The sequence below is a fragment of the Nonomuraea jabiensis genome, from assembly GCF_014204795.1.
GTDB lineage: Bacteria > Actinomycetota > Actinomycetes > Streptosporangiales > Streptosporangiaceae > Nonomuraea > Nonomuraea jabiensis.
Map to the genome: position 1 here is coordinate 400900 of NZ_JACHMB010000001.1, position 57671 is coordinate 458570.

The following is a 57671-nucleotide window of genomic DNA, read 5'->3' on the forward strand; positions in this document are numbered from 1 at the left end:
TTGATCTTGGCCTTGCCGTCCTTGCTGATGAGCCAGTAGTAGCCGTCCGACCCCTTGTAGACATCGAAACTCGAGACCTTGGCGCCACGTCCGAGCTCTTCACGCTTGAACTCATGCGGATCGAGATCGTACCGCTCTCGCAACTCCTGCTCGAGACGCCGCTCCTTCACCTTGTTGAAATCGACGCTCTCCTCGGCGGCTTCCTCGGCGGCCCTCTCGGTGGCCGCGCAGTCCTCGCCGGGCCGCTCATCCTCGTTGTGGACGAGAACGTCCACCCCGCCCACCACGACGTGGTAGCTGTTCAGGCCGGCGACCGTGAGGTTGTGCACACGCTGCTCGCCCGCCGTGCGCTTGGTGACGCCGGCGACCCTGACGCGGGTCTGATCACTGGTGAGCAGCCACATTCCCCGTTCCAGATCGCCTGCTGGCACGCTTCTCGACCAGGCAATTTGCCCTCTGACCGGTGGTGTCCCTGCCGTAGGTCTTTTGCTTTCCAGACCCTGGATAGGTCGCCGAGGGCACCCGTATGCAGCCGTAGGACCTTGATGACGGGATATGCGGGATGATCTTTATGGCGTTTTCTCAGCTGAATGCAGCCGTGACGTGTTGCGCCATCCACATGGCGGCGCTCGCCTACCGCCGGCGTCGTCCCATCCGGACGCTTCAGACCAATCCGGGCGATTCGGTTGCTGCCCCGGATACTGCACAGTCCAATGGCTCCTACCTTGAACCGCCGAGTTAGGTCGACGCGCCCGAAGGAGTACCTATGACCCGGGAACAAGTGGAACAGGCCCAGCCGCACAACGTTTCGCCGACGAACTGACCGCCCAGCGCCAGGCCATCAGCAGGGGCTGCACCGGCGTCGTGGACGAACTTCGGGCGTTGTCAGCCCGTACGCCAGCCGACAGCCCAGGCTAGCCATGGGCCAGTTGGAGGGCATGGTCCCCGATGGCGTCCGCGCGTTGAAAGACGCATTGCACCAGGCCGAAGTCTCGCTGGACGTCATCGGCGAAGAGTTGTGGAACATCCTGCGCGGGGCCTGGCTGCCGACTGCCTCAGCCGACACCATCCGCCAGACAGCCGCGTGGGCCGGCGGACAGGGCCCCGAGATCAACAGGCGACTGGTGCTCCTGGAGCGCATGGAACTGGCCAGGCCGGAACTGTTCGGCGCGGGCAAGCCACCGATCTCCGTCGACGAGGCCATGCTCGCTCCCGGTGCGCCCCTGCCCACGGCAGGCAACGTATGGGACCGCATCGGCCAGCAACTCCAGGACATCTTCGACCCGAACCTGGTCTCTTCCAACCCGATGGCCGAGCAGGCCAAAGGAGCCGTGGAAAGCGTCGCCGGACTCGGCCAACTGGTCATCGACTACTCCCCCACCCGCGCAGCCACCGACTTCATGGGCTGGCAACGCAGCGTCAACGACCTGACTCAGTCCCTGATGGCCGCCATCCAGAATCCAGCCGAATTCGGCAAGGCACTACTGGACTGGGACACCTGGGCCTCCAACCCCGACCGAGCCTTCGGCCGCCTCATCCCCGACATCCTCGCCGCCATCGCCTCCACAGGCGCCAGCAGCACCGCCTCAGCCGGCACCCGCGTTGTAGGAACACTAGGCAAAGCAGCTAAGAGCACGCTCCGCCGCAAACCGCCCACCTCTACCTCCCTGATGCCCGGCAGGCTTGCCGACGACGTCGGAAAGGGACCCACGCGCTCCGACGGCATCGGCGCGGAACCGCCATCCGCAGATACAGGCGGGACCGGCTCAGCACCTCACCCCGGAACCCGCTACGGACCGCTGAACCCTGGCCCACTCGCCGACAAACCGGATCTCATGACTACATTCAGAAGCAGCAGCTATTGGACGGTCACGACCACCAAACCGGTCACCCTCTACCGAGTCTACGGTGGCACCTCCAAGGAACTGGGAGCATACTGGAGCGCGGTCAAGCCCTCCGGCCCCGTCCAATCCATCCTCGACAGCGCCCTGTTCACAAAGTGGGGGAACACAGCAACGAAATGGGTGGAGATCCGAGCACCTCCTGGCATCACCTACTACGAGGGCATCGCTGCCGAACAGGGCGGCCTAGCCGGCGGCGGCAGTCAAGTACTCATCACACAAAAGGTAGATCCGAGCTGGATCGTGAACCGTGGCGAGTTCCCCATGAGGCAACATGACTGAACACTACGACGAGATCCATGGATTCCGTAGCCCTGGAGAGTTCGCCCGCTTCCAGGAATGGCTCAGCGCCGCAATCAAGAACGGGGACTTCGAAGAGATTCCCGTGGAGTCGCGGTACGGCAACATAGAGAACTTCGAAGAGAGATGGTTCCGTGATTTCACTGGCGTGGTGTGGCGCCTTGTCTCGCCAGAGCCGCCGTTCATGGGCGTCTTCCTGATCGTTGATTAGAAGACACCTTGATCTGCCCGGCGGCATGGAGTTGAAGCGGACCAGCACGGCCACCTCCGCAACCCGCTACTACACCCACGGCGACGCCACCGTCGCCATGCGCACCAGCAGCGGCGGAGTCTACTTCCTCGCTCCCGACCACCAAGGCACCGGCCAGATCTCCATCAACGGCAACACCCAAGCCATCGCCCAACGCCGCACCCTGCCCTTCGGCGGCCTGCGCGACAGCAGCGGCATCTGGCAAGGAGACCACGGCTTCCTCGGCGTCGGCATCAACGACAGCACCGGCCTGACCCACATCGGCTACGCCTACTCCAGCAACAACCCCGTCACCTGGAGCGACCCCACCGGGCTCCTGCCCCAGATGGCCTGTGCATCTACTTGCGAAACCGGCGACTCCTACTACAAGCCCGTCCCTGGACGACACCAAACCGGAACCATCGGCGGAAGCAGCCGTCGTGCCGCCTCCACCACCTCAGGCCCCCGGGGGCTTCTGGGACCGCGTTGTCGGCTTCGTAATGGGCTTCTCGGAAGCCACCGCACCAATGATGACCGAACCCTGTGAGGGTCAGTCTCTGGGCAACTGCTTGGAGAGCACAGGGATCTGGGTCTGGGGGCTCTGCGCCGGAAGCAATCCCCCGAGTCCACGTTGACCTGCCATGTCGGCGCATGTCCACCGCGTACACCCGAAAGCCAGTCAACAGCCCCGGCAGGACCCACCGGGAACTTTGCCACGTTCCGGTCTGAGCCGAGATCAGCACCAGCGGCGGCCATTGTGCGCAAGGAGGCCTGGCCCTCGCGCGATGGCACCCTGGCCGGGCACTTCCTGGGTCGCAACACATTCACCCCTGCACCAGGTGATCGGCGCGTTCGACTTGCGGCCGCGCGGTTCACCTGGAGCATCGGCTCGCACCGTTTCAAGGCGGCCGGCTCGGTGTAGCGCTTTCGGCCGGCGAAGTCGTCCGAGAGTGGCCACAGGCAGGCCACCACGTCGGCGAATCCCGCGAGGTGGGACGCGGCGCCGATATGCAGGGCCTCATCGGGCAGCCGGTCCCCGGCTTGGCCCGTGCCGCAGGCCGACAGATACGCGAACTCGGCCCCCCGCAGCAGCCGGCTACCGGCAGCGGGTACGCGGTCGGCCCAGGACGGTGACCAGGCGGTCGAGCAGGGCGGGGTCGTTGGGCAGCGCGCCGTGCTCCACGCCGGGATTGTCCGTCAGGCTGAAGTGATGGCAGCGCATGGCCCGCCAGGCCAGGATGGCGTTGTTGGTGATGTCCTCCTGGTTACCGTCGCCGTCGCGCCGCAGGAAGCCACCGGGGTCGGGGATCTGGCCGGTGGACAGGTTCGCCAGCCGGGCCCCGACGACCGTGGGCAGGCCGGAACCCTTCTCCCCGTAGACGTCCACGTCAGGGAACGACCTCGGATCGGCGAACCGGACGAAGCCGATGTAGTACGCGGCGATCTTCCCGGCCGTCGGCAGCCCCGCGTCGGCGAACAGGCGCGGATAGTCGCGAGGCGTGTAGGAGCGGCCCGTCGAGGAGTCACGGATGACGACCTCACGGTCGCCGAAGACCGCCGGGTCGGCGGCGCTCATGTAGGTCGAGGGGGCGCTCTGGTACATCCGCGCGCTGCTCCGCGCGTTCTGCCTGGTCGTGGGGTAGCCGAAGTCCTGGATGTTCTGCCCGGTGAACATCACGGAGTACATCAGACCCTGCCCCGGCATGTTGCCCGCTATCGGGGTGAAGCCGTGGATGTAGCGGTCTCGCCACGCCTGGCTGGTGTGGGTGAGCAGGTATTGGGCATACAGCGGCCCGTTGGAGTGGCCGACCAGGTGCACCGGCCGCTCGCCGTTGTCGCGGTAGGTGTCCTCGATGAGCCGGCGGGTGCGCTCGAAGAAACCGCCCATGTCGGGGGTGAGCCGGGCGTCGTACCCGGCGACCCGGATGTCCCGGTCGCGGACGTACCCGGCGGTCTCCAGCCTGCGGTAGAGAGCCTCGTAGTACGGTGCGCTGTCCGTGCGGCCGTAGTCCATGATCTCGACGGTGACGCCCGGTTGCTCGGCGAAGCGCCGCGGCATCGGCAGCGACGGATCGTCGCGGTAGCGCAGGGTGAGCAACCGGTCTCGGCAGACCTGGCTGAACCTGCTCGGCTGGTCGTTGCGGAACCAGTCCTGGAAGGTGCCAGAGCGCGGGCAGCCCGGCGCCGTGGTCTGGTCGCGTACGGTCGCCTGGAGCTTGGTGAAATGGAACGCGGGGAACAGCACGACCGGGGGTTTCTCCCGCGCCGGAGACCCGGACGGGCCGGGCTGGCCCGCGGTCAGCCCCAGCGGGACCAGCGCGGCCAGCGCACCGTGCATCCAGCGACCGTCAAACATGGCCATCCCTCTCAGCCACTCAATGTTCCAAGCGGTCGTTACCCACGATCACGTTCTGTGATACCTGCTGGTCGGAGGGGCGGCCAGGACCGCTCGATCGGCCCAGTTGGGCTTCGGCCGGACGACCTGACGCCGCAGCACAGCCAGCTCATGCCGGAGCACCATGATTTCCATGTCTTTGGACGCTTGACCACGTCCCAGGAGCATCAGGCGCCGGGCCCGCTGCCGGGCACCACGATGAGGTCGGCCAGCTCGGGTGCCCCGTCGTTCTCGACCTCGACCTCGACCGTCGTCCCGTTGGACAGGTGCACCGTGCCCGGCCCGTGCGGGCGCGACCATCGACTCCTCACCGGAACGGGGAGACGTACGGAGGGCATTCGCCGAGCTGACGGCTACGCCGCCGGAGGCGTGATCTCCACCGCCGACGACCTCAGCGCCTTTCACCGGGAGCGCTGGACACGTACGAATTGCTGACGAAGGAGGAACTAGAGGAGCTCAACGCCTGCCGGCCGCCCATGGATCCCCGCTACCCACCCTCGAGGTGTGCGAGAGCCAGAGTGAGTACAAGGCCGTCAAGAGCAGCTCGCCCGGCTTCACACCCCCACCTTCGGCTCGCGGGACGGGCGGGTCCAACTCGTCATGTCCCTCACCCTGGCCAGCGCCCACCGCGATCCCGCCATCGACCCGCTCGCCTCCAGGACGGGGGACGCCATCCTCTGCCCCGAGTAGTGACTGGCGACACTCGATCCGCTGTCCATGCCGAGCGAATGCTCAGGTGCCCATCCGGAAACCGGCTCCTGACCAGATGCGCCCTGAAGCCGACCCGAGTGCCCTGCGGAACGTGACCACATGCCCCTGCTCAGCAGGTCACGCTGCTCAGAGCAGATCTGCCGCAGGCGGATCGTGTCGACGCCGATGCGAATCGCCTCACATGATGGACGCATGAGCGAAGAATCGAAACTTCCGTTGTTCAACCAGCGGATGAGACGAGAGCTTTACGAGCAGCGTGTTCTCGTTCTCGACGGCCCTCTCGACGACGACAACGGGACACTGCTGGCCACGCAACTGATAGCACTCGCCACCCAGGACGCGTCGACCGATATCGCATTGTGGATTCACTCCCCGGGCGGCTCGGTCCCCTCGATGCTGGCGATTCGCGACATCATTCGCCTCATTCCCTGTGACGTATCGACCCTCGTGCTGGGCATCGCTTACAGCGCCGGGCAATTCCTGCTGTCGTCGGGGGCCCGAGGCAAGCGCCGCGCCCTGCCGCACGCACGCGTCCTGATGCACCAGGGCTCGGCGGGAATCGGTGGCACCGCGGTCGACATCGAACTGCAGGCCGGCGACCTCCGGCATACTCGTGACACGGTGCTCGGTCTTATCGCCGAGGACACGGGCCAGTCCGTCGAGCGCATATTCGAGGATTCTCTGCACGATCGTTGGTACACAGCGCAAGAGGCGCTCGACTACGGTTTCATAGATGCGATCGTGCAGACCTTCGACGAAGTCGCGCCACACAATCGCCCGCGGCCCGGATTCGGCGTCACCGAAGGAGTCGGCAAGTGACCACATATACGATACCGAACGTCATCGCGCAGAATCCTCGAGGCGAGCGGATCATGGATGTCTACTCGCATCTGCTCACCGAGCGAATCGTTTATCTGGGCACCGCGATCGACGCGGGCGTCGCCAACGCGCTCATCGCGCAGCTGATTTTTCTGGAGTCGGACAACCCCGATGCCGAAATACAGTTCTATATCAACTGCGAAGGTGGTGATCCGAGTGCGATGCTCGCGATATACGACACCATGCGCCATATCCGCCCGCGGGTTTCGACAACCTGCGTCGGACAAGCCGTCGCGGTCGGAGCCGTCCTTCTCGCCGCGGGTGCCGAGGGAAAACGTGCCGCTCTCCCCCACGCACGCGTGATCCTGCACCAACCAGCCGCTCAGGGGCGCGGAACGATCCCCGACCTCATCTTGCAGGCCGACGAGGTTGTACGAGTCCGGGCAGACATCGAGCGCATCCTGTCACGGCACACCGGCCAGACGATCGAGACCCTACGCGCCGACACCGATCACGATCGCGTGTTCACCGCGGCCGCGGCCTTGGAGTACGGGCTCCTCGATCAGATCATCGAGGAGCACTCATAGGCCCACGAACAACCCCGGCAAGCCGCTAAGCGGCCAGAGCATACGCCGCCGAGCAGACAGCACCCCTCGACCCGCTGGTCTGGGCAGACCGCAAACTCTCTGCGACAGCAAGAGTCAGATCGACCAGGGTCACATCCAGCGCGCCGGCGACCGCGGCGATCATTTCACTCGACGGCTCTTTGACGCCTCGTTCCATCTCGGAGAGATATTGCGGCGAGACTCCGGCGCGACCCGCCGTCTCACTCAACTTCTCGCCCCGCTGTTGACGAAGGTCCCTCAGACATTCACCGAGCACCTGCCGCCACAGCGGCTCGCGAGCCGGAGAGGGCTTGAGGGCGGTCCGATCGATCGCTGGACGTAGCGGCGAGATGGAAGATGGCTGCGGGATGGAGGAGGCCATACTCCACACCATAGATAGACAGCGCTGTCGAGTTCCGCTGGCTTCGCGCAGAGCGGAACCAGTCCCGGCCTCCTCCATTCGGCCTCAGGCACACCTGCGCGCTCACCACGGGGTCACCGCGGCGGCGAGCGCTCGGGTGACGTTGGTGAACAGCCACACGAGCAGAGCGCGCACCGTACTCGGCGCAGCGAGATCAGGCGGGTCGCGTGTGCAGGTCAGCAGGCGATGCGGCTGTGTGGATGCGGAGACGGGACGTCAGCGAGGTATGACGTGTCCGCGTCTGCCGGTGGACGACGATCACGGCAGCTGGTATTTCGCGGTCCAGGTACGCGGCCTGGACGAGCAGCGGCAGGGCGGTTACACCGACTCCGAGGAAGCGCACGCGGCAGGCCGAGCCCTGGCCGTTGCCGACCGCGACGGTGCAGGGGCCGGATGCACCCTCGGACAGTGGCTGGCACGCTGGCCGGCCAGCTAGGACGCCCTGCGTCCGTCGACCCGGCAAGGCTACGCCACACACATCCGTCTCTACCTCATCCCGCAGTTGGGACGGATCCTGCTCCACCAGCTCACCTCCCGCGACGTCAACGGACTGCTCGCGACGCTCGCGTCCCGCCCCTCGCCAACCGGTCGCCGACTGTCGCCCGCTGCCGCGGTGCGGATCCACGCCACCTTGCGGACCGCGCTGAACGCGGCGGTGCGCGCCCGGCTGATCCCCATCAACCCGGCCAACGGCGCCGAACTCCCCCACCCCCGACGACCGCATCCAGTCGTCTGGACCGCCGGACGGACCGCGCCTGGCAGCAAACAGCAGAACGTCCGGCGGTGGCGGTCTGGACCGAACAACAACTCGCGGCCTTCCTGACCGGCATCGCGCAGGACCGCCTATACGCCGCCTGGCGGCAGCCGCGCTACGCGGACTGCGCCGCGGTGAGCTGGCCGGGCTACGCTGGACGGACGTCGACCTGCAGGCCGCGGAGCTGACGGTGACGCAGCAGCGAGTGCGCACGCCGACGGCCAGGTCGTGACCGGGCCGCCGAAAAGCGCCGCCGACTGCCGGGTGGTGGCCCTGGACGCGAAGACCGTGCGGGCGCTGAGACGGCACCGAGAGCGGCAAGAGGAGCTGAGCGCGAGGGCGGGGACACGCTGGCGCTGGCCGCGCACACCGACCTGAAGGTGGTGCAGGCGATGCTGGGGCATGCCAGCATTGTGCTGACCGCCGATACGTATGTCTCGGTCCTGCCGGAGGTGGCCCACAAAGCTGCCCAAGAGACGGCGGGGCCGGTGCTGAGAGCGGCGTGCAAGCTCAGGCGGTCGCATGGAGGTCGGGACCTCCTCAAGGGCTTCGCCACCGGTGCCGGCATCGTGCTCGCCGTCCCGTTCGGGTGGGCGATCGTCGTGGGCTTCATCCTCGGAATCGTCGGCACGCTGCTCGGCATGGACCTGAACACCCCCTAACTGGACAAGTTCCTCGAGGCTACTTCGAGCCGGTGTACTACGGCCTGCCGGGCCTCGCGGTCGTGGTCGGGGGCGGCGGCACCGCACCTGGCTGACCGCCATCCAACTGCCCTCTTACGCCCCGAACTCGACCCCGTCGAAGGAGTCCGAGCCCACCTGAAGCGCTCCCCAGGCAACTTCGCCAAGAAACCCCTGAATGAACTCGCCCGCCTGATCAAGAGCGGCTGAAGAAGATTCAGTACCGGCCTCAGCTGATCAACGGCTTCATCGCCAAGACCGACCTCGACACCCCCCGTACTTCCGGCTTTGAAGCTCTCTAGCCCGTTCGGGAAGCGTCTCCCACGCTACTTCGTGGATCCGGGCTCGGGCTTGCCGTGCGAGGCATCAGCCCCCGCGCGCATTCGCCTCGCGTGAGCAAGTCCGATAACGGCGATCAACGCCAGCAGCGCGGCCTCGCCGAGAGTGTGCAGGACATACCGGGCCGGATTGTTGTCCACTATTTGCCAGGCATGGATGGCGGAGTAGACGAGCTGCACCCCTCCGGCAATAAGCAGCCAGCGGATTCTCGACATGGCCGCCACGGTGAAGTACGCCGCCCACGCCGGCCAGATCCAGCCGGCGGGGGACCAGGATACGAGGTGGAAGGCGAATATGGCGGCCACCGACAGCAGGAGGACGGGAACCGGCCAACGCCGCCGCACGAATAACAACGCGCCAAGAAAGAGGGCCAGCGCGATGACGTGCGGCCATGGTGAACGGATTCCCGTAGCGAGGGCTACGGCGACGAAGAGGACGACAGTGAGGCACGCCAGCCCCAGGTCATCGAGTGCGCCGGCGGAACGCGTGAGGAATGAGGGGCGCGCTGCTGGCGTGATGGACACATGCTCTCCTGGAATGTGGGGCCGGTGACGGCCCGGATGCACGGTGAACGTTTCACAGACATCATGCTCGGGAACGTGGCCGGGCGCCAACGCTCTTGGCAGGCCCGGCCACGTCGCTGGTCAATAGCAGAGCCACCCGGCCGTGGTGTGCTCGCAACACATTCCATTGCAGGGGGCGTCCCAGAACCACCCGCACCCGGTGGTCCTGCTGCAGCTGTAGGCACCCGATCGGCAGTCCGCACTACCGCAGAAATCCTCGGTCACGTTACAGGTACAGGTCGAAGCCACCGCCGCCGACGGGGTGACTTCGGACGGGCCGAGTTGTGCCAGCAGGTTGCCCGCCTCCTGCTTTCCAAGAACGGCGATGGCCTCTTCTCCCAGTGCCTTTTTCTTGTGCGCGAAGTCGACGGTGGACTCGTCCGCGAGGGCGTTTCTTTCCGTCAGGAGGCCCTCGGCCGTCGTGAGGATGCGGTCCAGCTCCGGAGTCGGCTTCGCATGCGTGGCGCGATATTGGTCGAGCTGCGCCAGCCAGAGCTGCCGTCGAGTCGCGGGGGACAGGGCCTGATAGATCGCCCTGCGGTGAGCCATGTCATGAGTGATGAATTCGTTGTACGTCTGGGGAAGCTTGTCGATGTTCGCCTGCACCCACTTCTCGGCCGCAGACGGTCCTGGATCGGCCATCGCCGGGGTCGCCCGCGCGGCGAGCACCGCGGCCGCGACTCCCAGCCCGGCGAGCCCGAGGAAGCGGCGCCTGCCCGGCGTACTCTGCTCGGGAGTGCCGCCCTGATACTTCATCGCGCCCAGCGCCGCCAGGAGCCGCCGGGTTCCTCCTAAACCGAGCAGCAGGGGGAGCCTGATTCCCATCGCGGCGCCCGTCCAGGCTCTTACCTCGTCATCCCTGATGCGAAGGAGGGTCGGCGCGTGTGGTGCGGGCCCTCCGAACGCGCGCTCGCGCAACTCGACGACGTCACACCGCGTCAGGGGCACGATCTCCAGGTTGTTGCTGCCGGACCTCTTGACCTCGCCGGCGATCTGCCTGCACCTGCCGCAGGAAGCATCGAAGGCCAGCATCCACCGCGAAATGCTCTGCTTTTCCATAAAGGCCTTACCTCTCATGGCCGTGTGACCGTCGAAAACTCATCCGTGCATTGCACGCGATTCTCTGGTTAATATCAGGACCGGTCATTACGGAGCAAGGGCAGATCATGGCGGGCATCCGCCATTGACGGTCGCGGAAAGTGCGTGATAATGGCTTGGTCGGGCGGGCGACTCCGCCGATCCACACGCCCTGATTACGCAGATTAAAGCGCTGAATCCCTGGCCGCCTGAAGGGGAAACGCGGATTTCCGCATGGCACCATTGTCTGTGAGATCCCGATCGGTCATTATCGAGATCGGTAACCGATAAGGCCGTGATTAAAGACAAGAGGACCCCGGCGCTTCCGGGTGTCCGGTCGCGTCATCATCAATTCGCGGGACTGTCCGTGCATCGGGCCGGTCCCCGAAATCGGGCGATTCTCCGTCCCGCCCGACTTCGGCTCGGTTCACAGCCCTTCAGCACGCCGTCCGCCACCCGGCCCGGACCTTACGACGAGTGAGTCTCAGCAGCCGCGGTCATGTCTCCCGAGCGCATGACCACTCTCGCGATCACCCCTATGGAGATGACCTGTCGTGCGCAAAAGCCATGCCCTCACAGCGGCGCTCGCCGCGCTGCTCATCGTGTTACCCGGAACCACGCCCGTCTCCTACGCCCAGACGCTGTCGGCGGAGGCCTCCGCCGGTGCGGAGCAGACCGACGGCGAGAGTCTCCACCTGGCCGACCTCGCCATCGACGTCGGCCAGGACGGGCGCACCGTGACCGTCAAGGTCACCGCGCTCGTGCCGGTGCCCGCCGCATCGCTGCTGGTCAGCGTGGTCAAGGACGACCAGGCCACCGAGCTGGGCGCGCCTGGGCTGGGCAACCTCGCCAAGGGAACCTCCGCCGAGAGGAAGGTGGAGCTGGCCTCGCGGGTGCGGGGAGACCTGGGAATCGTGGCGGTCCTGTCCAGCCGCGGGCAGGCCGCGGACTCGGCCTACCTGGCCGTACGAGGCGGCGACTACGGCGTCGTCACGGCCGCCGGGCTCCAGGCGCTGCCCGAGGCGGAGCTGCTGCGCGCGCGGGAGCTGGGCCGCCTGACGGAGGAGGAGTACCGCGCCAAGGCACTCCCGCTCCACACCGCCCCCGGCTTCGACCCCGACGCGATCAAGGTCGAGCCGCTCGCCCCGGCCAACAGATCGGCCGCTGCGGCGGCAGGCGTCACGATCTCCGGAAGGATCACCTATCGCGACCTGTGGTATGTCCAACGCGGTGTGCGCAACGCCCTGCTGGAACTCGTTCAAACGGACGGCCCGCAGACGTTCGAGCTGGGCAGGACGACAGACAGCGGCGACTTCACCGGCACCATCGGAGAATTCCCGGCCGGCCAGTACGTTCTCAAGGTCAGCACCGACAACCAGGTGGGCACCATCGACTGGGGCACCCTGAGGCCCTACTACATCAACTCTGGTACTCACACATGGTCTCCGGGCAACGCCTACTCCGGCGTCAATATCGACATCACCGCCAACGACGACACCAGGCGCGCCTTCGCCCTGCTGGACGCCCTTCGCACGGTCGGGCTCTACTACCAGAAGATCCGCCGCTCCACCTGGCACGACCAGCTCCGGGTGCGTTATCCGGCCAGCGGGTCTCAGTCGTACAACGGGCTCATCGAGATGGCCGGCAGCTCGGTCGTGTGCTCCACCAACCCGACGGTGTACTGCGAGGAGGACGCCTTCGACTGGACCGTGCTCGCGCACGAGTCGGGGCATGTGGTCGCCGCGGAGGGCGGGTTCGCCAGCAGCCCTGGAGGGGACCACGACATCTGCGATCATGCCTGGGTCGGCGGCAGGTCCAAGCAGGACGCCAACGCTCTGGCCTTCAGCGAGGGCTGGGCCACGTTCTACGGGCTGCGTGCGCTTCAGGACGAGGGAGTGCCGGCGGGCATCCCGAACTACACCCCGACGATCTACATTGACGCCCCGCTCGTCCCGCCCAACAGCGCCGGTGACCTGTTCTACTACGACATTGAGACCGCGTCTGCGGCACCTCCCGGCGCCGGCGCGCGAGTCTGCTCCCCCGAGGGCGAGGACAGCGAGATGGAGGTGCAGCGAGTCCTGTGGGACTTGTACGACTCCCAAGTCGACAGCAACTCCGGCGAGAACGCCGTCTGGGGTTCGATGACCGATGTGCTCAACGTGATGGTCTCCGCGACTCCGTCCTCGCTCTCGGCCGCCTACCAAGGGCTCAGTTCCGGCCGAAGCTGGGCGCAACGCAAGGAGGGCCAGAAGGTCCTGTCCGCGCACGGCATCGCCCCTGAGCTGACCGTCGCGAAGAACTTCCCGCCGACGATCAGCTGGAACAACGCTCCCGGCGGCCCGCCCGCCCACCGCAACAACAACTTCGAGGTCCAGTACGTAGACGGGTCATCGGGCACGGTCATCAAGAGCGTCGCGGTGGGCGGGGCGTTGTCGTACCAGCCGCTGCCGAGCGACTGGAACGCGATCGTCAGCGGCCGGTCGAGCCTGGCAGTCCAGGTCGCGGCCCGGCAGACGAGTTCGCCCACGACTGGCCCGTACCTCAGCGCGGCGGCCGTGCTCCCGGTCACCCCCATCAACGTCACGTCGGCGACGAGCTGGGACAACCTCTGGCAGAACTACGGCGACAAGAGCGGTGACTGGAACGGGGGCGACGGCGCGCAGTCCACGAGGCTGCCCGACGGCAGCACCGCCTGGTTCTTCAACGACTCCTTCTGGGGCGAGATCGGGGCCGACGGCATGCGGCCGCTGTTCCTCAACAGCAAGCCCCGCAACATGGCCGTCGTGCAGCAGGGCACCGGCAGTACGCTGAAGAGTTTCGGCGGGCCCGTCGACCCCTACCTGAACCCCAGGAACCACCCCGGCACCCTGGTAGCCAGTCCCCCGCCCTTCGACAACCAGGCGCGCTACCACATCTTCGGCGGCGACGGGATCATGTCCGGCAACACCCTGTACAAGTTCTACGTCGTCATGGACGGTCAATCCCCGTCCGGGAACGCCGGCTTCCCCGACTGGCCGGTCGGGAGCGCGCTGGCCACCTTCACCTGGGATGGCAGCAAGCTGAGCCACTCCGCCGCCCAGATACTGGGCGTGCCGTGGACGAACGTCCAGTGGGGCATCGCCGTGCTCGACGAGGGCGGCTACACCTACATCTACGGCGACGAGGACATCGCCTCCCCGCCCACAAAGTACCTGCACCTGGCCAGGGTCCCGCAGGGCGCTATCACCGACTGGAGCAAGTGGGAGTACTACACGGGAACCAGCTGGTCAAACCAGGCATCGGCCTCGGCCCGGATGATGGCCGGCGTGTCGAACGGGTTCTCGGTCGCCAAGATCAACGGCAAGTTCGTGCTGCTGACCACGGACACCTCAGCCGGCGCCACGACCTGGTCAGCGGTGGCGTACTACGCCGACCAGCCGTGGGAGTTCTCCTCCACGACGCCGAAGAACGTACTGTTCGCCCCTCAGCTCCCCTTCGGCCGGGTCCAGTACGAGTACCGCATCCACCCGCAGTTCTCCAACGGCAGCCGGGTGCTCGTCGGATACACCCCTAACACGCTCAGGATCGACAACGCGTGCATGGGTGAGAACGACTACGACGCCCGCGTCTATCGTCCGCGCTTCCTGAACGTGGTGCTGCCGGGCCTGTCCGGCTCCTCGGGGGCCCTGCCCACCACGGGAGCCCCGGCCCCGACCGCCTACCCGAACACGCCACCCGTGCCGCCGTCCCAGATGACCTGGCACACCGTAGACGACTCCTACGGCACGAGCAAGTGCGGCAGCACCCCGGCTTCGGCGCCCTCGCCTGCACTGACGGCCACGCCCACACCCGACACGGGGGTGGCGCTCCAATGGACGATGAGTCCCGTGGGCATGTGGATCTACAACGTCCAATACCACGACGACACCGCCGACCCGAACTGGAACAACCCGCCCGCCAGTGACCCCAACTGCAAGACGGCCGCTTCCCAGGGCGGGTGGTGCACGATGCCCTACCCCATCAGCGGCACACGCTCCTTCACGATGGAGCACCTGGTGGCCTACCACAACTACCGTTTCCGGGTCTCGGCCGGACCCTGGCGATCAGGCGGGAGCACCTGGTCGAACACGGCCACGGCGACCCCCGTCATCCCACCCCCGACCACCGCGCCGACCAACGTGAAGGCGACGGCTGGCCGCGGCAGCGTGACGATCACCTGGACCGACAACACCCCCGACGTCTGGTTCAGGGTCGTACGCAAGGAAGGCTCGACCGTGCTGAAGACCGAGTCCTTCCCCGCCAAGACCATGACCTGGTATACCTCGGTCGACGGTGACCCCGAACACCCACGCCAATACGAGTTCTGGGTCGTGGAGAACAACCTGGGCGGCGACGGCCCTGCATCGGCGCACGTCACGGCCACACCACTGCCCTGCGGACTGTGGGTCGGAATAGCTTGCGACCAGCCATGACGCCTGGGTCCGCGCCCCTTTCCGGGCGCGGACCGCCGCCTGTCTCTGGAGCTGACCATGACCACCGCCCCGCCCTCACCTCTCACCGCCCTGCTGATCGCCGGCGCGGTCGCGCTGCTGGCCGCTTGCTCGGCCCAGGTGCAGTGCGGGCCGTGCGGGGGGAGCGGCGTACAACTCCTGATGGAGGGGGCGGTCGCGGTGCAGGGGCGCACGTACGAGGTGTGCGACCGGCGCGGGGCCTGCGAGAAGGGCGAGCTGCCTGTCATGCGCGCCACGCCGGCCCCGGCCTCACCCGTCCCCGTCGTGTTCGTCCCGCTGCCAGGAGGTGCCACCGACCATTCGCGCCAGACGATCGACGCCATGATCCGCGACGGCGCCGGCCGGATCGTGGGACGCGGGCGGGCGACTTTCCCCGAATATCGGCCGCTCGAACAAACAGAACCATGCCACTGCTATGAGGCCCGTACCGATCTGTCCATAAAACAAAGCGCCTGAACTCGAACTGACTAAGCGCATAACGGACGAGCCCGCCAACCTGGCGGGGCACCTACTTAGGACATAAGCCGCAATCAACTCAGATCAAACGCCTACACAGACAGTGGCGTTCAAGATCGGCACACCTGCCAATGCTGCAGGTCACCATGCGGATCGAGTATTCGAGCCCCACAGGGGCTAACACAGAAGATCACCCGAGACGCGTTCGACGCTGTCGTCGGCGATGATGAGCAGTTACGGAAGCTTGTCAGGCTGCCGGCGTTGCAGGCCGAGTAGTTCCAGCGGATGGAATCGGGACCAGAGCTTGAGGGCGTGGTTCTGCAGACCTCGCGGGCGGTCGCCGGCACCTGCCTGGGGTTCTTGTCACACCCGGCCGTCCGCGACCTCAAGTTGGAGCCGCACGGAGCGCAAGTGTGGATCAGCGGGCGGGCAGCGTCCATTTCCCGCCTTTGCAGGCGGGCGGGCCGAAGACGAAGCGGCGTCCACTGGCCGTCTCGGCCACGATCACGTCCTCGGCTCCGTTACGCAGGCAGCCTCCCGACACGACTGGAATCTGGACTGATTCCCCGGGAGGGAGTTGCCGGTCGTAAATCGTGTCACCGAGCCATTTCACCGTCACGGTTTCACCGGTGCGGTTCTCGACGTCCACCCACCGGCTGACGCGTGGTTGGCAGGCGGTGAGGGCGAGAATCAATGCCGGGAGCAACGCCAGCCAGATAATCCTTTTCACGAAACCCCTTGGCCGCTGGACTATTTGTAGTCAGGAAAGCATGTGCCGGCGCCCGGCGCCACCGTACGCCGGCACATGCATGTCATCACGGCGATGTGGTGCAGTAGCAGTTCTCGGCGTCAGGACGCGGCAGATTCATCGCCGGCTTGGGAAGCTGGTTGCGCGGCTCCGCCGCCTTGCGCGCCTCCTCCTTGAATGCCTTCAGTTGGGCGTCGGTCAGCGGTGCCGGAGCGATGTAGCGCACCCTCTTGGCCGCCGATGGCGGTGCTTCCATCGTGCCGTTGGCGGGGATGACGCGGTAGCTGTGGTTCTCCGCTCCGGTGAAGAGATACCCTGCGGTGAAGCCGGGGTTGTGTCCTGCGTCGTCGGGTGTGATCGGCACGGGGATGCGGTTCCAGGTCGGGCTGGCCGCAGTGTGATCCATGCCCTCCAGCCAGTAGCCGGTGGCGGTGATGGAGTCCTGCCAGGTCAGGTTGGCTTCGTAGTGGTTGCTCGTCCAAGCGTCAATCATGCTGACCGCCGGTGGTGCGCCGTAGCCCGGGCGGGCGCCGAGGCTGGACCCGGGCATGCCGGCGCCGTACTGGTTGACGGCAGCGACGGCGATGTTGTAGGTACGGCCATTGGCCAGCCCGGTGTAGGTGGCGGAGGTGCCGGTCACGTCCTTGTTGGGCAGCCAGACGCCATCCGACCCCACGCCGTAGAGCTGGTATCCGCTCGCGCCGGTGCTGGCGGTCCAGGTGATGGTGACCTTCTGGTCGCCTGGGGTCAGCTTGACGTTGGTCGGTGCCGGCGGGGTCAGCGGATTCGGCTCGGCGGCGGCGACGTCGGTCGGCGCGGTCTCCGTCGTCCCGCGGGCCGCGGAGATCTTGAATTCGTAGCGGTGGCCCTTGGTGACCCACCTGGTGATCCAGTGGTCGCCCCCGATCGCGAGTGGCAGTTTCTCGAAGGCCTGGCCCGTCGTCGCGTCCCTGCTGTGGATGTAGTAGCCACTCGCGCCGAACACGCGGGCCCAGCGGATGGTAATGCCCTCGGGGGTCGGGGTGGCGGTCACCCACGCGGGGGTGCTGACAGTGATGTCCGGGACGCTGCTCGGAACGGAGCCGAACGTGGCGCCCAGTGAGAACCGGGAGGCGAAGGCGTCCGCGAACGCCTTCGCGAACTTGTACTCGCCCACACCGTTGGGGTGCAGCCCGTCGTAGGCGTCAGTGGCCGGGTTGAAGCCGGTGTTGACGTCCACGACGTAGATTGGCGAGCTGGACGTGGACAGCGAGGCCGCGGCGGCCGGCAGTTTGGCCTTGTAGTCCTTGATGGCCGGGTTGAGCCACTCGTAGCCCGCGAGCTCGGTGCGGTTGATGACGTTGGAGACAAGAATCTTGAGGTCCGACTTGCCCGCGCGGGCCTGGGCGATGAAGTCCTTGAAGTAGCCGATGGTCGAGTCCGCTCCGCCCCAGAAAGCGATGTCGTTGAAGCCGAGCGCGACGACCAGGTAGTCGGGCTTGGCCGCGGCCACGTCGGCCTTGATCTTGCCCATGGCGTCGGCGTACGTCCAGCCCCACATGGCATCATGATCACTGTCGAAGTTCCCGTCGCGGTAGGGGCCGTTGGACGGGCCGGGATAGAACTCCTGCGGCGGCTGTGCGCGCCCCTCGATCTGTGCGATCGCCCGCTGGTCGGAGTACTTGTCATACGTGCCGCGCCGAGGTCCGACGAAGTCGACCTGGACGCCCTTGGAAGCGAAGTGGTTGGCCAGGCGGTACCGCCAGGTGTAGTCGCCCTCACTACCGTGTGTGATGGAGTCCCCGACGACCATGATCTTGACGCCGGTCTCGGAGTTGAGCGACACGTTCCAGGTCACGTTGTACGCCGAGTCGACGGCGTCGCCGGAGTCTGGCACCAGGTCGGCGCGCAGCACCATGAGGACTCCGACCTCGCCTGGCTTGAGCGTGCTGGACATGTCACCGTTCGCGTCCGGCAGTGCCCAGCGCAGCGGGTTCATCGAGACGGTGCCACCGGTGTAGGGGAACACCACGAGTAGTGAGTGCAGGTTGGTCGTCTCCCACGTGGTGGATCCCGTAGCCCGCACCCGTACGCGTCCTTGCCCACTGGCCGGCGGGTAGATCTCCACGTAGTGGGTGCCGCCGGGGCCCATGTTCACGACACCGCTCTGGGAGGCGTTCCAGGCGGGCGCGGCATGCTGGCTTCTGGGTCGGCCGGGACTGCCGACGAGCCCGGTACGCCATACGTTCTTGGCGTCGGTGTCCCCGTAGCCGGTGGAGGCGCCGATGAAGTCCGACAACGCCTGTACGGGCGCCTCCAGCCGGTAGTTGGCGACCATGTAGCCGCGCAGCTCGTTGGCTATGCCGTGCCCATAGCCAGCCGTGACCTGCCCGATCGCCTCCAGCGGCAGCTTGTCGTCCATCATCTCCCACGTGCGTAGGACGAACTGGCTGTTCATCCGCTCGGTGAGGTAGGTCGCGAGGGGGGCTAGCCCGTACTGCCGGGAACCGCCCATGCCGTCATGTGTGTTGATCGCGCGGTTCGGCTCCGACAGGTAAATCCTGATTGCCCTGGCGTATGCGGCTGAACCTGGAGCAGTCGCACCGGTACGCAGGTAGACCTCATGCGTGGCCCATTCAGCCGTCGCCTCCATCCACCAGTTCAGCGAGGACAGATTCATGCCGAGATGGAGATTCGGCAGGTAGTGGTACTGGAACGCGTGGAACAGCTCATGCCGCGGCAGATAGGTGTACCAGGGTTCGTTGCCGATGTCGGCCGGGTCCGAGGGCAGGAAGATGACCGGACCGCCATCAACCACGTCACCGAACGGGAAAGTCAGTCCGGGATTGTTGTTGACATCGAAGCCGACGTAGACCTCGATGTGGTCGCCCGTGAGACCGTAGCCCATGGCTTTGTACTGCTGAGCAGCCACCGTCAGCGAGGCGACCATCTTGTCGATTCCGTCCGGCACTCCGTTCGCAGGCAGGAGGTCCTCCGCTTTGATGCCGTCGATCGGCAGACCGGTCTCCGGATCTTTTTTCAGCCCGTCGATCTGGTAATAGACCTCGAACGGGATGCCCGCCGCCGTGAAGGTGCGCAAGCAGTAGAACCAGACCAGGAACGCGTAGTGCGGCATGGCGCAGTCGGTCCAGCCCGCGGCCTGGGCCTCCGCCTGGCCGTCCGGCCCCGGCTGTGACTCCAGGCTCTCGACCCACTTCCGGGTCTCCGGGGACGCCTCGTCCAGCATCGACAGCGCGTGGGCGACGGACAGGCCGGTGGAGTGCGGCAACTCCCCCGTGGAGCGCAGCTGCTCAGGCAGCCGATCCGGCTCGATGACCTGCTGCAGCGAGTAACGGATGTACTCGTCGACGGAGATCTCCTTGCGAGCCCAGCTCCGCGTGACCTTGTCCTCGGGGCCGAAGTCGGGGCGCTGCTTGGAGAGCTTCTTGTGCAGCTCGCTCTCCGGTTGTTCCACGGGTTCGTACGGCTGCTCGGCCGGTGCCGCGGGAGCCTGTGACGGCGGCGGAGCGGGAGTCGGCGTCGTTTTCGCGGAAGCGGGGGTGACGGACAACGCGAGCACTGAGACGAGGACGGCAAGAATGACCGGCCAAGGGGATAAGCGCCTGGGCATGCGACCACCAACTGTGATGAACGGGGTGTTACTCGGAAAGGGCGGCGAAACACGCGAACGAGAAAAGGGAGCCCGGCGATCCAAGAAAAGCAGCCATGATGCCTGTGCGCGCGACAAGATGGCCCGGTCGCACGTGACCGAGGCTTTCAGAAGAATCGGGGTTGAATTTTCCGGCGAATCGGAGGGGCTGGTGAAGAGGGCTCAGGCTCCGGTCATCCGCATTCTGAGGGATACGACAATGCGCGATCGCCAGATGTGATCTTCGCTGATGGAACCCCATCCGGCAAGAGATGATCTAAAAATTCGTGTTTCCTGATCGGCGCAGGAAAGGGCACAACAGCGCCGTTGGGTCAAGCCTTTGACGCCGATGTGGCGGTGATCCGCCACCGGGCTGCATCCACGTTTCCAAAGGCCGAAACGGTGGCATCACCGAGCGGGGCGCGCTGCGCGCTCCACCATGCGGCCGGGTCCTTTCGAGAAGCTTGCCATTGCATGACGACGGCTGGATTCCTACGATCCAGCCAGCATCCGCAAGAAAGGACCGCTCTTTTGTCTGCAAGAATCAGCAGGCCTGCTGCCGGCCTTATCGTCACACTCGTATTTCTGAGCGGAATGGTATCGCCGAGTAATGCCGCAGGGTGGCGCGTTGTGATGTCTTACCATTGCACCGGCGACCTCGCCGGATCCGGGGTCGACCTCGAGGTCAGCATGGGCACGGTCGAACCGGAACACTATGTCAACGGAACGCTGACCGCGGACTGGTTATTGACGTACAAAGGCGCGACCCGGCTGGCTGTGGGAGGATATTATCCGGCCGGCAGTCGGCTCGCCGTCAGTGCCGACGTTCATCTCAGCGGCGCCTGGAACGGCATCCTCGGCGGTGAGGGCAGCAAGCAGCAGGGGCAACTGCAGCCGTACAGCTATCTGGCCCTGCCCAGCGCTGTCTCTAGTTCGGCTCTCCTGAGCAGGACCGGTTACCTCACGCTGGAGAGCGGCACCATGGAACTGGCGTTCATCACCCCCTTCGGGGAGCCCGGCGCGACCTCAACCTGCCAGAAAGTCAGCCAGGGCACGATCGGGCTGACCATCGGAACCGGCACCAACAGGCCGCCCGTCGCGAGCTTCACCCACGCCTGCGATGACACGACCATAAGCTGTACCTTCAACGCCTCCGGCTCCTCCGACCCCGACGGCAGCGTCGCCTCCTACGCCTGGGACTTCGGTGACGGCGCCACGGGTACGGGGGCGCGGCCGTCCCACACGTACGCGAGCCCCGGCGACTACCGGGTGCGGCTCACCGTGACCGACAACAAGGGCGCAGCTTCCTCCGATACCCAGGACGTGACCGTCAGCGGCAACGGCGGCGAGGATCCCCCTGTCGCCGACTTCCAGGTGAGCTGCGACCAGGTCTTGCGCAACTGCGCCTTCGACGCCTCATCCTCAGCTGATCCCGATGGCACCATCACCTCCTATAGGTGGGATTTCGGTGATGGCGGCACGGCCGACGGCGTCACGGCGTCACGAATCTATGCCGCCGCCGGCACCTATCTCGTCTCGCTGATCGTGGAGGACGACGACCACTTCACCGCGACGGCCACCAAACAGATCGCCCTCGTTGGGAGCGGCGCCAACCAGCCACCCACCGCCCGTTTCGAATGGATGTGCCTCCCCGTCCCCGGCTGCAAGTTCGACGCGAACCCGTCCACCGACCCCGATGGCACGATTGTCAGCTACACCTGGGAATTCGGGAACGGCGCCAGCTCGGTCGACCGGGTCGCCTACTACAAATATCCGGTGCCGGGCACGTACACCGTGAAGCTCACGGTGATCGACGACAAGGGCGCTCGAGCGGTGACCACCCAGGAAGTGACCATGCCTGCCGGCTGAGGACCACGACGTGCCGAGCGCGGCATGGGACGGCAGACGTCGCCCCTCCGCGCTCGACCGCCTAGAGCGCCGAAGATCGCTTGCCGGTAAGTTCTTTTCATCCGGCTTCGCGCAGCTGTAGCACCAGGATGGCTTTCACGAGTTGACCTGACAGAAGAGGGCAGCAGCGAAGTTTGTGCAGGATGCTCCAGGTCTTCAGCTGAGCGTTGGCGCGTTCGCCCGGTGCGCGGGCATTGGTGACCATTGAGGCGGGCCGCTTTGAGGTCGTGTACCGAGCCGGGCAATGAGCCGGAGGTCCACAGCGGTGTGCCATCGGGAGCAGCCAGGACCTGGATGTTCATGCCGTGTTTCTTGTGCTTGGCCGAGTAGTAGGGGCGGTCGGCTGCCACCCGGCGATGGGGATGAGCGTGCCGTCCAGCACCAGGTAGGGATAGCCGGCACGGCGGGCCGCGCGTAAGACCGTGTCCAAGCGGGGCGCGCGAGTGGCGAGCAGGGCGATGGCCTCGCGGAGGTAGCCTCAGGCGGTGGCCACTCCGACGCCGAAGCCGGCCGCAACTTCGGTGAGCGTTTCGTCCTTGCGCAGGTGCACGAGCACGAGGAGGGCCTGCTGACCTGGGTTGAGGCGCCGCCATGGGGAGCGGATCTTCTCGCGGTGCCGGCGGATCAGGTCGGACAGGTAGGACACCGTCCGAGATGACAATGGCAGCGCAGCACGGTAGAACAGCAACTCGAAGCCTCTGGTGGACAGGTTGATCTTGGTCGACGACCCTTCCACCAGGGGCTTCTTTATATGTCGATCAACGTGTCGCCGCCGGCGAGTCCCCAACCTGCAGTTTCAGGTTGGAAAACCCTCAGTGAGCAGTGTCGCACGAAATGAACACCCCTACGTCTTGGGTAGATTCGCTGTATCGGCATTCACTCATTCCTGGGGTGGGCGAGGGCGCCCAGATACAGCTTCGGCCGGCGGAGTCCTTCCTAGAGTCACGGACGTGGCCACGCCCAGACCTGCCAGCCGGAAAAACTACCACGTGCCTCCCGCGCTCGCCAGGGCGGGTGCGAGATGCTTTCTTCTGCGTTGCCGACTTTCGCCGAGGAGGGAAAGAAGTCCGAGCGCGCCACGGGCTCGTACCTTGCTTGCAGCCGGATCGCCATGACAGGAGGCGATCCAGGCGCTCACTGCGCCGCCGGACCGGAGTACGGCCGAAGGCGGGCTTGACAACGGTTAACTGCAGAACTGAAACTGCAGAGCTGGACGCCACCCAAGAGGCCGATAATCACTATTCGCGATCAACGAATTGTGTTTTGTCGCGGAAACTTTCTCTTGTCCTTCTCTATTCTTTGGCCGAGAATGGTGATCGCTGGTCAAGATCGCGGATGGTGCTCATGCCTTTTCTGCTATCGATACGAACCAGTCGGTGACCACTATCCGAATGCGGGGGCGATGGAACCGGTGTTCATTCGCGAGGCCGAAGGGCGGCTGCTGCTGCTCCTGGCCAAGGGCATGTCCGACCGCGCCATCGCCCGCTGCCTCGGCGTCAGCCTGCGCACCGTGGAACGCAGGGTCGCCGAACTGCATACCAGGCTGGGAGCGAAGAGCCGCTTCCAGCTCGCCGTCCTCGCTCTGCTGGCCGGCCTGATCGAGCCGGGCGCGCTCGGTCAATCCCACCTCCTGGCGCAGGACGGGTGGCTCTGCGGTAATTGCGTCCAGTCGAACGAGCGCGACGCGGAGAGTCGACGGTAGCCGACTGGGTGCGGTTCCCTCGGCCGATTCGGTGATCCAGGCGACGGTGCGGACCGTCGCCCTGGACACCGACACCGCCCAGGTGCTGCGCACCCACCTGCGCCTGCCGAAAACTCCATCCGTGCAGTTCAAGCGGCATGTGGTTCGTAGAGGGGCCGCCGAGCCGGTCTCGTCGGCGTATGTTCAGGTCGGTGATTCGCTCTGGATTCGTGATCGAACAGCACCGAGTTTGATGGAGGCCATGGAACCCGGACCGGTTCATGGCGATCCGTGGCACCCTGCCTCGGGCGGAGATCAAGCAGATCGCGGCGGCGACGTACCACCAGATGTGGTGGCCATCCGTCGACACGTGAAGTATGAGAGCGATCATCTGCCTGTCTGGGACGAAGGCGCAGGCTATCTCGACCCCGACGCAGATGAGGTCCTGTCCACCTGGGATGAGGCCCTCGACGACAAGACCCAGCGGGAGCACGCGGCCCGCTTCGTCGATGCCCTGCGCCACGAGCCGTGCTCGCCTGCCTGCCCGAACTGGCTCCGTTACGGCGTGCAGCCCAAGGGCGCCAAAGCCGGAATGGCTCCTGGCCGGTGCCGCTCCAAGGCCCATAAGCCGGAACACCTCGGCTATGCCGGACGCCGTGTCCTCGTCTCCCGCAAGTGGTCGAACAAGACCCTCGCCGAGCACAAGCAGGACCGCCGTACCTGGGTTCTGGAACCCCTCGGCCGGGGCCGACCAGCCGACTGACCCGCACCGCTACGTCTGGAGACCCATTCCTACCGGAGACGCGAACGTGCCCCACTCGCCTAAGGCTGCCGCGATCGATCCACGAGCGCCAGCGATGGCGCAACCACATGAACCAACTCCAAGCCCAAGCAGACGGACAAGATCTTTCGGCAACGGAAGGGAGGGCGGCATGAGGAAGCGCGACGAGCTGATGACGGTCCCGAGATCCTCGACGAACTCGGGGGAATCTCCCGCCGGACCTTCTACCGCTGGCGGGAGATCGGCAAGGCGACGGAAGGCTTCAAGCTCCCCAACGGGGAGATCCGGGTCTACCGTGGCGAGTTCACCGCATGGCTTGACACCCTCCGGGAGGCGGCGTGACCACGTCATACAGCGCCACGTACTGGGAGATTCGCCGGAACAAGTCGAGCAAGAAGCCGTCGTACGAAGTCCGCTGGAAGGTCGGCGGCCGGGAGAAGTCCAGGAGCTTCGGCACCAAGGCGCTCGGGGACAACTGGCTGTCCGACTTTCGGCAGGCCGCCAAACGTGGCGAAGCGTTCGATGTGGAGACCGGACTCCCGGAATCCATGCTCAAGGCGAAGAACGCGCGCGCCTGGTACGCCTTCGCCATGGCCTACGCGGAAACCCGCTGGCCTCACTCGGCACGGCCACAAGGCATGACGGACGCGCTGCCGAACGTCACCCCCGTACTCACCACCGACCGGCCGGGCCGACCAGATGACGAGACGCTGCGGCGGGCGCTTCGAGACTTCGCATTCGTCCCCGCCGATTGCCGGCCCCCGCGGATGCCCGAGATAGCGAGCGCCCTGCGCTGGCTGGAAGCCGCATCACTGCCCATCACCGCACTGGAAGACGCCAAGCACACGCGGGCCGCCCTGGAGGCTCTCGCGCTCCTCCTCGACGGCTCCGCGGCTGCGGCTTTAAAAGGGTCGACATCCCAAATATAGATAAAAAATATACTGACATGTTTTGCTGACTGCCGTTAGCAGAAAGCCTACTCAGGAGAACCAGCAAGTGACCGAGTCCCTCCTGGCCGCTGCCGTGTCTCCGTCAGCAACTGATCGCGTCCTGCTGTCGCGAAGCGCCCGCGCGGATGAAGGCATTGCCCACCGGCGTATTGACCGGCCACGCCTGCGACAGCTTTCGGGGGACAGACGGAACTCTCCAGCGCCCATGGTCGTGGTCACGGGGCCGGCCTCGACGAATCTGCATCCTGAGCCGGGGCCGAGCCGACGTCAGCGCTCTTCTAGAGTTTCAGAACCACGGGGATGATGCTCAATGGCGATGCCACTTCTCGATTCTGTCCCAGCGAAGGAAGGGGAGCGCGACGCCGCCCGTCGGGCCGCGGCCGGCGTGCGCGGAAATCCCTTGTCGGGAAGGCTGGGGCTCGACTCCGCCGTACAGGCCCGGAGGCTCGGGCTGCGACTCCCCGCGGACATGTCCTTTGAATCGTGGCGGAAAATCGGCGACCAATTGAGCGTGATTGCCGACTCCTCCGCCTGGTGGCTCGGGGATTGGCTCGTCTATGGCGCGGAGTACTTCCCCGACCGGTACCGGATAGCCCTCGCCAAGACCTCGCTGTCGTACAAGACGCTCAGAAACTACGCGTGGGTGGCCCGCAAATTCCCGATGTCCCGTCGACGGGACACGCTGAGCCTGCAGCACCATGCCGAAGTGGCCGCCCTCCCGGAGGACGAGCAGGAGATCTGGCTCACGCGAGCGGAGACCGAAGGCTGGCCGCAGAGCAAGTTGCGTAAAGAGATCCAGGCGAGCCGCGCCCGCAACGAGGACAGCGGCCAGCCCAGGGTGACCATCTCCGTTGAGGTCTCCTCCGCGCAGGAACAGCGCTGGACCGCGGCGGCGCGGAGCGCGGCCGTCCCCCTGCCGGAATGGATCGCCTGCACCCTCGACGAGGCCGCAGTTCGAACATTCTCGGGCTGTTGAAAGCGACATTCGTGGACAGAGTGGCGCTTATCTTCAGCGAGGCGAAAATGGGCTCTTGTGGGGCTTGGCGGTCCTGTTTCGGCTTGCGATGGGGACAGCTGTCCGATGCCGAGGTGAGGTCGGGCCGTGTTGTAGTGCGCCAGGTAGCGGGTGAGGGTACGGCGTAGATGGTGCTCGTTGAGGATGAGCGTGCTGTCCAGGAGTTCACGGCGTAGGGTGCCGATGAGCCTTTCGCAGTGCGCGTTCGCCTTCGGAGCTTGCGGTGGGCTCTTGATGACGCGTTCGGCAGGAAGTTACAGGCGGCTGGGTGATCCACGGGCCGGCGGGGTTGGCGGTGACGCCGAGCAGATGCGCCGGCTGCGGAGTGACGGCGCCGCAGTAGGTCACGAACCTCAGAAGGGTTTCCGACCGTAGCAGCAACATGAGGTCCCGCAGCTGGTCCATCGGCAGGCAGTGGAGCAGCCTAGCGAGGACGAACCGGTCATCCGGCGTGAGCACGGGCCTGGTCACCTACCGCTGCAACACCGTCAACTGGTGCCGCAGAACCAAAATCTCGATGTCTTTGTCGTGATCGCTCCTGGACAATAAGCGCATGCCCGCTTTTGCTGATACCGGTGCCGGACGCCGACGAGCACACAAATAGAGCGGGCGACAGCCGGCGGCCGGCGCCCGCTTTTGTCAGCCGACTACACGGTGGGGTCGGCGTGCTTCGGGGTAGCGGCACCGGTGAGCCGGACCGTTCCGGGCTTATGGATGACGATTTTCTTCATTGCGTAGTCGCCCTTTCTCCTCGAAATGAATGAATCGGCGATTGCCGTCACGAGAATCCGTCAGATCTTCATATCTGTCAAGGTCCTGATATTTCCTGGCAGCGGGTGATGCCTTCGGCCGCACGTGCCCACTCATGCTTGCTGCCAGCCGCCTCGGCCAGTTCGCGTGCCGCATGAAAGGCGGCGAGCGCCGCCCCCGGCGCGTTCCTGCCGTCGAGCAGCACCGTGCCGAGCCGGTTGAGCGCCTCGATCTGCCCCAGCCGGTCCCCTGTCGTCTCGAACAACTCGAGCGCCTGCTCCAGCAGCTTGATACCGCCCTCGGGATCGCCACCGAGATGCGCCACGAAGCCCAGCTCGCGCAGCGCGTCGGCCTCGCCCACCGGGTAGGGCAGCTCCCGCGCCACCTCCAGCGCCTCCTGGGCGCTTGATCGCGCGGCCACGAGGTCGCCGGTGCGGTATTGGACGACGGTCAGGCACGTGAGCGCGTTCACCACGCCCATCCTGCTCCCCAGCTCACGGTAGACGGACAGCGCCTCGATCAGCGTCCCGTAGGCGCCGTCGAGGTCTCCAGTGAGCTGCTGCACGACACCCAGGTTCTTGAGGGCATTGGCGGTGCCGAGCCGGTCGCCGAGCTCGGCGAAGAGCACGAGCGCGGCGCCGAGATGTTCGCGTGCGGGGGGAAAGTCACCGCTCAAGTAGTGGGCGAAGCCCAGGTTCTTGGCTGCCCGGGCCATGCCGGGCCGATCCCCCTCACGCTCGAAGAGCGCACGGGCGGCAGCGAAGGACTCCAGCGCTGCGGCGCAGTCTCCAGTGAGATGACGGACCGTGCCCAGGCTGTCGAGCGCCCGCGCCTCACCGAGACGATCGCCCAGTGAACGGTACAGCACTATCGCGCGGCCCAGATGAGCCGCCGCCGCGGAAGAGGCGCCCATGGCATATTGCACCTGCGACAACTCCACCAGCACGTCGGCTTCGCCACGATGATCACGCGCTTCTTTATACAAGGTGAGAGCCGTTGTCAATGCCATTTCGGCGAAACGGAATTCTCCCGCTTTCCTGTGCTCGATTCCGCGGTCCACATATGTACGAGCCGGTAACACCATGGACATTCTATGCCCTTCCAGAGATAATTCCTAAACTAAATGATCTAGATAGGAGAAGGTCGGCTGATGTCCCGAGCCGGTTCCCTCTGGCGCAATCGCGACTTCATGCTGCTCTGGGCAGGCCAGTCGGTCAGCATGACGGGCACCGAGCTGACGGCGGTGGCGTTGCCGTTCGCCGCCATGACCGTGCTGGGTGCCTCACCCTTGCAGATCAGCCTGCTGACGGCTTGCGGCTTCCTGCCCCATCTCGTGGCCTCGTTGCCCGTAGGCGCCCTGGTCGACCGGCATCGCCGCCGCCCCTTGATGATCTGGTGCAACGTGTGCCAGGCCGTCGTGCTCGGCTCGGTTCCGCTGGCCGCCCTGCTGGACGGGCTCGGCTTCGCGCAGCTGTACGCGGTGGCCGTGGTCGCGGCCCTCCTCTCGGTCATGTTCGACACCGCGTACCAGAGCTACCTGCCCACGTTGCTGCGCGGCGAGCAGCTCGTCGAGGGGCATGGCAAGCTGAGCGTGTCGATGTCGTTCGCCACCGTCGCCGGGCAGAGCGGCGCCGGCGCGTTGATCACAGCAATCGGCGCGGCGCGGGCCGTCACCGTGGACGCGGTCTCCTACCTGGTCAGCGCGACGACATTAGCGCTGGTCAGAGCCGAGGAGCCGGTGCCCGCTCCCCGACCGGCCGGGGCCAGGCTCCGCACCGAGATCCTCGAGGGTCTGCGCTACGTCCTCGGCGACCCACTGATGCGGCCGGTCGTCCTCGCCAACGCGCTGGTCTCCGCGGCGATCGGGGGCGTGTGGTCGCTGTGGATCGTCTACGTCTACAACGAGCTGCACTGGACGGCCGCGCAAACGGGGATCTGCATGGCCGTCAGCGCGGCCGGCGGCATCGTCGGCGGGCTGCTCACCCGACGTCTCACCCAGCGATGGGGATTGCCGAGGCTCATGCTCTTCGGCGTCGTCGGGTATGCGCTCGACCTCGTGCCCACGCTGCTGGCCGGTCCAGGCATGGCCGGGTACGTGCTGGTCACGGTCGGGCACTGCCTGGCCATCGCCGTCCAGATGACCTACATCGCCGCCAACCGGAGCTTCCGCCAGCTGATCTGCCCGCCCGAACTGATGGGCCGGATGAACGCGACCTCCCGCTGGCTCGCCCTGGGCTCCAAGCCTCTCTTCGCTGTCCTGTTCGGCCTGCTCGCCACCTGGATCGGTCTGTGGGCGACACTGGCGCTCGGCGCGCTGACGTTCGCCCTCCCGACCGCGGTCATGCTCGCCTCACCCCTCCGCACGCTGCGCGGGGTGCCGTCCCGCCCTCTCCAGGAGGAATCGTGTTAGAACTCACCGTCGACGCGCACAGGCGCCACGGCCCGTTCACGATCGCCGCCGCGCTCGCGCACGCGACCGTGCCCACGGTGGCCGCTCCGGAGCTCCACGACCTGGAGCTGCGGGCGGTCGCGCCGGACCTGGACATCCCCGTACGGCGGACGTCGGTCGCCGACCAGCTGGCCAGATCCGAACGCATCCTGATACCCGGCCCTCGCCACACGCTGCGCCTGGCCAACGGGCTGGCGGAGTACCTCCGCCCGCTCCTGCCCATCAGGCTCACGGTCGCCAACCTGGCCCAGGCAGACCCCACCGATCACGAGTTCCTGGACGTCGTCCGGCGTCGCCTCTCGCTGGACGTCATCGACTCCGGCGACGCTCCGGAGCCCGACCTGACCCCGGAGGAGCATGACTTGCGGGCGTCGGACCTCGAAGCGTCAGGGCTGATCCGGCCGCGCTTCGGCGAGCTCGCCTACCACCGGGAGCGGGGCGGCGATCCCGAGCTGGCGGCCAAGGCGCTATGGGACGCGATGGGCCGCTGCCTCATGGCCGGCTTCCACCACGCCGCGGCCGACCTCGGCGAGCGCGCGCTCGCGCTGGCCGGCCCCGATGACTGGTGGCGGATCGCGTACGGCGTGGCACTGGCCTGCTCCTCCATCGACCGTGAAGACGATGCGCGCAGGCTGCTCGACGAGGCGCGGCGGCGCGGTGTCGGGCCGAAGGAACGCGCCACGTCCGCCTACCTGACGGCGATGCTCCTGGTCCGCCATCACAATCCGGCGCGGCGTGACCCGGAGGAGGCGATGGCATGGATCAACGAGGCGATCATCATCACCTCGCTGCTGCCCGACCGGCGCGAACGTGCCTTCCACCTCAGCTTCGACCTCAACGGCGCGGCGCTGGTGCAGGTGCGGCGGGGGCGGCACGACGCCGCCCGTGACCTGGTGGAGCAGGCCATCGACCTGGCCGAGCGCGACCTGGCCGAGGGCGAGCACCCGATCCACCGGCTGGTGTTGCGGGCCAACCGCGCGACGCTGCTGGCCATGGCGGGCGAGCCGGAGCAGGCGCTGCCCGACCTCGACGCCGCCATCGCCGCCGACCCGGGCTACCCCGACTACTACATCGATCGTGGGAACGCCCTGCACCAGCTCGGACGGTACGACGAGGCGGTCGCCGACTACGAGACCGCCATGGAGGTCGGCTTGCCGCTGCCCGAACCGTACTACAACCGGGCCGAGATCCGGTTCGCGCGCGGCGACCTCCAGGGAGCGCTGGCCGACCTGTCCTACGTGCTGGAGCTCGACCCCGAGTTCGTGGCGGCTTACGTGAACCGGTCCGGGATCTGGGCGGCTCTCGGCGAGCACGCCAAGGCCAAGGCGGACGCGCTCCGCGGTCTGGAGCTGGAGCCGCGCAACGCGTACCTGCTGGCGGCCCTGGGGCAGGCGGAGGCCACGCTGGGGCGTCATGAGGCGGCGCTGACGGCGTTCCGCACGTCGCTGGATCTGGATCCGGAGGCGGCGACCACGTGGGCCGGCCGAGCGGTCCTGGCGTACGAGCTGGGCGACCTGGACGGAGCGGTCGCGGATCTGACGCGCGCCATCCAACTGGAGGAGAGCCCCGCCTTCCTGTTCAACCGGGCCGTGGCCCTGCGGGACCTGGGCGAGCAGGAGAGCGCGCGGTCGGATCTGGAGCGCGCGGCGCGTCTGGATCCCGGGGACGAGGACATCCGCGCTCTGCTTTCCGCGATCTGATGGAGGGGTCCGTGCACGATTACCGCCGCCTGCTCGACCGCCATGGGGTGACGTGGGGCGAGCAGCTGATCCCCTACGTCGGGGAGGTGCACACGAGCGCCTACCTCATGAACGGTTACGACTACTGGAGCGCCTGCTTCCGCCAGCTCGGCGGGACGCGCCGCGACATGGACGCGCGGATGGGCGAGCTCGACCTGGACGGCGTGGTACGGGACGCGCTGGGTGGCGATGTCCTGGACAACCTGGCGGCTCTGCGCCTCACTCCCGAAGGGCACCGGTTGGAGGCCCGGACGCTGGCCGTACTTGATGACGCGCCGCTCTCGACCACGCTGCTGCTGGACTCCGGCATGCCGGAGGAGGTCACCGTGACGGTCGACGGCGTCGCGCACGTCGTTCCGCCGGGAGGCGCCAAACTGGTGGCGATCACCAGCGCCAGCACGGTGATCGCCGGAGAGCGGATTGACCTCGGCGCGCTCGCCAGGCGGGCGCGCGCAGCCCGGGTGCGGCTGCGTGCCGGGTTCCCGTGCAGGTGGACCGTCACCAGCGGGGACGGGCAGGGATGGTATCCGCGGGGCGCCGTCCGCGCTCTGGATGCCCGGCTGCGACCGTACTTCCACGGCGACGACCTGGAGATCGACGTTCCCGCAGAGCGCCTCACAGTGTCCGTGACGCGCGGCATGGAGTACGGCTCGGCCGCGGTGGACGTGGAGCCCGCGCCGGGAGAGGAGCTGACCGTCGAGCTGACGCCCGAACGCCTCTACGACGCGGCCGCCCGCGGCTGGTACGGCGGCGACCTGCATGTCCACCTCAACTGGATGGGCGACGAGCCGGCGACCCCCGAGCGGGCCGCCGCCGCGCAGATCGGCGAGGACCTGCACGTGCTGAACCTGGTCGCGGGCAACGTGGCAGGTGAGCGGGTCTACGACCGGGAGCTGCTGGAGGAGTGGGTCGGGCGGGACCTGCCGTGGTCGGACGAGAGCCACGTCGCCAGGTTCGGCGTGGAATACCGCAATGACCTGCTCGGACACTTCAGTGCCTTCGGTCTCACCGGCCTGCCCACGCGCTTCCACAGCGGCTTCGGTGACAGTCCGGACGCGCATCCCAACAGCGTTCCGCTGGCGGAACTGCGCGGCCTTGGCGCGGTCACCGGCTACGGCCACCCGTTCCACACCGATCTGAGCGACACCGACCCGCCGGACAGGGCCGTCGCCGCCGGGCGCAACTGCTCGGCCAGGGAGATCGTGGTGGACGCGGCGCTCGGCCTGATCGACAGCCTGGACGTGCTCAACCACTCCTCCATCCAGGCGACCGCCGTGGTCTATCGCCGGCTCATCGGGGCCGGCAACCGGCTCGCGGTGACCGCCGGCACCGACGCGGTGCTGTCCATATCGCGGCGCGGCACCGCGTCGAGCCCGCCCGGCTGGGAGCGGGTATACGCCTGGGTCGATGGGCCGCTGACCGCCGTTTCCTTCGCCGAAGCCGTACGGCGAGGCCGCACGTTCGCCACCACGGGCCCCTGGCTCGAGCTCGACGTCGGCGGTCACCGGCCGGGCGACACGATGCGGCCGGCCGAGGGCGACACCGTCACGATCACCGCGCGGACCGTCGGCCCCGAGGTGGAGTGGCTCCAGCTCAGGACCGCCGACGGCGTAATCGCGGAGGGCGGGCCCGGCCTGCTCACCGCCGAGCTCACCGTGCACGAACCGACCTACGTGGTCGCCGTGGCGGGAGGCGGGCCGCATCCCCGGTCAATGCACCCTGGGGGTGCCTATGCGCACACCAGCCCGGTCTACATCGGGGATCACGTGGCCAGGCGGGCCGACGTCGAGTGGTGCCTGCGCTGGCTGGACCTCCTGGAGCCGCTGCTGGACGCGGACGGCACGTTCGCCTCGGCCGCGCAGCGCGCCGCCCACCGGGATGTGCACGATCAGGCTCGCCAGGTGTACCGGGCCAGGCTGCGCGCGGTGAGCGGATCCTGAATTTTCGGACAAGGATGCCCCGAGCTTCGCCATCTGCCCGCTGCCAGCGTTTGACGTTGGTGGCGTGGTCTCGGCAGATGGAGATCATCGATTCGATGGGGTTGGTTGAGCGCAACGTGCGAGCCAGTGTTGGTGGCACGCACGGTCAGGGTCTCGCTCAGGCCTTCGCGCAGCGAGGCGGCGGCGCCTGGGTGGGTGCGTTCCAGCTCGGCGGCCGGCGAGGTCAGGGCGGCCTCGGCGAGCAGGACGATGGGCGCCTGGTAGGCGGCGCGTATCCGCCGTTCGACGGTGACGCGCACGCCTGGCGCGGGAGAATTCGCTGTGGGGCTATCGGCGGATCGCCGGCGAGCTCGCCGCTCTGGTGCCGCCTGGCCGGGATGCCCGTCACCACCGTGCCGTTCGAGCGGGCCGTTCGAGCGGGCCGCCTCCGCGATGCCGACAGGGTCGATCGCCAGGATGTTCCTGGAGCCGGTCCAGTCGAAGAACACGATCGCGACCTTGAACCAGGAGGCGTGACCGGGGACCAGCTCTGTCCCGGGTGGTGGCCGGACAACCCGGGCATGTCCATCCAGCAGCTCGGCCGCGAGGTGAGCCAGAGACTCGTCGTCGAGCACGCCCAGGTCCGGCCCCCAGTGCAGGATCGCGGGCAGGATCGCGGGCAGGGCGTCAGCCCTTCAACCCTCCGCTGAGCAGGTCGAGTCGCCAGAAGCGCTGCAGGAACAGCAGCAGGGCGATGAGCGGGATCACCGACACGGCGGCGCCCACGATGGCGATGCCGTACAGGACGGGCTGGCCCGAGCCCTTGCTGAGCAGGGTGTACAGGCCCACGGTGATCGGGAACTTGGTCTCGTCCGACAGCATGATGTACGGCAGCAGGAAGTTGTTCCAGGTTCCGACGAACTGCAGCAGGAAGATCGTCACCATGCCGGGGATCATCATGGGCAACCCGATCGAGCCGAAGATGCGATACTCGCCCGCCCCGTCGATCCTGGCCGCCTCCATCGTCGCGTCCGGGACGGACGCCATCGCGTACACCCTTGCCAGGTAGATGCCGAACGGTGAGATGAGGCCCGGCAGCAGGACCGACCAGTAGCCGCCCACCAGGTCGATCTCGGACATGATCAGGTATTGCGGGATGGCCAGCGTCATGCCGGGCACGAGGACGCCGGCCAGGATGGCGTAGAACAGGATGTTGCGGCCGCGGAACTCGTACTTGGCCAGGGCGTATCCGGCCAGCGTCGAGATCAGGGTCGAGGCCGCGGAGCCGGCGACCGCGTACAGGACGCTGTTGGCCGTCCACCGCAGGTAGAGGCCGTTCCCGTAGGTGAACAGGTCGCGCAGGTTGTCCAGCAGGCCCGTTCCTGGGGCGAAGGTGAACGTCGAGAACAGTTCGCCGCTCGACTTGGTCGAAGCCACGAGCACCCACGCGACGGGCACCAGGCAGTAGATCGAGCCGATGAGCAGGACAAGGGTGGGAAGGATCTGGGCGCGCCGGTGCGGGAGCACGTGGCCGGTGGCACTCACCGCATGCCTCCGAAGGCCCGCTTCTGGGTGACCTTCAGGAGCACGACCGAGACCACAAGAGTGCCCGCGGCCAGCAGGACGGAGGCGGCCGAGGCCAGCGGCAGGTCGTCCCGGATGAAGGCGTTGCGGTAGATGTGCATCAAGGGCACCCAATCCTGAGAGATCTCCGTGGTCATCGGTCTCACGGTGGTCGGCTCGCCGTACACCTGCAGCGTTCCGATCAGCGCGAACAGTCCGGTGAGCACGAGCGCGGGCGCCACCAGCGGGATCTTGATCCGCCAGGCGATCTGCCATTCGGAGGCCCCGTCGATGCGTGCCGCGTCGTACAGCTCCGACGGGATGCCGCGCAGCGAAGTGAAGATAATGATCATGTTGAAGCCGACGCCGCCCCACACCGCGATGTTGGCCAGCGACGGGTAGATGCCACCCGCGCCCAGAAATGGGATCTCACCCAGTCCCAGCTCCCGGGTCAGGTAGCTGAACGGGCTGGTCGAGGGCAGGTACATGAAGCCCCACAGCAGCGAGGCCGTCACGCCCGGGACGGCGTACGGGATGAAGATCGCCGTGCGAGAGAACCTCTTGGCCCGCGACCCGGCGTGGTCGAGGAGCAGCGCGAACAGCAGCGCCAGCCCGAGCGTGAGCGGCACGCTGATCAGGCCGTAGAGGGCGAGTCTGCCGAAGCCGGTGAAGAACTCGGGGTCGGTGAGCGTCTTCAGGTAGTTGTCGAGTCCGACGAAGACCTCCTCGCGCGTGCCGAAGATGCCCTTGCCGGTCAACCGCAGGCCGCGCGCGCTGAGGTAGATCGCGTAGCCGATGGGGATCGCCAGAAAGGCCAGGAAGAGGAGGACGGCGGGTGCCACGAACAGATACGGCGCCCGGGATCTGCGCTCGGCCCTGGTCATGGCGGTCATGGACCCGCGACCTTGAAGCCGGTGGTCTTCATGTCCTCCACCACGAGGTTGTGCGTCTTCGTCAGCGCGTCCCTCAGCGGGGTGCGGTTCTTGATCGCGGCGGAGACGGCGTCCTGGTACGCGCTCTTGGCGGTGTTGACGTTCGGACCCCAGCTGATGTGCGGGATCGTGCGCTGGGCCGCCTTGGTGGCGATGTCCCAGTAGTCCTTCTGGTTCGCCGTCAGCTTGGGCGGCGGACTGCTGCTCGCGGCCTGCTGACCGGCCAGCGACGCCGGGTACTCGCCCAGCGAGATCTGGACGTCGTACGCCGTCTTGTTGGTCTCCATCCACTTGGCGAACGTCGCCGCGGCCTCGGGGTGCTTGGAGGCCTTGGTGACGGTCAACGCGGAGCCGCCCTGGAAGGCCACCCGGTCGTCGCCCTCCTTCCACTGCGGGAGAGGCGCGATGGCCCAGTCGCCCGCCTGCTTCTCCGCGATGCCGTACAGCACGCCCGGCGCCCACAGGGCGGCCGGCCAGGTGAGGATCTTGCCCTTGTTCAGCTTGTTGTTCCACTCGGGGGTGAGCAGCGGCTCGGCCTTGACGAGGTCCTTGTCGATGAGCCCCTGCCAGAAGTCGGCCACCTCAAGGGAGGCCTGGTCGGCGATGCCCACCGTCCACGTCTGGTCCTGGACCTTCCACCAGGAGGCGCCGGCCTGCTGGGCGAGCCCGGCGAAGTTGCCGAACTCCGATGGCGCGAAGGTCGCGAGGTAGGCCTCGGGGTCCTTCTTGCGCACGTCCGCCGCGACCTTCGCGAAGTCCTGCCAGGTGGCGGGCGGCTCGATCTTCAGCTCCTGGAACCGCTTCTTGTTGTAGACCAGGACCATCGGGCCGACGTCCTGCGGCACTCCGTAGACGGCGCCGTCGAAACTGGTCAGGTCCCACACTTCCGGGCTGAAGGCGTCCTTCACGTCGCCGGTGTAAGCGGAGATGTCGGCCAGCGCCCCGGCCACGATCATGGAAGGCAGGGTTTCGTATTCCATGCAGGCGGCGTCGGGGCCGTTGCCTGCCCGGTTCGCCGTGAGCAGCTTGGTCGCCGTGTCGGTGCCACCTCCCACGTCGGTGTGCTTGACCTGGATGTTCGGGTGGGCCTTGTTGAACGCCTCGACGTTGGCCTTCTGGGCGGAGCCCCAGCACCAGAACTCCAGCGTCACCGGCCCGGCGTTCGCCGCCGGCGTGCCGGTGCTCGCGGGCGTGCCCGACGAGCAGGCCGCCAGGACGGCGGCCGTGCCGAGCGCCGCGATGGAGCCGCCGAGCCTCGAGATACGCATCCTGCCTCCTTCACTGCGAAGCGATCTGGCTTCGCAACAAAGCCAACCTAGAGACAGGATGAGAGGAATGTCACTACCTGTGCGCACTTTTCCTTGACTTCTATGTGAAGGTGCGGTTACTCCGGGGACATGCTAGTTTCGCGACAAAGCTAACAGGGGATGGTGAGGCTGATGGAGGTTGAGTCCGGAAGCTGGTCCGGCATGTGGGACGACCTGCCGGACGCGGCACGCTCCATCGTCAAGGAGCTCATCATCCACGGCCCCGCGTCCCGTACCGCGCTGGCCAGGACCTTGCGCCTGTCGACCGGCAGCCTGACGAGACTGACCAAGCCCATGGTCGACGCCGGGATCCTCGTCGAAGGCGACGTGGTGCACGACCCGGTCAACGGCCGTCCCACTCGCCCCCTGGACGTGGCCGCGGGCGAGCACCGCTTCTTCGGTGTCAAGCTGACCGCGGACCACGTCCACGCCGTCGTCACCGACCTGCGCGCCCAGATCGTCGCGGCCCGCGACGAGCCGATCTCCGACCACGCTCCTGAGGCCGTGTGCCGCCAGGCCCGGCGGCTGCTCGACGAGCTGTCCGGCGGCGAGAAACCACCCGTCGGCGCCGGTGTCACGCTCGGCGGCGACGCCCGCGCCGCGGTTCAGCTCGGCGGCGAGCCGCTGGTCGACTCGGGGTTCCTGGGCTGGCGGCAGGTGCCGCTCAAGCGCCTGCTCGAGCAGGCGCTCGGCGTCCCATGTGTGGTCAAGAACGACGTGGCGGCGCTGGCCCACCAGCATCACTGGTTCGGGGCGGCCCGCGGGTTGCGCGACTTCGCGCTCGTCTCGATCGGGGCGGGGATCGGCTACGCCCTCGTCGTGCACGACCACCTGGTGGCCGCGACCGAGGCGGACCTCGGCATGTTCGCCCACCTGGTGCTGAACGGCGGCGGACCGATGTGCCCGGAAGGCCACCGCGGATGCGCCGCCGCGTACTTGTCCAGCGAGTCGATCGTGACCGCCGCCGGACAAGGACTACGGCGGCCGGTGACGTACGAGGAGGTGATGCGCCTGGCCGCGCGAGGGGACAAGGTGTGCCTCGGCGTCGTCGGCGAGGCCGCGGACGCTCTCGGCAGGCTCATCGCCCACATCGCGACGTTCTCCATGGTCAAGAGGGTGATCGTGGTCGGTGAAGGCGTTGAACTGGCCCGCGTCGCGAAGGACGATCTCGGCCGGGCTCTCAGTGCCGACCGGCGCGGCGTGACGAACTCGGTCGAGGTGATCATCGAGGCGGACGACTTTCGCGAATGGGCCCGTGGCGGCGCGGTGGTCGCCATCCAGGGCTTCGTCACCGGCAGCGACTAGTGGGCGCGGCCGCGACACCCCCGAATGGAGTAGGCATGTTCTTCGGCGGAGACTACAACCCCGAACAGTGGCCCGAGGACGTCTGGCGGGAGGATGTCGAGCTGATGCGTCAGGCACGTGTCAATCTCGCCACCGTGGGGGTTTTCTCCTGGTCGCGGCTTGAGCCGTCGGAGGGGGTCTACGACTTCGGCTGGCTCGATCGCGTGCTCGATCTGCTGCACGACAACGATATCCAGGTCAATCTGGCGACTCCGACAGCGTCTCCGCCGCCCTGGTTCACCCTGGCCTACCCGGACGCGATGCCCGTGCGTGCCGACGGGGTCCGGCTCGCCCATGGCAGCCGGGACACGTACTGCGTCAACGCTCCCGCGTACCGGGCGGCCTCGCGCCGCATCGTGACGGCGCTGGCCGAGCGATATGGCGCGCACCCGGCGACGGCCATGTGGCACGTGCACAACGAGTACGGCACGATCTGCCACTGTGACCACTGTGCGACGGCCTTCCGCGCCTGGCTGCGTGACCGGCACAAGTCTCTCGACGCGCTCAACGAGCGGTGGACCACGGCGTTCTGGAGCCAGCACTACTCGTCGTGGGAGCAGATCCTGCCGCCGCGGGCCACCCAGTATCGGGCGAACCCCGCCCAGCTGCTGGACTACCGCCGCTTCTGCTCAGACGCGCTGCTCGCCCACTACCTTGAGCAGCGCGACATCCTGCGCGTTCACGGCGACCAGCCGGTGACCACCAACTACGTGATGGCCGGATGGACGCCCCTGGACCACTGGAAATGGTCAGCCGTGGTCGATCTCGTGGCGATCGACCACTACACCGACGAACCCGGCGACGGCGGCCTCGCCCAGATCGCCTTCGCCGCTGACCTCGCCCGCTCCTGGGCGCGCGGGAAGCCGTGGATGCTGATGGAGCAGGGCGTCGCGGCCATGTACACCCCCGAGCGGACAGTCGCGCTGGAGGCGGGAGAGCACGTCCGGCGCAGCCTCGAATACGTCTCACGCGGGGCCGCCGGGGTGCTGCACTTCCAGTGGCGGGCCTCACGTGGCGGGGCGGAGCAGTGGCACCAGGGCATGGTCCCGCACGCGGGTGCTGACAGCCGTGTCTTCCGCGAGGTCGTGGAACTGGGCCGGACGCTCAGCGCGCTTCCTCCGGCGCGGCCCCCCGAGGCCGCCGAGGTGGCCATCCTCTGGGACGACGAGGCCCACTGGGCGCTCCAGAACCCCGCCCTGCCGGCCACCGGGCTGGACTTCCGCGTGTCGGTAGAGCAGGCGCACCGGGTGCTGTGGCAGCACGATATGGCCGCCGACTTCGTCCACCCCTCTCACGACATTTCGTCCTACCGGGTTGTCCTGGTGCCATCCCTCTACCTGATCTCCGACGAGGCCGCCACCAACCTCGCCGGGTACGTCGAACGCGGCGGCACCTTGATCGTGTCGTACTTCAGCGGCGTCGTCGATCCTGACACCCGCGTCCGGCTGGGCGGCTACCCCGGCGCCCTGCGCGACGTCCTCGGTGTCCGGGTCACGGAGTTCCAGCCGCTGACCAGCCCCGTGACGCTGTCCGACGGAACGACCGGCGACTTCTGGAGCGAGACCGTCCTGTTGACGGGCGCCACGGCGACCGCGACGTACGCGGACGGCCGCCCGGCGGTCACCCGGCACCAAGTGGGATCGGGAACCGCCTGGTACGTCTCCACCAGGCTGGACCCGCCCGGTTACGCGAAGGTCCTGGCACTGGCCGGCGTCATGTGCTGACGTGTTGGATGATCTCTGCGGCGGCGTCCCCGCCGCCGGGCGGCGGGGACGACGACGCGGCCGCAGCCGGGTCCGTCGTCGAATGTCAGCCCGACGGCGGTTGGTTACGGGGTTGTGTAAGGGTTCTGGGTGAGCAAGTGGGCCTTGTAGCCTTCGCCGACGCCGGGTTCGGGGGTACCGTTCCAGTCCTTGACAAGGACTCCGCCGGTGCTGCAGCCCCACGGGTTCCAGGTCCATGCCAGGTGGGACAGGCCGTGTGCGGTGGCCCAGTCCATCAGCGTGTCCATGTAGTCGTAGCCGCAGTCGTCCTGGCCGAACTCGCCGATCACTACGGGGACCTGCTGGGCGAGCGGGGCGATCTGGGTGTCCCAGCAGGACGCGGTGGCGCAGGCGTTGAAGCTGTACGCGTGCCAGGACGCGGCGATGTTGTTCAGCCGGTCGTTCGGCTTGTATGCCAGCCACTCCCGCATGTCGTTGGCCCACTCCAGACCGCCCACCATGAGGACGTTGGTCGCGCCGGTTGCCCGGACCGCGTCGACCAGGTCCTGCATGCCGGCCACCTCATAGGGAATGCCGGTGCAGGTGCCGCCGTCTCGCAGGCACTGCCAGCCCAGGGTCTTGTTCCAGTCACTGCCGATCTCCGGGTACGGCTCGTTGAACAGATCGAAGACGACAGAGTCGTTGCCCTTGAAGGTGTTCGCGACGCTGATCCAGAACTGGGGGGCGTACTGCGCGTCCGGCATCGGCTTCTGGCACGTCGCGGTGGCGTCCTTGCAGTGCCAGTCCGGCCCGTTGCTGTAGGCGCCCGTAGTCCAGTGCAGGTCGAGGATCGGGGTGATGCCGTTGGCGACCAGCAGGTTGACGTAGGCCTTCACGCCCTGCTGGTAGGTTGCGCCGCTGGGCGAGCCGTTGACGCCGAGCCAGCATTCTTCGTTCAACGGCAGGCGCACCGCGTGGATGTTCCAGCTCTTCATGGCATCGACCGAGGCTTGGTCGACCGGGCCGCCGTCCCATTGGCCCTTGCCTTGCACGCAGGCGTATTCGCCGCTTGAGCGGTCCACGCCGAGCAGACGGTAAGGCTTGTCGTCCGACGTGACGATCTTGTTGCCGGACACTCGAAGGCGTGGTGCCGGATCGCTGGGGTCGGGAGTGGGACTGGTGGTCGTGGTGGGGGTCGGCGTGGTCACCGAGCCGGTGCAGGTTGTGCCGTTGAGCGCGAACGAGGTGGGTACCGGGTTGGCGTCCTTCCATGCTCCGGTGAAGCCGATGGAGGTGGACGCGCCGGTGCCCAGCGACCCGTTCCAGTTCAGGCTGGCGGCGGATACGTGCGCTTTGGACTGCGTCCAGGTGGCGCTCCAGCCTTGGGTGACCTTCTGATCGGCGTTGGGGAAGTCGAATGTCAAGGTCCACCCCTTGACGGCGGAGCCGAGGTTGCTGATGGCCACGTTGGCGGTGAATCCGCCGGGCCATTGGCTCTGGACGGTGTACGTGACGGAGCAGCCAGTGCTGGCAGCCGACGAGGGGAGCGTGGTCGCTGCCATGCTGCCCAGTGCCAGGACTGCGACGGCGCCGAACGTGAGCAGCGCATGACGATGTTTCATCTGATCCCTCCACTTGAGATAGATGCGGTCAGCTGCTTCAGCATGCTTAGTTAGCAAGGTTATAAAAGTCAATCGCGAAGATATCTTCAGGAAGCAGCGCACCTGGAGGTCGGGATAGGCCCCAGCTCAAGGGCCTGACGTGGAGCTGCTCGTCCGGCGGATCGCTGAAAATAAGGTAGCTTTTGTACATCAGGGTGTGGGAGGTGGCACGGTGACGAGCCCCATCTGGGCAACTCGGACGAAGACCCGCGGAATGGTGCTCGACTTGATCCGGGCGGCGCGGGCGATCAGCCGGGTGGAGCTCGTGGGGGCGACCGGTTTGACGGCACCGACGATCTCCGAGGTCGTGCGCGAGCTCATGGTCGACGGTCTGGTCGTCGAGGCGGGGCTGGGGGCGTCGACGGGTGGCAAGCGACCGATGCTCGTCCAGCTCAATCCTTCAGCCCGCTACAGCGTCGGGGTGCAGCTGGAACGCAATACGTGCGTAATCGTCGTGGTCGATCTGGCCGGTCGGCAGATCGCGAGGATGTCGTTCAGCGGAGTGTCCTCCATGCCGCCGGAGCGCGGGCTGTCGTCGGTGGCCACCCAGGTGAACGCGCTGCTCGACACGGCGGCCGTCGATCGCGACAAGGTGCTGGGAGTCGGCTTGGTCAGCTATGGGCCGCAGGATCGGCAGGCAGGCGTGTTGCTGACCCCGCAGCCCACCGAGGAGTGGTTCGGTTACCCGATCGCGGACCGTCTCGCCGAGAGCCTCGGTCTGCCGGTCCTGTTGGACAACGACGCGGCGGCGGCCGCGATCGGTGAGTACTGGATGGGGGCGGTGGAGCCACGCAGCGCCTACGGCTGCATCTACATGGCCACCGGGATCGGCGGTGGCGTGGTGATCGCAGGCGAGGTGTATCGCGGCAGCTCCTCGAACGGCGTGGAGATCGGCCACATCTCCATCGACGTCAACGGGGACGAGTGTCCTTGTGGCAACCGTGGTTGCCTGGAGAACTACGCCGGCCCGGCGGCGGTGGTCAGGCAGGCGCTGACGACGCCCGGGCTTGGCCAGCGGCTGGCGCTCGACCCGGCCGGAGACGACTTCCTCACCGAGTTCGCGCGGCTCGCGGCCGCGGCGAACGCCGGTGACCCGGCCGCCCGGGGCCTGGTCGAACGGTCGGCCCGCTATCTGGGTTACGCCGCGGTCACCATGGCCACCCTGTTCGACCTCGACACGGTGGTTCTCGCCGGGCCGAGTTTCGCGGTCGCCGGCTCGATCTACCAGTCGGTGATCCAGGAGGAGGTGGACCGCCGCACCTTCGCGCGGCGGGCTCACCCGGTGCGGGTCGTGCCATCGGTCAGCGGATCGGACGCCGCGGCGATCGGTGGGGCGGTCCTCGTCCTGCAGAGCGAGTTGACCCTCGGCCGCGGCCGTCCGACGGACAGCGCCCAACCACTGTCCCCCGAGGGCGAGGCGGCGGACGCGACCGCCGTGTGACGTCGCCGGGATGGCCTACCGAACTCATCTGCTCCGATGAGGCGCCTCCTACTTTGTTCGGATGCCTACGAAAGTGCGGCCAGCGGTGGCGCAAAACCTGAACTGTGAGTCTAAGCAGAGCTCGGAAGCTTGATCGGCGCGAAGATCGGCCAGGTCAAACCATGCCCCCAAATGGGCCTCTCCGACGACGGCGATCGACTTCAGCCCGGCAGCGTCGACTTAATTAAGTTTATTACGTGCCTCTGTGTGAGGTCCGACGCCGCCGACCGATCGGAGCTGTTCCGATGATGCGTACCACGGTCCCACGACGGATGGCACCTGGCTGCCGTGGGCGGGCCGGTGCCCGACTTTCTCTCCGGACCGCAGCTACCGGTTCGACGTCTGCGAGGTGCTGCGCGAGGGGCGCAACGACCTTGCCGTGACGCCGAAATCCGCACTCATCTACGCCGAGGACATGGAGGGCCGTCTCGGCCGGCGGCAGCGCGCCTACCCCCACCCGTACGGCTGGTACGGGTACGTCCCCTCGTGACCGTTCAAGCGGACGGCACGGCAGGATCGACGTGAACCTGGAACTGGACCGTGCCGACGACCGGGCGTACACCGTGGTGGCCGCGGTGGACGGACGCGAGGAACGGGTGACCGGGACCGTGCTGTCCGGCGGATGACCCGGCGGATGTCGTCCGGCGCCGTGTGGGCTTCCGTACTGTCACCATCGACCCCGACCCCGACCCCGACCCCGAACATGAACATGCTCTGCGGTTCGACGCCGACAACGGCACCGAGCTGTTCGAGCGGGACGCGACCTTCCTCGCCCAGCCGGCCTCGGGCGCGGGGAGGGTGCGGCTGGAGTCGCTCAACTATCCCGGCCGGTTCATCCGCCACCGCCACCACCAGCTCTGGCTCGACAAGGACCAGGGCACCTCCGCCTTCCGAGCCGACAGCACCTTCAAACCTGCCACTTCCTGATCATCTGCGCACCTCGCGCACGACGGTTCATCCCCCTGGAAGGAAGCACGTTTGTGCGGCGGAACCTTGAAAGGCCCGCCCTGCTCGGCGCCATGCTGCTGGCGGCCGGACGCAGGGGTGACAGGGACCGGCATCCGTGACGTGATCGAGTACGCGGGCGCGGTGCCGGCGGCCGCCGCTCCCGCAGCACCGCCACGTCACCCGTGCGCAACCAGGTGAACGCCGCATCGTCCCACGACCCGCCGTCCACACCCACCCCCGACTCAGCAGCCCGCCGCCTCGCTCAGCGGCTGGTCGGACCAGGCCTCGGCCATGGCCGCGCGGATCAGGGGGCCGCCGCTGACGGGTGATCCCCAGCGCGCGAGCGATCTCCTTGGGCGAGCCACCCTGGCCACGCAGCTCGCGTACCTGTCAGAGGCGGAGGAGCCGCCCGTCTGAGCCTTCACCTCCTGGTATGTACGCTTACCGGTGTGACCCGCCGCCCGCACACCCGCCCTCCCGTCCTCGCGGACGTGGCGAGGGCCGCCGGCGTGTCCGTCCCCACGGTGTCTCGGGTGCTGAGCGGGTCCGCGCCGGTGAGCGCCGACAAGCGCAGGCAGGTCCTGCGCGCGATCCAGGAGCTGGGATACCGCCCTAACGCCGCGGCGCGCGCCCTGGTGACTGGCCGGCGCTCCATCATCAGCGTGCTGACCAGCGACACCACCCGATACGGTTATACCAGCACGATACGGGGGATCGAGGAGGCCGCCCGCGCGGTCGGCCTGGTGGTCGCCCTGACGATGCTGGACGGCGACGACGAGGAGTCGGCGCGGGTGGCCGTGGACCTCGCGCTCGACCAGCCGCTCGCCGGGATGATCGTGCTCGAGTTCGATATCCAGGGCAGCTGGGCGCTGGCGGCATTGCCCGACACGCTCCCCGTGGCGGCGGTGTCCTCCGCAGGGCAGGGCAGGAGCGTCCCGCGGGCCCTGTTCGACGACCACGCCGGCGCGCGGGACGCGACGAACTACCTGCTCGGACTGGGCCATCGCACCGTGCACCACGTGGGGATACCGGCCTCCGGCCGGCCGAGCGGGCGGCTGCTGGGCTGGCGGGAGGCGCTGGAGGCGGCGGGAGCCCCGGTTCCGGAGATCGTGGAGAGTGACGGGACCCCGCGCTCGGGCCTCGATGCCGGCGCGCGCCTGGCCAGGCGCGGCGACGTGACCGCGGTGCTGTGCGGCAACGACGAGGTCGCCTTCGGCGTGATCAAGGCCTTGCAGGACGAGGGTTCGCGGGTCCCCGAGGACGTCAGCGTCGTCGGCTTCGACGACCATCCGCTGGCCGAGATCTGGACTCCTTCGCTGACCACGATGAGCCAGGACTTCGCCGAACTGGGGCGCATGGCGGTCGACTTCCTGCTCGGCAGGCTGGCAGGCGTGCCGGTCGAGGCGGCGCGGTCGACCCCGCGCCTGGTCGTGCGCAAAAGCACCGCTCCACCCGCCGGCTGACCTCGGCCCAGGAACCCTGGGAGACCGCGCGAACGCGTGATCATGCGCCTTCACGACATCTCGTGTTGAAAGCGTTATCAGGCCATTTCCCGTGGTCCCCTTGCCACATCGCTTGATAAACGTTTTCATAGCTGAACCGCACCGTATGTCCGGCTTTAGGAACGTGATGACGAGCAGAACCATCCAGTGGCGTCCCGGCTCACTCGACCTGGTACTCGAGCGGCCCGAAGACGCTCCCGCCCGCATCGTGAGGCTCGGGACCGCGTCGCCCGCACCGAGCCCCGTGGCTCCGTTCCGGGTGCAGCCGCTGGTCGAGCTGATGGTCTTGGGGGAAGGCCGGGGGCTGTCCAACACCCGGTTCACTGACACCGCCGCCGGATCGCGGCTCCGGTTCGTGGACGCCGTCGAGCGGGCGGACGGCGACTGGCGGGAGCTGCGGGTGAGGCAGCGTGACGAGGTGACCGGGCTGGAGGCGACCAGTGTCTTTCGCGCCAGGACGGACGTCCCGGCCCTGCAGACCTGGACCGAGGTCACGAACACCGGGTCGGCGCCCCGGGTTCTGCAGATGGTGTCGTCCTTCGCCTCCGGCGCGCTGGCCGAGACGGCGGACGACGGCGACCTGGTCCTGTGGCGGGCGCGCGCCGACTGGTGCGCAGAGGGCAGGTGGGCGGCCATCCCGCTGTCCGGGCCGGACGGGCTGGCGGACATCAACAGCGAACTGCACCGGCACGACGGCCGGGGCGCGCTCGTCACGGTGAGCAAGAGCACCTGGTCCTCGGGCGAGTACCTGCCGACCGGCGTCCTGGCGAGCGCCCGCACCGGCCGGGCCTGGGGCTGGCAGATCGAGCACAACGGCGCCTGGCGCTGGGAGGTGGACCGCCGCCGCGACGGGGCGAACGCCGTCTCCCTCGTGCTGAGCGGCCCCACCGACCTCGACCACCAGTGGAGCACCCGGCTGCTCCCCGGGGAGCGCTTCGTCGCTGTTCCCGTGTCCGTCGCCGTGTCCGACGAGGGTTGCCAGGGAGCGCTGGCCGCCCTCACCCGGCAGCGGAGGGCGATCCGCCGCGCGCATCCCACAGGCGACGCGCTGCCGGTCATCTTCAACGACTACATGAACACCCTCATGGGCAATCCGACCACCGAGCGCCTGCTGCCTCTCATCGACGCCGCCGCGGAGACCGGCGCCGAGTACTTCTGCGTCGACGCGGGCTGGTACGACGACGGCGGGAACTGGTGGGACAGCGTCGGCGAGTGGCGCCCCTCGACCGGCCGCTTTCCGGATGGCGGGCTCGCCCGGGTCTTCGACCACATCAGGGCCAGGAACATGCGCCCCGGCCTGTGGCTGGAGCCGGAGGTCGTCGGGGTGCGCAGCCCTGTCGCCGCGATGCTGCCTGACGAGGCGTTCCTGAGCCGCAACGGCGAGCGGATCGTGGAGCACGGCCGGTACTTCCTCGACCTGCGCCACCCCTCGGCCAGGAAGCATCTCGACGAGGTGGTCGATCGCCTCGTGCACGACTACGGCACCGGATTCTTCAAGCTCGACTACAACGTCACCCCGGGGCCGGGCACCGACCGGGGCGCGCTCCAGCCGGGAGAGGGACTGCTCGAGCACAACCGGGCCCACCTGGAGTGGCTGGACGCCCTGCTCGGCCGCCACCCGGAGGTGATCTTCGAGAACTGCGCCTCGGGAGCCATGCGGGCCGACTACGCCCTGCTCTCCCGCCTCCAGCTCCAGTCCACCTCCGACCAGCAGGACTGGCGGCTCTACGCCGCCATCGCGGCGTCCGCGCCCGCCACGATGCTTCCCGAGCAGGCCGGCAACTGGGCCTACCCGCAGCCGGGGATGCCCGCGGAGGCTCTGGCCTTCACCATGATCAACGGTCTGGCCGGACGGCTCTACCTGTCGGGGCATCTCGACAAGATGAGCCGGGCCGAGCGGGAGCTCGTCGCCGACGGGGTGGCCGTGCACAAGCGGATCAGGGCCGAGGTCGCCACGGCCGAGCCGTTCTGGCCGCTGGGGCTGCCCGCCTGGTCCGACGAGGTCGTCGCGCTGGGCCTGCGCACCGGTGACACGGTGCGCCTGGCCGTATGGCAACGCGACGGCGGGCCGCACGACATCCACGTGGACCTGCCCGGCCTGCGCGGCCGCCGGCTGCGGGTGGAGACCGAGTATCCGGCGACGCTACCCGGCTGGCAGCAGCGGTGGGACGCCTCCACCGCGCGGCTCACGGTCTGTCCTGCCGTACCCGGACCGTCCGCACGCCTGCTCCGCCTGCGGCCGGAGAGCTGATCCCTTTTCAACGTGGCAGCCCTCACCTCCCACCACACACCAGGAGAATCCATGAAGACGCGACGCCTTTTCCGCGGGGCAGCCGCCGCCACGTGCGGGGCGCTGCTGCTGGCCGGCTGCTCGGCGGGCAACCCCGGGACGTCCTCGGCCACAGCCGGGCCGGTCACCACGACCTGGCCTGACCCGGGTGCCGGCCTGCAGGGCGTGACCCTCACCCTGTGGATGTCGACGCAGACCGCCGCGATGGCCGACAACGTCATCAAGTCGTTCGAGGCCAAAACCGGAGCGAAGATCAACAAGGTCGTCATTCCCGACGTCTACGAGACCAACGCGCCGACCAAGCTGGCCACGGGCGCCAAACCGGACCTCGCCACCTGGCAGCCGACAGGCAGCATGCTCGCGCTGCTCAAGCCGTCCACCGCCCTGCAGAGCCTGGACGGCGCGCCGTGGCTGGCCAAGCAGACGCCGGCCATCCAGAAGCTGGGTCTGGTGAACGGGCATCACTACGCGGCCTTCGTCAACGTCCCCTCCGTTCTCGGTGTCTTCTACAACAAGTCGGTGTTCCAGAAGGCGGGGATCACGAGCCCGCCCAAGAACTTCAACGAGTTGCTCGCCGACGCCCAGAAGATCAAGGCGAAGGGGGTGGCGCCGTTCTTCGGCGCCGCCGGTGACCAGTGGCCCACCCAGTGGTGGCCGCAGGTCCTGCTGGCCGAGGCGTCGAAGAAGGGCCTGTGGGAGCGGGTCAGCCAGAACAAGGAGAAGTTCACCGACCCGGAGATCCTCGGCGCCGTCCGGCAGTTCCAGGACATGGTGAAGCAGGGTCTGTTCAACAAGGACGACAAGACCTCCAAGTACACCGAGTCCGGCCCGGCCCTGCTCAAGGGCGAGGCGGCGATGGTGCTGCAGCTCACCTCGTTCGCGTCGCTGATGCAGTCGACGGCGGACACGGCGACCATAGACCGGGAGATCGGCTGGTTCCCGATCTCCAAGGACGGCAACATCGCCACGTCGGTGCCCGGGGGTGACAACGCCCTGGTCGCCTTCAAGACCGGAGATCCGAAGCGGGAGGCGGGCGCCCGGCAGTTCCTGCGGTTCTGGCTGGAGACCTACTACCCCGACTACGTGAAGGCCGCCGGCACCGTGTCGATCGAGCCCGCCGTACCGACTCCCCCCGGGGTGCCGGAGGTCGTGAAGCAGGCCACGGCCGCGCTGGACGACGCGGCCGGCTCGATGCAGCAGAACGCCGCGGTGAACCCGGACTTCTACGTGAACCTGGCGAACATGGTCAACGGGACCATGACCCCCGAACAGGTGACCTCCACCACACAGTCACAGTTCGCCCAGCTCGCCCAGGCACTCGGGATCCAGGGCTTCTGACGGCGGCGGGGGCACGGGCCCCCGCCCGCCCCCGCCATCACACTGAAAGGTGTGCAGGATCGCCATGATCCCTTCTCTTTCGGCCGCTTCCGGTCGCTCGCCGCGGCGAGCGGTGTTGTACCCGAGCTCGTTCCTCGTTCCGGCGTTCGCCGTGCTGGCCGTGTTCTTCTTCCTACCGACCGTCTTCAACTTCGTCTACGCCTTCACGGACTGGTCGGCCTTCCATGACGACATCCGCCCCGTGGGGCTGGCGAACGTCAAGGCGGTGCTGTCCAACGGCGCCCTGCTGTCGTCACTGCGGATCACCATCGTCTACGCGGTTCTGGTGGCGATCATGCAAACGGGGTTCGGGCTGGGACTCGCCCTGCTCCTGGAGCGCGACACCCGGATCAACCGGTTCGCCAGGGTCGTCTTCTTCATCCCGGTGCTGATGTCCGCCCTGGCGGTGGGGTACACCTTCCAGGCGCTCCTCAAGCCCGACGGTCCGCTCAACGGGCTCATCGGCGCTCTCACCGGCCAGCACGTGACGATCCCCTGGCTCGGCAGCACCACCTGGACGGTGGTGACGGTGGCCTTCGTGAACTCCTGGAAGTGGATGGGACTGGCGATGGTGATCTTCCTGGCCGGTCTCAAGACGATCCCGGCCGACGTGCTCGAGGCGGCCAGGATCGACGGCGCCGGCAGGTGGAGGACCTTCCGCTCCATCCGGTTCCCGCTGATCGCCCCCGCGGTGACCTTCAACGTCGCGACCGCGCTGCTGGGCTCCTTCAACGGGTTCGACACGATCCTGGCGACCACGGGAGGAGGGCCCGCCCAGCAGACCGAGGTGCTCGACATCTACATCTTCCGCGTCTACGGCAACGGCCTGTTCGCCCAGGCGACCACGATGAGCCTCGCCCTCCTTCTCCTGGTCACTCTGCTGGCCTTCCCTGTCATCGGCTACCTGCGCAAGAGGGAGCGTGTCCTGTGAGGAGCTCCGCCCGGGACTGGTCCCGCCTCGTTCACCCGGCCGTCGTCATCATCCTGACCGCCGTCGTCATCGGAATCCCGCTGTGGCTGGCCCTGGTGACCTCCGCCAAGTCGCAAGGCGAGGCGAACCTGCCCGACCTGTCCCTCCCCCGGGTGTGGCACCTGTGGGACAACTACTCCCAGGCGTTCACGCAGGGCCGCATGCTGTGGGCGCTGTTCGGCAGCCTGCTGGTCATGGTGCCGTCCGTCGCCGGGGTGCTGATCTTCGGCTCACTGGCTTCATGGGTGCTGGCTCGGCGGGCAGGGCGCCTCATGGCCGTGCTCTACTCGGCAGCGATCAGCGGGATCATCCTGCCCCCGGCCGTCGTCACGATCGTGCTGCTGCTCCGGCAACTCAACCTGGCCAGCACGCCGATCGGCATGATGCTGGTCTACATGGGCATGTACATGTCCCTGGTGATCTTCTTCGTCACCGGTTTCGTGCGGACCATACCGGTCGAGGTGGAGGAAGCGGCCCGCATGGACGGCGCACGGCCGCTCGGCATCTTCATCAAGGTCGTCCTGCCGCTGCTGCGCCCGGTCATCGCGACCGCCACGATCCTCATCTGCCTCTACATCTGGAACGACGTCTTCTACGCCTTCTTCGTGCTCGGCGGAGGGACGTACTCGACACTTCCCCTGAACCTGTACTCGGTGGCGAGCAGCAACCTGTATCAGAACAACTGGAACCTCGTTTTCGCCTACGTCGTGCTCATGAGCCTGCCGCTGGTCGTCGTCTTCGTCGTCGCCCAAAGACGGATCATCTCCGGCATCACCGGAGGAGCCGTCAAGTGACGGTGGCCCACTGCTGGTTGGGCTGCTTTATCGCTCTCCGGCCTTCGGCACCGCCCTGTCCACCGCGTGGGTGAGCGCGTGGACGGCCGAGAAGACCGCCCGGTCACGCTCTCGGGGCCCGCATCGGAGCCGACGAGCCCCGGACGGTCAGCGTCGGCCCGATCAACGTGACGCCCTCGACGGTCTCGCCCTCCAATTAGGCCACGGCCAGCTCCGCCGCCGGTCGTGTCGGCGTACGTCGGCGCACCTGCGGGCTCCCCTTGCACGTCCACGGTCAAGGTCACGGGCACCTCGACGTACGGGTTGCCGCGATGCACCCGGAAGTACGCCTCTTCGCCGGGGATCAACGGTGTAGCGGCCGTCGGTGAGCACGGGGCCGTCGCCGTAGGAGCCGCTGCCCACCACTCGTGCCGGCTCGGACGCCTCCACCAGCGGCTCGGCGCTCTCGTTGGCGGTGGCGGCGGGCGGGAGCGCGGCGACGTCCACGGCAGGTGGTTCGATGATGAGAGTGAGTTCGAGCGGTGCGGTGGACGTGCGGATCTGGTCGCTGCGGTTGTCCACCTCGATCGTGTACCGCCGGGTTTCTCGCAGGCGCCGGCGCCCGCGGTGAGCTGGCCGTTGCCGACCACGAAGGCGCTGCCGCCGGTGGGCAGGTCGGTGAGTAGCTCCTTGACGACGCACGCGGGCCCGCCACCCGGAGGCACCAGGGACAGGCCCGACCCGATCACGGCCCGCTCGCCCAGCGGCGCGGTGACGCCGATCCGCAACCCCACGTACGCGGTCGCGCCTTCGGGCAGGTCGAAGGCGTAGTGTCGCTTGACGCCACCGCCGGGCGGCATCTCGTCCAGGTACGCGCCCGGCTTCAAAACCGGCGCCACCGCCGCGTCCTCGGTGCCGGTGACCGGGACACCGACCGGCGTCTGGCCCCGCAGAGCGCGCTGGGCCAGCCGGCGCATGCGGCCGGCTAGTTCGTCGCCGTTCTGGGCGTCGGCGTACCGGCCGCCGCCGGCCTTGGCGATCCGAACGAGCTGGGTGCGGGCGGCGTCCTTGACGCGGAACCCGATGACGTCCACCTGCACGTTCACGCCTTTCTCGGCGAGGGCGCGGGCAGTGGCGACCGGGTCGCCGCCGCAGGCCTCCTCGCCGTCGGACACGAGCAGGATCGTCTTGGTGCCATCGCCGCCGAAATCCTTGGCTTGCTTGAGCGCATACGCGATGGGTGTGTCACCTTTGGGGCGGAGCCTGGCCACCCGCCGCTTGAAGGTGTCGCGGTCCAGCGGACTCGGGCGCATGTGCAGCACGGTGTCGGTGCAGCCGCCGCCGTAGGAGCGCAGCCCGAGCAGCGCGCCGTCGGGGGCGGCGTCCACGATGCCGCCGATGGCCGCGCGGGCCGCCTTCAGCCGGGTTGAGCCGGACACCTTGCCTGCCAAGGAGGAAGGACTCGAATGCGAGCCCTGGCTAGTGCGTCTGTCGTCACACACCGCGGGGGCGGAAGTGGAACCGATGGCAAAGACACGTGTGCAGGTCAGCAGGCGATGCGGTTGTGTGGATGCGGAGACGGGACGTCGGCGAGGGGTGACGTGTCCGCGTCTGATTTTTGAGCCCCGCAGGAGTATCGAAGCACCTCGAAACTATCTATACTTTACCTACATGAAGAGTAGGTTTTGAAGGATCTGGGTCATCGGACCACCGAACAGGAAGACCGAGTGATGAATCTCCAGTTCCTCTGGTACATCCCGAACCAAGCGCAGCCCGGGCACCGCGGCGACGACGTCGTCGAGAACCACAACAGCCTGGAGACCCTCACCAGCCATGCCCGGGCCCTCGAGGAGCACGGGTGGGGCGGGGCGCTCATCGGCGCCGGCTGGGGACGGCCCGACACCTTCACGGTCGCCACCGCGCTGGCCGCGCGGACCACGACGTTCCAGCCGCTGATCGCGGTCCGGCCCGGCTACTGGCATCCGGCCAAGTTCGCCTCCGCCGCCGCCACCCTGGACCACCTCACCGGCGGGCGAGTGCTGGTCAACATCGTGTCGGGCAAGGACAACCTCGCTGCGTACGGCGACAGCGAAGGCGACCAGACGCACCGCTACGCCCGTACCAAAGAGTTCCTCCAGATCGTGCGCAAGCTGTGGACCGAGGAGAACGTCACCTACCACGGCCGGCACTTCAGCGTCACCGGCTCCACCGTGGCGCCGCGAACGGTCGTCCGGGGCGACCGCAAGCACCCCAGGCTCTACTTCGGCGGTGCCTCCGAAGCCGCCGAGAAGGTGGCCGCCGCCGAGGCCGACGTCCAGCTCTTCTGGGGCGAGCCACTGGATGGCGTCGCCGAGCGGATCGACCGGCTCAAACACCTCAGCGAGAAGCTGGGACGCGAGCACCCGCCGCTGGAGTTCGGGCTGCGCATCACCACGCTGGTGCGCGACACCACCGAACAGGCCTGGGCCGACGCCGAGGCCAAGGTCGAGGAGATGGCGAACGGCGGCATCTCGCGTGACCCGAACCGGTTCACCGCCGTCGGTCAGCAGCGGCTGCTCGACCTGGCAGCGCGGGGAGAGGTGCTCGACGACAACCTCTACACCACGCCCGGCAAGTTCGGCGGCGGCGGCGCGGGCACGACCTGGCTGGTCGGCTCGGCCGAGGACGTGGCGAAGTCGCTGCGCAAGTACCAGGCACTCGGCATCACCCACTTCGTGCTCTCCGACACTCCCTATCTGCCAGAGATCAAGCGCCAGGGCGACCGGCTCCTACCGCTGTTGCGCGGATGAGCGCCGATGCCTGATGCCACAGCCGAATGCTCGGACCGACCTTGTCCCTCTGCCGCTCTGAAAGGACGCCTCGCTTTGTTAACGCCTTCATCCCGCACGCGGTTAACGCCTTCATCCCGCACGCGAACGCAACCGCGCCGGCTGCGCTCCGCCGTCACGGTGGCCGTGCTCGCCACCAGCACGGCCTTGAGCGGCACAGCCGCCTCCGCGTCGACAGCGCGGACATCGGGCCCGGCCGACGTCGACGTGGCGGTGGAATGGTACGACGTCACCGCCGACACCATTGCCGCCGCCGGCTCTTCCACGCAGGTCACCAATAGCCGCACGTGGGCGATCAGCTGGTTGTCCGCCGCCCGCGCCGTGCGATCCGGTCCCCGCCAGCGCGCCTTCCAGGACGCCGCGCTCGCCTCCGCGGTCCGCACCTCACTCGTGACCCTGCTCCCGGCCCGCACCGCCGAGCTCGACGCGGCGTTCGCGGCGACGCTGGCGCGCATCCCCGCCGGCCCGTCCAAGGATCGTGGCGTGGCGGCCGGGGCCGAGGAGGCGACGGCGCTGCTCACCGAACGGACCGGTGACGGCCTGGACCCGGCGTCGGTCAACCCGCCGTACCCGGTCCCGCAAGCCGCACCCGGGGTCTGGCAACCCACGCCGCCGGCTTTCGGGCCGGCCCTCCAGGCGGGCACGAGGTTTGCCAGACCGTTCCTTCTGGGCCGCGCCGACCGGTTCCGACCGGGGCCTCCTCCCGAACTCGGCTCTCCGGAATATCGGGCCGACCTTGAGGAGGTACGCGACTACGGCGCGGCGAACAGCAGCGCGCGCACGCAGGCCCAGACGGACATCGCGCAGTTCTGGCTGGGGTCCTCACTGACCATCTACAACGGCGTCCTGCGTGCCGCCGTCGTCCAGTCCCGCCTGCCGGCGCCGAGGAAGGCCGAGCTCGTCGCGCTCTTCCACGTCGCTCTGGTGGACACCCAGATTGCCACCTCGGACAGCAAGTACACCTATGTGAGCTGGCGCCCGGTCACCGCGCTTCGCGCCGCCGACACCGGCCACCCCTCCATCCCTTCGGATCCGGCCTGGACACCGCTGCACACGACGCCGTCGCACCCCGACTACCCGAGCGGCCACAACACCTACTCCGGCGCCGCCGAGCAGGTGCTGACCTCACTGGTCGGCTCCCACTCCCGCGAACCGTTCGAGCTCACCAGCCCGACCGCGCCCGGGGTCACTCGCACCTACACCACGTGGAAGGTCCTGACCGACGAGAACGTCGACGCCCGGGTCTGGTCGGGCATCCACACCCGCTCCGCCGACCAGGCCGGGGTGACGCTGGGCCGCCGGGTCGCGTCCTACGTTCTACGTCACGCCGCACGACTGTTCTCGTAGGTCGCACCAGGAAGACCATTGAAAATCCTCGTCTGGCCCCGTTCCTTCTGGGACGGGGTCAAAGAGCGGTCGCTCTCGGCCTCCGCCACGCGGCGACCTTTGAGATCACAGGTGGCGGTACGCGGCGCCGGGATGGGTGAGGTAAGCCGGCCAGGGTCGTCACCGCGCTCCAGGAGGCCGACCGCTGGACCGCCGGGCACCCGCGCGAGGCGGCCGCCCTGTTCGACGGCGACCTCGACGCCTGGGAGCACGCGCTGCGCACCCGCCCTGGGAACCACGGGAATGTCGCCGTCGCCCACCTGCTGGGCTCTAAGGTCGTATTCGGCCCGGGCGTCTCGACGTCGCTCTTCTCCACCACTCGGCCATCCTTCATGACCAGCACGCGGTCAGCGATGTGGTGAACGACGCCCAGGTCGTGGGAGATGAACACCATCGCGGTGCCGTACTCGGCCTGGAGGTCGGCGAGCAGATTGAGGACCCGGGCCTGGACGGAGACATCGAGGGCGGAGACCGGCTCGTCGCAGACCAGCACGTCGGGGAGGGGGCCGAGGGCGCGGGCGATGGCGACGCGCTGGCGCTGGCCGCCGGACAGCTCGCGAGGATGCCGGGCGGCCGTCTCCGGCGGCAGCCCGACACGGGCCAGCAGGTCGAGCACCCGCACGTGGCGTTCCGTCCCGGACAGGCGCAGCGGTTCGGCCACCAGGCGGGCGACGGTGTGGCGGGGGTCGAAGGAGTCGAGTGGGCTCTGGGAGATGAGCTGGATCCTGGGCCGTAGCGGGCGGCGTTCGCGTTCCCGCGGCTGGCTCCATGGCTGCTGGTGCAGGGTGACGTGGCCGTGGTCGGGTTCGAGCAGGGCGAGGGCCAGGCGGGCAAGTGTGGTCTTGCCGGAGCCGGGCTCGCCGACGATCGCCACGCACTCGCCGGGCTCGACCGACAGGGAGATCCCGTGCACGACCTCGGTGCCGCCGAAGCTCACGCGCAGGTCCTCCGCGGCCAACAGCGTCATGATGTTCTCCCCTCGAAGGGGCGTCCCATGCCGCGGAAGCTGGAACCACTCGGCCAGCGTCACGGCCGGTATCAGCGCGTGCCGGGCGACCAGGGCGCGTTCGGTGAGCCCGCGGGCTCGCGCCGTCACCGCGAACGGCTGCTCAAGGGCCCGTACCAGCCTGCCGCGCAGCACCTGTCCGAGCACGCCCGCGATGGGCAGGCCCAGCGCGAGCGCGGGCAGCACGAGCGCCTGCGGTCCGGACGCGCCCGGGACGGGGAACCAGCCGAGTGTGAACGAGAACACCGACGGCAGCACGATCCCGATCAGGAACGGCGGCACCGACACCAGCTCGGCGGCCGAGGCGGCGCCGCGCAGCCACCGCCCCCGCCCAGCGGTGCACGATCTCCGGCCGATCGAGCCCCCACTCCGCGATGATCTTCGCTCTGATCTCCGGGGTGTCGGTTCCGTCGCCGACCAGGATGTCGATGGTGTCACCCGGCGCGAGCAGCAGCGCGCCGTACGAGGCCGTGGCGGCGGCCCAGAGTACGGCCGGCCCGGTCGCCAGCCGCTTGATCATGTTCCGATCCGCACGTCATAAGCGCTCGCGGGCGTACCGGAGGCGGGGTCGAAGCCGAGCCCCTGCACGGTCTTCTGCGCGGCGATCTGGTCAGCGGGGACGTAGAGCGGGAAGGCGATGGCGTTCTCCACGACCGCCGCCTTCTGCGCCTTGGCGTAGAGCTCCTTGCGTTCGGCCTGGTCGGAGGTGGCCGAGGCGGTGGCGAGCCACTTGTCCACCTGCGGGTCGGCGAAGTAGGTGCGGTTGAGGGCCCCCTTGGCCGGCAGGATGAGGTTGAGCGCGGCGCCCGCGTCGGAGTCGCCGCGGGAGTTGCCGAACAGCGGGCGAAGCGGGCCGCCAGGTCGGCCTGGTCGCTGGCCAGGATGTTGACCGCGAAGTGGTCGGCGGCGCCCAGCTGCGGCCAGGTGGTCGAGGAACGGTCCACGTAGAAGGACACCAGGGGTGGTTCGAGACTGACGGAGGAGAAGGAGGTGGCGGTGAGGCCCACGGGAATGCCGTCGGTCTGCGCGGTGATGACCACGACGCCACTGGCGTGGACCGAGAGCGCCCGCCTGAACTGGTCGGCGGCGAGGGCGTGGACGGCGGCGGCCACGCCGGAGGCACGAGGGTGGGATTCGGCGGCTACGGGTCCGTGATCAACGACACTGTACGCTGGCGACGTGGCCGAAATCCACGTGGGAGCGCCTCGTCAGGAGGAAGCCCTGGCTCATACCAACGACGCTAAGCCGCGATCTTCGATAAGTCAACATTTCCTACTGTTTTAGAGGGTAATC

At 67.7% G+C, this 57671-nt stretch carries 47 protein-coding genes and 5 pseudogenes (2 of these 52 only partly in view); 30 read left to right on the forward strand and 22 right to left on the reverse strand.

The window, feature by feature from the left end:
* Positions 1-404 carry the 5' portion of a hypothetical protein gene (locus tag HD596_RS01760; RefSeq protein ID WP_185067562.1) on the reverse strand. Its footprint begins 22 nt before the window's first position, so only the first 404 of its 426 coding nucleotides appear in the window; its start codon is at positions 402-404; its stop codon lies off the left edge, out of view.
* 516 nt (positions 405-920) lie between these two features.
* Here HD596_RS01760 and HD596_RS01765 point away from each other — a divergent pair.
* The 3 genes from HD596_RS01765 to HD596_RS01775 are packed head-to-tail and all read left to right on the forward strand — an operon-like array spanning position 921 to position 2977.
* Positions 921-2183, forward strand: a complete 1263-nt coding sequence (locus HD596_RS01765) for a hypothetical protein (protein ID WP_185067563.1) — start codon at positions 921-923, stop codon at positions 2181-2183.
* Positions 2176-2412 (forward strand): hypothetical protein, encoded by a 237-nt coding sequence (locus tag HD596_RS01770; RefSeq protein WP_185067564.1) that lies wholly within the window; start codon positions 2176-2178, stop codon positions 2410-2412. Before HD596_RS01765 ends, HD596_RS01770 begins: the two co-directional genes overlap by 8 nt.
* A 25-nt stretch (positions 2413-2437) precedes the next feature.
* Positions 2438-2977, forward strand: a complete 540-nt coding sequence (locus HD596_RS01775; protein WP_185067565.1) for an RHS repeat-associated core domain-containing protein — start codon at positions 2438-2440, stop codon at positions 2975-2977.
* Positions 2978-3375: 398 nt separating this feature from the next.
* On the opposite strand, the pseudogene HD596_RS65505 reads toward HD596_RS01775, so the two are convergent.
* From HD596_RS65505 to HD596_RS01785, 3 genes and pseudogenes are all read right to left on the reverse strand, one after another.
* Positions 3376-3621: pseudogene (locus HD596_RS65505) on the reverse strand (CHAT domain-containing protein); the annotation flags it as partial.
* Positions 3527-4768, reverse strand: coding sequence for a lipase/acyltransferase domain-containing protein (locus tag HD596_RS01780; protein ID WP_185067566.1), 1242 nt, complete (start codon positions 4766-4768; stop codon positions 3527-3529). The pseudogene HD596_RS65505 and the gene HD596_RS01780, both read right to left, overlap by 95 nt.
* A gap of 224 nt (positions 4769-4992) precedes the next feature.
* Positions 4993-5136: a hypothetical protein gene (locus tag HD596_RS01785; protein ID WP_185067567.1), complete on the reverse strand. Its 144-nt coding sequence runs from the start codon at positions 5134-5136 to the stop codon at positions 4993-4995.
* Positions 5137-5728: 592 nt separating this feature from the next.
* Between HD596_RS01785 and HD596_RS01790 the strand changes: the two genes are divergently transcribed.
* Both HD596_RS01790 and HD596_RS01795 read left to right on the forward strand, forming a co-directional pair.
* The gene (locus HD596_RS01790; RefSeq protein WP_185067568.1) at positions 5729-6355 is read left to right on the forward strand and encodes a ClpP family protease; all 627 of its coding nucleotides are present in this window, start codon (positions 5729-5731) and stop codon (positions 6353-6355) included.
* Positions 6352-6942 carry a ClpP family protease gene (locus tag HD596_RS01795; RefSeq protein WP_185067569.1) on the forward strand — a complete coding sequence of 197 codons (591 nt, stop codon included), beginning with the start codon at positions 6352-6354 and terminating at the stop codon, positions 6940-6942. Before HD596_RS01790 ends, HD596_RS01795 begins: the two co-directional genes overlap by 4 nt.
* Before the next feature lie 25 nt (positions 6943-6967).
* Here HD596_RS01795 and HD596_RS01800 read toward each other — a convergent pair whose 3' ends face one another.
* Positions 6968-7342, reverse strand: a complete 375-nt coding sequence (locus HD596_RS01800) for a helix-turn-helix domain-containing protein (RefSeq protein ID WP_185067570.1) — start codon at positions 7340-7342, stop codon at positions 6968-6970.
* A gap of 265 nt (positions 7343-7607) precedes the next feature.
* Between HD596_RS01800 and HD596_RS01805 the strand changes: the two genes are divergently transcribed.
* The 3 genes from HD596_RS01805 (at position 7608) to HD596_RS01815 (ending at position 8797) form a co-directional block, all read left to right on the forward strand.
* Positions 7608-7817 (forward strand): hypothetical protein, encoded by a 210-nt coding sequence (locus tag HD596_RS01805; RefSeq protein ID WP_185067571.1) that lies wholly within the window; start codon positions 7608-7610, stop codon positions 7815-7817.
* Positions 7818-8164: 347 nt separating this feature from the next.
* Positions 8165-8323 (forward strand): hypothetical protein, encoded by a 159-nt coding sequence (locus HD596_RS01810; protein WP_185067572.1) that lies wholly within the window; start codon positions 8165-8167, stop codon positions 8321-8323.
* A gap of 195 nt (positions 8324-8518) precedes the next feature.
* On the forward strand, positions 8519-8797 hold the full coding sequence (locus HD596_RS01815; protein WP_185067573.1) for a hypothetical protein: 279 nt from the start codon (positions 8519-8521) through the stop codon (positions 8795-8797).
* A gap of 344 nt (positions 8798-9141) precedes the next feature.
* On the opposite strand, the gene HD596_RS01820 is transcribed toward HD596_RS01815, so the two are convergent.
* Both HD596_RS01820 and HD596_RS01825 read right to left on the reverse strand, forming a co-directional pair.
* Positions 9142-9678 (reverse strand): hypothetical protein, encoded by a 537-nt coding sequence (locus HD596_RS01820; RefSeq protein WP_185067574.1) that lies wholly within the window; start codon positions 9676-9678, stop codon positions 9142-9144.
* Between the two features lie 120 nt (positions 9679-9798).
* A complete protein-coding gene (locus HD596_RS01825; protein WP_185067575.1) occupies positions 9799-10776 on the reverse strand; it encodes a bacteriocin fulvocin C-related protein in 978 nt (325 codons plus the stop codon).
* 572 nt (positions 10777-11348) lie between these two features.
* Here HD596_RS01825 and HD596_RS64580 point away from each other — a divergent pair.
* Both HD596_RS64580 and HD596_RS01835 read left to right on the forward strand, forming a co-directional pair.
* Positions 11349-15245, forward strand: a complete 3897-nt coding sequence (locus tag HD596_RS64580; RefSeq protein ID WP_185067576.1) for a DUF5005 domain-containing protein — start codon at positions 11349-11351, stop codon at positions 15243-15245.
* Positions 15246-15302: 57 nt separating this feature from the next.
* Entirely contained in the window at positions 15303-15740 is a 438-nt protein-coding gene (locus HD596_RS01835) for a hypothetical protein (RefSeq protein WP_185067577.1), read from the forward strand.
* 418 nt (positions 15741-16158) lie between these two features.
* On the opposite strand, the gene HD596_RS01840 is transcribed toward HD596_RS01835, so the two are convergent.
* Both HD596_RS01840 and HD596_RS64585 read right to left on the reverse strand, forming a co-directional pair.
* On the reverse strand, positions 16159-16470 hold the full coding sequence (locus HD596_RS01840; RefSeq protein WP_221519134.1) for a hypothetical protein: 312 nt from the start codon (positions 16468-16470) through the stop codon (positions 16159-16161).
* Positions 16471-16555: 85 nt separating this feature from the next.
* Entirely contained in the window at positions 16556-19942 is a 3387-nt protein-coding gene (locus tag HD596_RS64585) for a GDSL-type esterase/lipase family protein (protein ID WP_185067579.1), read from the reverse strand.
* A 124-nt stretch (positions 19943-20066) separates the two neighbouring features.
* On the opposite strand from HD596_RS64585, the gene HD596_RS01850 reads away from it, so the two are divergent.
* Together HD596_RS01850 and HD596_RS01855 are read left to right on the forward strand one after the other, a co-directional pair.
* Positions 20067-20357, forward strand: a complete 291-nt coding sequence (locus HD596_RS01850; RefSeq protein ID WP_185067580.1) for a hypothetical protein — start codon at positions 20067-20069, stop codon at positions 20355-20357.
* 392 nt (positions 20358-20749) lie between these two features.
* Entirely contained in the window at positions 20750-21985 is a 1236-nt protein-coding gene (locus tag HD596_RS01855; RefSeq protein WP_246555587.1) for a PKD domain-containing protein, read from the forward strand.
* A gap of 97 nt (positions 21986-22082) precedes the next feature.
* Here HD596_RS01855 and HD596_RS01860 read toward each other — a convergent pair.
* Positions 22083-22712 (reverse strand): annotated as a pseudogene (locus tag HD596_RS01860) (transposase family protein).
* Between the two features lie 723 nt (positions 22713-23435).
* On the opposite strand from HD596_RS01860, the gene HD596_RS61190 reads away from it, so the two are divergent.
* The 4 genes from HD596_RS61190 to HD596_RS01880 all read left to right on the forward strand — a co-directional run bounded on the left by HD596_RS61190 (position 23436) and on the right by HD596_RS01880 (position 26412).
* Positions 23436-23726 carry a helix-turn-helix domain-containing protein gene (locus HD596_RS61190; RefSeq protein WP_313042333.1) on the forward strand — a complete coding sequence of 97 codons (291 nt, stop codon included), beginning with the start codon at positions 23436-23438 and terminating at the stop codon, positions 23724-23726.
* Positions 23727-23757: 31 nt separating this feature from the next.
* A complete protein-coding gene (locus tag HD596_RS01870; RefSeq protein ID WP_376775814.1) occupies positions 23758-24468 on the forward strand; it encodes a replication initiator in 711 nt (236 codons plus the stop codon).
* A gap of 356 nt (positions 24469-24824) precedes the next feature.
* A complete protein-coding gene (locus tag HD596_RS01875) occupies positions 24825-25415 on the forward strand; it encodes a hypothetical protein (RefSeq protein ID WP_185067583.1) in 591 nt (196 codons plus the stop codon).
* A 337-nt stretch (positions 25416-25752) separates the two neighbouring features.
* Complete coding sequence (locus tag HD596_RS01880) at positions 25753-26412, forward strand: LmbU family transcriptional regulator (protein WP_185067584.1); 660 nt, start codon at positions 25753-25755, stop codon at positions 26410-26412.
* A 101-nt stretch (positions 26413-26513) separates the two neighbouring features.
* Here HD596_RS01880 and HD596_RS65510 read toward each other — a convergent pair.
* Positions 26514-26687: pseudogene (locus HD596_RS65510) on the reverse strand (integrase core domain-containing protein); the annotation flags it as partial.
* Between the two features lie 572 nt (positions 26688-27259).
* On the reverse strand, positions 27260-28261 hold the full coding sequence (locus HD596_RS01890; RefSeq protein ID WP_185067585.1) for a tetratricopeptide repeat protein: 1002 nt from the start codon (positions 28259-28261) through the stop codon (positions 27260-27262).
* Positions 28262-28351: 90 nt separating this feature from the next.
* On the opposite strand from HD596_RS01890, the gene HD596_RS61200 reads away from it, so the two are divergent.
* From HD596_RS61200 to HD596_RS01905, 3 genes are read left to right on the forward strand one after another with little or no spacing between them, the layout of a single operon-like run.
* Complete coding sequence (locus HD596_RS61200) at positions 28352-29611, forward strand: MFS transporter (RefSeq protein ID WP_185067586.1); 1260 nt, start codon at positions 28352-28354, stop codon at positions 29609-29611.
* Positions 29605-31350, forward strand: a complete 1746-nt coding sequence (locus HD596_RS64590; protein ID WP_185067587.1) for a tetratricopeptide repeat protein — start codon at positions 29605-29607, stop codon at positions 31348-31350. The genes HD596_RS61200 and HD596_RS64590 overlap by 7 nt, the downstream gene beginning before the upstream one ends.
* Positions 31351-31361: 11 nt before the next feature.
* Positions 31362-33329 carry a CehA/McbA family metallohydrolase gene (locus HD596_RS01905; RefSeq protein WP_313042338.1) on the forward strand — a complete coding sequence of 656 codons (1968 nt, stop codon included), beginning with the start codon at positions 31362-31364 and terminating at the stop codon, positions 33327-33329.
* Here the strand turns inward: HD596_RS01905 and HD596_RS01910 are convergent.
* The 4 genes and pseudogenes from HD596_RS01910 to HD596_RS01925 all read right to left on the reverse strand — a co-directional run.
* A pseudogene (locus HD596_RS01910) lies at positions 33279-33628 on the reverse strand (IS256 family transposase); the annotation flags it as partial. The gene HD596_RS01905 and the pseudogene HD596_RS01910 overlap by 51 nt on opposite strands.
* A 367-nt stretch (positions 33629-33995) precedes the next feature.
* On the reverse strand, positions 33996-34853 hold the full coding sequence (locus tag HD596_RS01915) for a carbohydrate ABC transporter permease (RefSeq protein ID WP_185067589.1): 858 nt from the start codon (positions 34851-34853) through the stop codon (positions 33996-33998).
* A complete protein-coding gene (locus HD596_RS01920) occupies positions 34850-35764 on the reverse strand; it encodes a carbohydrate ABC transporter permease (protein ID WP_185067590.1) in 915 nt (304 codons plus the stop codon). The genes HD596_RS01915 and HD596_RS01920 overlap by 4 nt, the downstream gene beginning before the upstream one ends.
* Positions 35761-37071, reverse strand: a complete 1311-nt coding sequence (locus tag HD596_RS01925; protein ID WP_185067591.1) for an ABC transporter substrate-binding protein — start codon at positions 37069-37071, stop codon at positions 35761-35763. The genes HD596_RS01920 and HD596_RS01925 overlap by 4 nt, the downstream gene beginning before the upstream one ends.
* Positions 37072-37242: 171 nt before the next feature.
* Here HD596_RS01925 and HD596_RS01930 point away from each other — a divergent pair, with 171 nt between their 5' ends.
* Both HD596_RS01930 and HD596_RS01935 read left to right on the forward strand, forming a co-directional pair.
* A complete protein-coding gene (locus HD596_RS01930) occupies positions 37243-38415 on the forward strand; it encodes an ROK family transcriptional regulator (protein ID WP_185067592.1) in 1173 nt (390 codons plus the stop codon).
* Positions 38416-38450: 35 nt separating this feature from the next.
* Positions 38451-40178 carry a beta-galactosidase gene (locus tag HD596_RS01935; RefSeq protein WP_185067593.1) on the forward strand — a complete coding sequence of 576 codons (1728 nt, stop codon included), beginning with the start codon at positions 38451-38453 and terminating at the stop codon, positions 40176-40178.
* A gap of 104 nt (positions 40179-40282) precedes the next feature.
* Here HD596_RS01935 and HD596_RS01940 read toward each other — a convergent pair whose 3' ends face one another.
* Complete coding sequence (locus HD596_RS01940) at positions 40283-41836, reverse strand: cellulase family glycosylhydrolase (RefSeq protein WP_221519136.1); 1554 nt, start codon at positions 41834-41836, stop codon at positions 40283-40285.
* A gap of 82 nt (positions 41837-41918) precedes the next feature.
* On the opposite strand from HD596_RS01940, the gene HD596_RS01945 reads away from it, so the two are divergent.
* The 7 genes from HD596_RS01945 to HD596_RS64595 all read left to right on the forward strand — a co-directional run bounded on the left by HD596_RS01945 (position 41919) and on the right by HD596_RS64595 (position 51179).
* On the forward strand, positions 41919-43259 hold the full coding sequence (locus tag HD596_RS01945) for an ROK family protein (RefSeq protein WP_185067594.1): 1341 nt from the start codon (positions 41919-41921) through the stop codon (positions 43257-43259).
* Positions 43260-43949: 690 nt separating this feature from the next.
* The gene (locus tag HD596_RS01950; RefSeq protein ID WP_185067595.1) at positions 43950-44225 is read left to right on the forward strand and encodes an AbfB domain-containing protein; all 276 of its coding nucleotides are present in this window, start codon (positions 43950-43952) and stop codon (positions 44223-44225) included.
* A gap of 470 nt (positions 44226-44695) precedes the next feature.
* The gene (locus tag HD596_RS01955; protein ID WP_185067596.1) at positions 44696-45709 is read left to right on the forward strand and encodes a LacI family DNA-binding transcriptional regulator; all 1014 of its coding nucleotides are present in this window, start codon (positions 44696-44698) and stop codon (positions 45707-45709) included.
* A gap of 166 nt (positions 45710-45875) precedes the next feature.
* A complete protein-coding gene (locus HD596_RS01960; RefSeq protein ID WP_185067597.1) occupies positions 45876-47999 on the forward strand; it encodes a glycoside hydrolase family 36 protein in 2124 nt (707 codons plus the stop codon).
* Positions 48000-48050: 51 nt separating this feature from the next.
* A complete protein-coding gene (locus HD596_RS01965; RefSeq protein ID WP_185067598.1) occupies positions 48051-49376 on the forward strand; it encodes an ABC transporter substrate-binding protein in 1326 nt (441 codons plus the stop codon).
* Positions 49377-49440: 64 nt separating this feature from the next.
* The gene (locus HD596_RS01970) at positions 49441-50346 is read left to right on the forward strand and encodes a carbohydrate ABC transporter permease (RefSeq protein ID WP_185067599.1); all 906 of its coding nucleotides are present in this window, start codon (positions 49441-49443) and stop codon (positions 50344-50346) included.
* Positions 50343-51179: a carbohydrate ABC transporter permease gene (locus HD596_RS64595; RefSeq protein ID WP_185067600.1), complete on the forward strand. Its 837-nt coding sequence runs from the start codon at positions 50343-50345 to the stop codon at positions 51177-51179. Before HD596_RS01970 ends, HD596_RS64595 begins: the two co-directional genes overlap by 4 nt.
* Here the strand turns inward: HD596_RS64595 and HD596_RS01980 are convergent.
* On the reverse strand, positions 51086-52597 hold the full coding sequence (locus tag HD596_RS01980; RefSeq protein ID WP_185067601.1) for a vWA domain-containing protein: 1512 nt from the start codon (positions 52595-52597) through the stop codon (positions 51086-51088). The two genes, HD596_RS64595 and HD596_RS01980, sit on opposite strands and share 94 nt — an antisense overlap.
* Before the next feature lie 291 nt (positions 52598-52888).
* Between HD596_RS01980 and HD596_RS01985 the strand changes: the two genes are divergently transcribed.
* On the forward strand, positions 52889-53947 hold the full coding sequence (locus HD596_RS01985) for an LLM class flavin-dependent oxidoreductase (protein ID WP_185067602.1): 1059 nt from the start codon (positions 52889-52891) through the stop codon (positions 53945-53947).
* A 186-nt stretch (positions 53948-54133) separates the two neighbouring features.
* Positions 54134-55333: a vanadium-dependent haloperoxidase gene (locus tag HD596_RS01990; RefSeq protein WP_221519137.1), complete on the forward strand. Its 1200-nt coding sequence runs from the start codon at positions 54134-54136 to the stop codon at positions 55331-55333.
* A gap of 58 nt (positions 55334-55391) precedes the next feature.
* On the opposite strand, the gene HD596_RS61215 is transcribed toward HD596_RS01990, so the two are convergent.
* From HD596_RS61215 to HD596_RS02015, 4 genes and pseudogenes are all read right to left on the reverse strand, one after another.
* The gene (locus HD596_RS61215; protein WP_313042350.1) at positions 55392-56660 is read right to left on the reverse strand and encodes an ATP-binding cassette domain-containing protein; all 1269 of its coding nucleotides are present in this window, start codon (positions 56658-56660) and stop codon (positions 55392-55394) included.
* A gap of 234 nt (positions 56661-56894) precedes the next feature.
* Positions 56895-57116: a hypothetical protein gene (locus HD596_RS02005; protein WP_246558553.1), complete on the reverse strand. Its 222-nt coding sequence runs from the start codon at positions 57114-57116 to the stop codon at positions 56895-56897.
* Positions 57117-57268: 152 nt separating this feature from the next.
* Positions 57269-57490, reverse strand: a pseudogene (locus tag HD596_RS02010) (flavin reductase family protein); the annotation flags it as partial.
* 168 nt (positions 57491-57658) lie between these two features.
* Positions 57659-57671, reverse strand: the 3' portion of a protein-coding gene (locus tag HD596_RS02015) for a glycoside hydrolase family protein (protein ID WP_246554069.1). It continues 617 nt past the right edge of the window; the window shows 13 of its 630 coding nt (coding positions 618-630); its start codon lies off the right edge, out of view; it ends in the stop codon at positions 57659-57661.

What these genes read in the sequence shown, in the direction of transcription:
- HD596_RS01855 (WP_246555587.1), top strand. Translation starts at nt 20,750, where the DNA reads ATGTCTTACCATTGCACCGGCGACCTCGCCGGATCCGGGGTCGACCTC.
- HD596_RS01930 (WP_185067592.1), top strand. Translation starts at nt 37,243, where the DNA reads ATGGAGGTTGAGTCCGGAAGCTGGTCCGGCATGTGGGACGACCTGCCG.
- HD596_RS01770 (WP_185067564.1), top strand. Translation starts at nt 2,176, where the DNA reads ATGACTGAACACTACGACGAGATCCATGGATTCCGTAGCCCTGGAGAG.
- HD596_RS01960 (WP_185067597.1), top strand. Translation starts at nt 45,876, where the DNA reads ATGACGAGCAGAACCATCCAGTGGCGTCCCGGCTCACTCGACCTGGTA.
- HD596_RS01935 (WP_185067593.1), top strand. Translation starts at nt 38,451, where the DNA reads ATGTTCTTCGGCGGAGACTACAACCCCGAACAGTGGCCCGAGGACGTC.
- HD596_RS01790 (WP_185067568.1), top strand. Translation starts at nt 5,729, where the DNA reads ATGAGCGAAGAATCGAAACTTCCGTTGTTCAACCAGCGGATGAGACGA.
- HD596_RS01780 (WP_185067566.1), bottom strand. Translation starts at nt 4,768, where the DNA reads ATGCACGGTGCGCTGGCCGCGCTGGTCCCGCTGGGGCTGACCGCGGGC.
- HD596_RS01835 (WP_185067577.1), top strand. Translation starts at nt 15,303, where the DNA reads ATGACCACCGCCCCGCCCTCACCTCTCACCGCCCTGCTGATCGCCGGC.
- HD596_RS01965 (WP_185067598.1), top strand. Translation starts at nt 48,051, where the DNA reads ATGAAGACGCGACGCCTTTTCCGCGGGGCAGCCGCCGCCACGTGCGGG.
- HD596_RS01880 (WP_185067584.1), top strand. Translation starts at nt 25,753, where the DNA reads ATGCCACTTCTCGATTCTGTCCCAGCGAAGGAAGGGGAGCGCGACGCC.
- HD596_RS01765 (WP_185067563.1), top strand. Translation starts at nt 921, where the DNA reads ATGGGCCAGTTGGAGGGCATGGTCCCCGATGGCGTCCGCGCGTTGAAA.
- HD596_RS01805 (WP_185067571.1), top strand. Translation starts at nt 7,608, where the DNA reads ATGACGTGTCCGCGTCTGCCGGTGGACGACGATCACGGCAGCTGGTAT.
- HD596_RS01920 (WP_185067590.1), bottom strand. Translation starts at nt 35,764, where the DNA reads ATGACCGCCATGACCAGGGCCGAGCGCAGATCCCGGGCGCCGTATCTG.
- HD596_RS61200 (WP_185067586.1), top strand. Translation starts at nt 28,352, where the DNA reads ATGTCCCGAGCCGGTTCCCTCTGGCGCAATCGCGACTTCATGCTGCTC.
- HD596_RS01850 (WP_185067580.1), top strand. Translation starts at nt 20,067, where the DNA reads ATGACCGGCCAAGGGGATAAGCGCCTGGGCATGCGACCACCAACTGTG.
- HD596_RS01925 (WP_185067591.1), bottom strand. Translation starts at nt 37,071, where the DNA reads ATGCGTATCTCGAGGCTCGGCGGCTCCATCGCGGCGCTCGGCACGGCC.
- HD596_RS01800 (WP_185067570.1), bottom strand. Translation starts at nt 7,342, where the DNA reads ATGGCCTCCTCCATCCCGCAGCCATCTTCCATCTCGCCGCTACGTCCA.
- HD596_RS01825 (WP_185067575.1), bottom strand. Translation starts at nt 10,776, where the DNA reads ATGGAAAAGCAGAGCATTTCGCGGTGGATGCTGGCCTTCGATGCTTCC.
- HD596_RS01985 (WP_185067602.1), top strand. Translation starts at nt 52,889, where the DNA reads ATGAATCTCCAGTTCCTCTGGTACATCCCGAACCAAGCGCAGCCCGGG.
- HD596_RS01970 (WP_185067599.1), top strand. Translation starts at nt 49,441, where the DNA reads ATGATCCCTTCTCTTTCGGCCGCTTCCGGTCGCTCGCCGCGGCGAGCG.
- HD596_RS01775 (WP_185067565.1), top strand. Translation starts at nt 2,438, where the DNA reads ATGGAGTTGAAGCGGACCAGCACGGCCACCTCCGCAACCCGCTACTAC.